Raw genomic sequence first — 52,756 nt, forward strand, 5'->3', positions numbered from 1 at the left:
ATCTGCAGTCGGCGCGGCAGTTCGACGCCGTAGTCCTCGCTCAACAGGTAGGCGATGCCGCCTTTGCCTGACTGGGAGTTCACCCTGATCACGGCGTCGTAGTTCCGTCCGATATCCGCCGGGTCGATCGGCAGGTACGGGATGTGCCAGTCGGCCTGGTCCTCCGGCTGACCATCCCGCGCCGCTCTCGCCCGGTGCTCGATAAAGCCTTTGCGGATCGCGTCCTGGTGGGTACCGCTGAATGCGGTGTGGACCAGGTCGCCGACGTACGGGTGGCGGGGGTGGACCTCCATGCGCGTGCAGTACTCGACGGTGCTGCGGATCCTGTCGATGTCGGAGAAGTCGACCTCCGGGTCGATGCCCTGGGCGTGCAGATTCAGCGCCAGTGTGGCGATGTCGACGTTGCCGGTGCGTTCTCCGTTACCGAAAATGCAGCCTTCCACTCGTTCTGCACCGGCGAGCACGGCCAGTTCGGCGCAGGCCACCCCGGTGCCGCGGTCGTTGTGCGGGTGCACGGAGAGGATCACGTTGTCTCGACGGGCGAGGTTCCTGCTCATGTACTCGATCTGGTCGGCATAGACGTTGGGGGAGGCGATCTCTACGGTGGCCGGCAGGTTGAGGATGACGGGACGGTCAGACGACGCGTCCCACAACTGGGTCATGGAGTCGCACAGGTCCAGCACATAGTCCGGTTCAGTCTGGTTGAAGACCTCCGGGGAGAATTCGAATCGGACATTGTCCATGTCACCTGCCAGGTTCAGGACGTCCCATCCGCCGGAGAGGATCAGGTCCTTCAGATCAGCTCGGTCGCGTCCCAGGACCAGATCCCGCCACAGTGGGGCAGTGGCGGTGTACATGTGGATGACGACCGGATTTGTGATCCCCTGGATCGCGGCGATGGTGCGTTCGATGAGGTCGCGGCGGGCCGGGGTGAAGACCACGATGGTGACGTCATCCGGGGCGATGTCGGTGTCCGCGATCAGACGGACGAAGTCGTAGTCGGTCTGGGAGGCGGAGGGGTAGCCGACCTCGATCTCCTTGTAGCCGATCGACACCATCAGTTCGAAGAACCGCCGTTTGCGCACAGGATCCATCGGCTCGGCGAGGGCCTGGTTGCCGTCGCGCAGGTCGACGGGGACCCACAGCGGGGCCGTCGTGAGGCGTCGGGTGGGCCAGGTCCGGTCTTCGTCGGCGAGTGGGACGCTGACTCGGGAGTAGACGTCTCGATAACGGTGGTAGGGCATCGGGGAGGGGGAGTGGATGGTCTTTGTCGTGCTTGCCATGGTCGGTGACACGGTCCTTGCTGGGGTTGTCAGTTCTGTCGGTCGACCGGCGGGATGCTGGGGTCTCCACGACAGGCGGCCGGTCGGGTTACGACCTGCCGTGGCAGCATAGGAGAAGAAGTCCGTGGAAGCGCATATCTGGACTCTAACATAAAGTCCGCAGACAAGTAGAGGTGTTTACGTTCGATGTCCCAGGTGAAGAGGTCATCCCTGTCGGAACAGTCAGCGGAAGTGCTGTTGGCGCGGGTAAGGGAGGGGGAGTGGGCCCTGGGCCAGAAGCTGCCCTCGGAGACAACCCTCGCCGCCCAGATCGGGGTGGGACGCTCGACGGCTCGCGAGGCCATCCGCATCCTCGCAGGTAAGGGCGTTCTGGCCTCCAGGCAGGGATCGGGGGTGTACCTGACGGCGCTCGATGTCGTGGAGGAGTGGACCTCGACACTGACCAGTTCGGACATCGTGTCAGTGATCGAGGCCCGTCTGGCGATCGAGACCGAGGCGGCCCAGCTTGCGGCGGAACGGCGCACGCCGGTGGCGCTCCGTGCGATCCGGCGTGCCCTGAAGGTCCGCGACACGAGTCGGGATGATCTGGAGGCGCATGTGGACGCCGACACCGCCTTCCACCGCAGCATCGTGGTGGCTGCGGCCAATGATGTGCTCACCGACCTCTTCGACAGCTTCACTCCGCGGATCCGTGAGGCGATGGTCGACATGCTCCGGCGTAAGGGTGGATTCGGTGACGCGGCGGACCAGGATATTCATACGGATCTGGTGGATGCTATCGCGGACAAGGACGCCGCGACTGCCGGCGGAATCAGTCGGTCACACCTGATGGCAATGAAGCGTGAGTTCCTGTGAGACAGTGACGCCCTGTCATTTTCCGGAGGAGATGACGCTGGCGATGGCGTCGCGAGAGACAGTCAGTGCCTGGATCGATTTCTCGATCCGGGCTTGTTCACGCTCTCTCGCGGAATCTCCGCGTGATTCCGGCATCCGTGTTGTCCGTCATGACTCGAACGGCGCACGAGGGCGGTGGTTGCGATGGCGGCGATGCCGCATAGACCTGCGAGCGTCATCAGCACAATTCGCCATGTATCAGTGAGCTGCGCGGCCAGGAATCCAGTATCTGTCGTATTCGGCAGGTTTCCAGTCGCGACTTGTCCAGCGAGGTCTGTGGAGTCGATCCTCCCTGCCAGAATCGTGATGAGAGCGGAACCGAAAACACCGAGGATGAGCGCATTGGACGTGCCGCGCACAGTGTTGAGCATCCCGGCGACCATTCCAACCTCGTTTTCGCCGACCTCATTCATGGCCTGGGCGTCGATGATGCCAGAGGCGAGACCAACCCCGGCGCCAAGGAGGATAAGGGGACCCGTCAGCCCGAGTGGCGTGACCATCGGATGCAGAGTTGCCAGCCAGGCGTTGCCTCCTGCGATTGCAAGGAGCGCGCTCGCAATGATTATTGACGGGGAGGATCTCTTACCGATAAGCCAGCCGCCTACAGCGGGCAGAATCATCATCGGTAGCGTCGGCAGGATCATCACCATGCCGGCATTCGCCGCGGTAAGCCCAACTGGGGCTTGGAGGTAACTGGGCAAGAAGTTCAACACGCCGCCGAAGCCGATCGACATCGTGATCGCAGCGAGTAACCATCCTTGAAATCCGCGCTGGCGCAGTAGAGAAAGGTTGAGAATTGGGTTGGCCGCGCGACGTTCAATGATCACGAATAGGCCCAGCAGAAGAGCAATGCAGCCCAGCAGGACGAGAACAGTGGGAGACATCCAACCGAGTGATGAGCCCTGCATGATTGTGAACATGAGAGTCGCTAGGCAGGCGATGAACGTGACCGCACCGGCGACGTCGATGCGTGGAGCATTCTCGGCGCGAGTTTCGCTCATTAGCAATGTACCGGCGATCAGAAGCAGGCCAGGGAGTACGAACGCGCCGAAACCGAGCCGCCAGCCCAACCCATCGACCAGCCACCCCGAGAAGGTGGGCCCGAATGCCAAACCGAGACCAGAGGTCGTGCCCATTGCCGCGAACGCTCGAGCGCGCGCTGCGTCGCTGAACGTTGCTCCGAGTATGGCTCCGCCGCCGGCCATCACGCCTGCTGCTCCGAGCCCGGTCAACACCCTTGCCGACAATAGAATCGCGACGTTCGGAGCAAAAGCGGCCCCGAGGCATCCGAGAGTATAGACCATCGCGCCTGAGCGGTAGACACGTCGCCTGCCGATCGCATCACCAAGAGATCCAGCCACGAGCATGAACGATGAGGCGGCCACGAAATAGGCGGTGACGACCCATTGTGCTGCGGGGCCACTCGTATCGAGGTCGGAGCCGATCTGGGGTACGGCGACCCCCGCCCCCGACATCGACATCGGTAGAGCCAGAAAGCCCAACAGCACGACGGTAAGCGTCACAATGCCCCGTGGCGTGGCGCGAATGCTGGTGGTGGTGGCCATGACTGCTTGCCCTACCGTTCTGCAATTGCTGTCGCGGCTGGTGGGCGAAGTGTAGCGAGGGCCTGAACCCAGCCGATGAGCTCCTTGAGCGTCCGTTCCAGGGTCGGCAGATGGTGTTCTGCAGGCGTGAAGGTTCCCGGTTCGGCCATATCGGTGATGGAGAAATCGGTAAACAACCCCAGTGCGACCTGGCTGCGCACACAGGCGACTTTGACCTCGGCAAGTGTCATGCGGAGTTGCTCGACTGCCCGAACCCCGCCGTTGAGTCCATAGCTGACGAAGGCTGCGGCCTTGTCATGCCATTCGGCGAAGAGATAGTCGATCGCGTTTTTCAGAGCTGCAGGGATGGCGTGGTTGTACTCCGGGGTGACGAAGACGAACCCGTCGAACGAGGAGATGAGCTTGGCCCATCGACGTGTGTGCTCGTTCCGGTACTCACCAATCGCTGCAGGCACCGGTTCGTCGAGCAGTGGCAGGTTCACGTCGGCGAGGTCGACGATGGCGTACTCGATACCGGCATCCTGCGGTGTGTGGCTGGTGGCCTGCTGGTGTACCCATCGGGCGACTTGGTCGCCTCGTCTTCCTGGTCGAGTGCTCGCCACCACGATTGCGATTCTGATCATCTGGTTCCCTCCGTATGACTTGTACGGGCCACTTCCTGGCCCATGCGCACCAAAGTGCAACGATCGTTGTAGATAGTACAATGATCATTGTAAATAGTGCAAGGGACGTTGTAGTAGGTTGAAGGAGTGAACCGGAAACAGGACAGTGACGATCCCGAGGCGCGACCGATGAGGGGCAGCCGTGTCGACAAACGACGTGCACTACTTGACGGTGCGCTGATCGTCTTCGCTGAGGACGGGTACGCCCGTGCAAGCATCGACACCATTGCCCGGAGATCGGGGGTATCTACGCGAACGATCTACAACCAGTTCGGTGGTAAAGCCACCCTGTTTGAGGAGGTGATCGTCGACAGCGCCCAGCGCACCGCAGACGAGCAGATTGTGACGGTGCGGCGCTACCTGGGGAGGATCGCAAATGTCGAAGACGACTTGATCGAGTTCGGACGAGCGTGGGTATCGCCTGCCCCTGAACACGCTCCACATTTCGCGTTGGTGCGCCAGATTCATGCGGATGCGGGCCATATCGCCGAGGCCACGCTCCGCGCTTGGCAGGAGGCAGGCCCACTGCGTGTCCGCAAAGAGATCGCCGAGCACCTGCGCCGCATCGCCGAGAGGGGGCATCTGAATGTCGCTGACGCTGATCTTGCTGCTGTCCATCTGGTCCAACTCATTGCCGGAGATGTCACCACACGCACTTACCATGGTGCGCTACCGCTCCCCTCAGAGGAACGGTACAGGCTCGCTGATTCAGGGGTTCATGCCTTCTTGTATGGCTACGGCACCCATGGGCAGTCTTGATTTGGAAGTTGACTCCGTCACTCGCGTTATCTGAACCTCTCGCAGCTTTATACGGCCAACTATTCGGCTCTCATCAGGTTCCGGGGTCGGGATCAGCCGGTCGCACCTGACTGCGACGAAGTACGACCTGGCGCACCGGCGGAGATGACGCCGGCGATGGCGTTGCGAGAGACAGTCAGTGCCTGGATCGATTTCTCGATCCGGACTTGTTCACGCTTGAGGTCAGCGATGGTCTCTTCGCAGATCGGGGCTAACCGTCCGGCCCGTTCTGTGAGGCAGGGCAGGACGGTGCGGATCGCCGCAGTGCTCAACCCGGCGTCCAGAAGCTGGCGGATGCGGCGGGCGACCTCGGCATCGGTTGCGGTGTAGTCCCGGTAACCAGAGGAGTTGCGGTCGGGCACGAGTAGTCCCTGTTCCTCGTAGTAGCGGAGCAATCGGGGCGCTATGCCGGTCTGCGCCGACACCTCGGAAATCCGCATAGTGTGTACGTTCCTTCGCGGCTATTTGCTTTCACATCGATGTGAAGGTTGAGGCTAGCAGAATGACTGACCACACATCATCCTTGCTCTCGTCCCGCTCACGCCCAGCCTGGGTGCTGACGGGATTCGTTCTTCTGGTGTTCTGTACCGGCACCGCCGAGTACCTCGTGGCCGGTGTGCTCCCGCAACTGGCGACCGATGTCGGAGTGAGTACCGCTGCCGCCGGCCAGACAGTGACCGCCTACGCCCTGGGTGTGGCGGTCGGCGGTCCGCTGGTAACCATCCTGACCGCACGCCTTCCGCGTAAAGGGCTGGCGCTGAGCCTGGGGCTGGTCTTCATCATCGGCACACTCATCACGGTCATCGCCCCGACGTATGCATGGGTGATCGTCGGTCGTGTCGTGTCCGCCTGCAGTCAGGCGACACTGTTTGCGATCGGGCTGACCACCGCAGCGACGGCAATGGGACCCGGACGCCAGGGGAGAGCCATCGCCATCGTCAGTTCAGGGTTGACCGTCGCCACGGTGTTGGGGGTCCCCCTTGGTGCACTGTTGGGTGGAAACCTCAACTGGCGGATACCGTTCCTGATCGTTGCGGTCGTGGCGATCGCTGGAGTGCTCATCCTCTGGTCGTCAATGCCACGTACACCAGCGCCGGCCACCGGCGTGCGCGACGAGATCCGGACGCTGTTGCGGGGACCGGTGCTGCTGGCCGTGATGACCACGGTGGTGGGGTTCGCCGGTGTCGGAATCGTCTTCACCTATCTTGTTCCGCTGCTGTCGGATGTCACCGGCCTCGCGGCTTCGGTTATTCCCGCTCTGCTCCTGGCCTACGGTGTCGGCGGCTTCGTCGGCAACCTGATTGCCGGGCGGTTCGCCGACCTCGATCTCGGAAAGACACTGGTCGGGGTGTTTGTCGCGCTGGTTCTCACCTTGGCGCTGTTCCCTCTGGTGGCGGAACACCCGGCACCGATGATCGGCATGGTGCTGGTGCTCGGACTGTTGTCGACCGCGACGATCGCGCCGCTGCAGTCGCTGGTGCTGCGCCATGCAGGCGCTGCTCCGACCCTCTCCCTGGCGGTCAATGTCGGTGCATTCAACATGGCCAATGCTGTCGGGTCCGCCCTCGGTGGCATCGGGGTCAGCGCCGGGCTCCTGCGCTGGGGCGGTTTCGGCGGCGCGGTATTCGCCGTCGCTGGCCTGGTTCTCGCACTTCTGGCGCTCAGTACAACTCCACAGGAGGATAACCAGTGAAAGCCGCAACGGTCGTAAGCTACGGAGGGCCTGAGGTCCTTACAGTGTGTGACGTGTCGATGCCCCGGCCTGGCCCCGACGAGGCCCTTGTCGCCGTAGTCGCATCCACGGTCAACCCCGTGGACGTGAAATTCCGCGAGCCCGGGACGTCCCAGGTCATCGGTCAATTCCCCGCGTCACTGGGATGGGATCTCGCCGGAGTGGTGGTCACGGCACCGGTAGGTTCCGGATGGGTGCCAGGGGACAGGGTGATCGCCATGTATCCGCCACAGGCGGACGGGGCAGGCTGCTGGCAGCGCTACACTGCGCTGCCAGCTGGACTGCTTGCCCCGGCACCTGAATCAGTGGACCTGTCTACGGCGGCGAGTCTCCCGTTGACGGCTCTTACCGCGGACCAGGCGCTTGAGAAGCTCGACCTGCGACAGGGGGAGCGTTTGCTCGTGACAGGTGCAGCAGGGGGTGTCGGAGGCATGGCGATTCAACTCGCGAGCCGGGCTGACGTCGAGGTCGTTGGACTGGTCCGTGATCCCGGGCACGGGCCGGTGGTCCTCGATTTAGGTGCTGACACCGTCGCGTCAGACCCCGCTGGTATCGGGAGTTTTGATGCAGTTCTCGACACCGCCGGGGTGTTCACCTACCCGCATGTGCTCCGTGAGGGAGGTCGTCTCGTGACAGTCAGTGACGATGTCATTCCTGAGCAACTGGCGCACCGGGCGAGCAGCGCAATGCACAACTATGTGTCCCATGACCCACGTCGCTTACGTGAGCTGTCGACGTTGGTTGATGCCGGTGAACTCCAGTTACGCGTCGCTGCGCGGTATCCACTTCACGCGATTCGGAAGGCGCATCACCATGTTGAAGGTGGTGGGTTAGTCGGAAAGATCGTCATCACGATGTGACGTGCGTGGAAGCAGACCTCGTTCGGCGAAGACGTTTTTTGCAACCGTAGTGGCATTTAGCGCCCGGGGGAATCCGCAGTACACCGCTGAATGCAGCAGCGCCTCGGTGATCTCCTCGGAGGAGAGGCCGACGTTGAGGGCGGCGTTGACATGGACCTCCAGTTGCGGTTCACATCCGCCGAGCGCGGTGAGCATTCCCAGCGTGACCAACTGGCGGTCGCGGGGGCACAATTCCGGACGGGAGTAGATTTCCCCGAACCCCCATGCCACAACCTGGTGACCGAGTTCGGGTGACACGTCCGCCAGCCCGTCGACGACTGCGGTGCCAGCGGCGCCGTCTATCTGCTCGAGGACGGCTCTGCCCCGGTCGTACCGTTCCTGGCGGGTGGTCGCTTCTGCATCATTCGTCACTGGTCATCGTCCTGTTCTTCCCGGGCGACGTCGATGTCGCGGAGATCGGTGGTGAGGTCGTCACGGTAAATGGCGATTTTGGCCTCCAAAGCCTGGTTATGAGAGAGGAGCTGAGTGATCTGTTCGGTGAGTGCCTGCTGGTGCTTTTCGAGCATTGACAGTCGCTCAGCGGTCGTGACGGGACCCTCGTCGCGGAGATCGGCGTATATCCGCATCTGACGAATCGGCATTCCTGTTTCTCTCAGCCGGAGGAGGAACTGGACCCATGCCACGTCGTCGGCGGCGTACCGGCGGTGATTGCTGACGTTCCTGCAGACAGGGCGGATCAAACCCGCCCGTTCGTAGTAACGCAGCGTATGCGCCGAGACCCCGGACAACTCCGACATCTGCGCTATGGTCAGCCCGTTGTGGTCTGCGTCATCTCCCATGACAGAAACGATAGGACTTAGAGCGCACTCGAAGTCAACAAACGTCTCACCGTCCCTCGTAGACGCTGACTCCCACCTGTTTCGCGGCCTCTCGGAAGCGCTTGTCCCTGGTCCAGATTGCCGAGCCGGCGAGACGGGCGGAACCCAGTAGGTGGACATCGATAACGCTCAGCCCCCGTCCCCAGAGCCTCGCACCCTCCACGAATGTCATCAATTCTTCGTGTGTGAGACTCGGGCATCGCTCCAGCGAACTCAGGAACCCGGTGAAGGCCTCACGCTCCCTCATGGAGCCCAGGGCGAGTTCCTCTATGACGCCTGCGTGGCTGAGGACCAGGTCATCGCCGAGCAGTTCGACGATTTCCTTCTCGGCGTGATGAAGATGGTCTATCCAGACCGAGGTATCGACGAGAATCACGCCGCCGTTCCTCGTTACCGGGGCGCGGCGGTCGCGTCGGGGTCTGAACCTCCGAGCGCCGCCAGGCGACGTGCACTCTCGACGCGGATGAGGGATTCCAGACCTGCGCGGAGGAGGACGGAGCATTCGTCGATGCCGGTCAGCTCGCGTGCCCTCTCCATGAGCCTGTCGTCGATCGTCACGGTTATCCTCATGGGAGAATCCTCACCTGTTGGCGCATCGTATGGTGACGTTGATTATGTTCCGTCACGCGCTGGCAGGCAAGGGCCTCCGCGCGGTCTGCATCGCCAGCACAACTGCCGCGAGTACGGCGAAGACGACACCGGTCCACATGGCGACGGCCGGGTCATCACCGAAGAGGCTGATGGTGACCGCGCTGATCGCTGTTCCCAGGGTCACCCCCATCGTGATGACTGCGGTGTGGACGGTGCTGACGAGGTTGCCGGTGCCACCGACCTCAGCCACCCGGGTGACCAGTGCAGGATTCATCGTCACCCCGGCCAGGCCCACGATGAACACGGTGATCACCACCAGCGGCGAGACCTGACCGAACAGAGCGAGCAGTATCAGTGCGATGAACAACAGTGCGTGGCCGAAACGGAGGACGGCGACCGCGTGCCGGTCGGCGAAGCGTCCGACGACGAGGTTGCCGATGAACGAGCAGAGGCCGTAGCCGAGGAGGATCACGGTGGTGGCATCGGACGAGAATCCCGCGGTCTGCTCCAACAGCGGCGTGAAGTAGGAGAACGCCGCGTAGGCGGAACCGATGGTCAGCAGACTCACCAGGTACCTCGACCACAGGCGGGGTGAGCGAAGGTTCCGCACGTCCTGTGCCGCGTCGTCCTGCGAGGCGGCCGCGCGGTGGGGAAGCGCGAGTGCACTGATGATGAACAGGAACAACGCGGCCGCGCCGAGCACGTAGAAGCTGGCCTGCCAGCCCCAGCGTCCGGCGATGAAATGTGACAGCGGCAGGCCGATGACGGTGCCGACCATGATGCCGCCGAGCACGATCGACACCGCCTCGCCGATCCGGGTGGGCGAGGGTGCCAGGCGTGCGCCGAAGGTGACGGAGAGTCCGAATGCGGCACCGGAGAGACATCCGGTGATGATGCGGAGCAGCGCCAGCCACCAGTACTCGTGGATCAGGGGGACAAGGATTTCGAGGATTGCGTAAGCGGCGACGACCAGTAGGAGGGAGCGCTTGGGTGGACTGTGGCGGGCGGCGAAGGCGAGGAGGGGCCCGCCCAGCGCCATCCCCAGTGCGTACAAGGACACCAGGAGACCCACCTGGCTGGTGCTCACCCCCAGGTCATTGGCGATCTCAGGCATCATTCCGGCGATCTGGAGTTCGCTCATGACGACAACGAGGATGGTCAACATGAGCAGATACAACTGTTTGGGCATCGTGTGTTCTCTTTCTGTATTCTAAAGTCCAAAATATGGGCAGACGTGTGCCTTGATTCAGTTCATGTGGTCCGTCAGGCTGTCTTCAGCCCGCTGAGGGTGAGATTGGCGATCTGACGCAGATCCTCTGGGCCGGTTCCTGCCTGGGCGAGAACGCGGATGCCCGAGATGAGCGAGACGATCGTCAGTGCGGTCTCGCGCGGGGGTAGCTCGGCTTTGAGACTGCCATCTCTCCGTCCCACGTCCACCGCCTGAATGAGCAAGGACGTCTGATGGGCCAGACCGCGGTCGAGGAGTTGTCCGATACGTTCGTCCTGGTCGACGAGGTCGGGTGCCATCCGGGAGTTGACGACCATGCAGCCGGCGGCATGACCGTGCCGGGCTGCATCGTCCTCCTCGCCGAGGATGAGGCCCATCACGGCGTCCAGTCGTTCGGCGCCCGAAAGATCCTCATCGCTGAGGGCATCCTCCTGTCGTCCGCCGGTGTCGCTGAGGTAGTGCTCCAGGGCCCGGATGAAGAGTTCGTCCTTGGATCCGAAGGCGTTGTACAGGCTGCTGCGACGCACGCCGGCAACCGTGCAGAGTTGCTCGGTCGACGTGTCGGCGTAGCCGTGCACCCGGAACTGGGCGACTGCTGCGTCCAGGACGGCGGATTCGCTGAATTCTCGTGGTCTTGCCATGGAGGCGAGCGTAGCAGATTCTGGATGATGGAATACAAAACTGCCGACTGGAGGGTGGCCTACTGGTGTCGGGATATAACGATAGGACAACGTTACGGTACCAATTTGCTAACAAGGTGAGCGAAGTTCGCGGATGCAGCCTATGCTTCAAGTACACATCCCTCTATCGAAAGGACTTCACCATGGGTCTCGATGACAAGATCAAGAACACTGCCGAAGACGCCACCGGAAAGGCCAAGGAGGCCGCCGGCGATGTGACCGACAATGACAAGCTCAAGGGTGAGGGCAAGGTCGACCAGGCCAAGTCCAGTGTCAAAGACGCTGCCGAGAATGCCAAGGACAAGATCTCCGAAGGCATCAACAAGATCACCGGCAACTGACGGTAGGCGGGAGTCCCACCATGAGTGCTGGCAACACCGCGCCTGATGCCACGAAGCGGCAACGATCGTCTGTCGGCCTGGTTGTCACGACGGTGATCGTCGTCATCGTGGCGATTGCGCTGATCATTCTGATCGGTCAGAACACCGACCAGGTCGACATGGGCTTCCTCGGGTGGGAATTTGCGTTCCCGCTCTCTGTGGGACTGGTGGCAGCGGCCATCGGAGGGGCGATCGTTGCGTTCGCACTCTCCGGGATCGTCGCTATCCGCCGGAGAAAATGACGCAGCCGCCCGTCCGGTAGCCCAGAGATCAGAGAAGATCGGAGAAGACATGGACCCGAACACGGTAGTACTTGCCGCCGATTCAGCCCCGCCGCTGAGCTTTCTCGGCTGGATCATAGTCGGCGGCCTCGCCGGCTGGATCGGCTCGAAGATCATGAAGACCGACGCGCAGATGGGGATCATCCTCAATATCGTCGTCGGTGTTGTCGGTGGTCTCCTCGGCGGCTGGTTGCTGACACTGTTCAACGTGGACGTTGCCGGTGGCGGCATCATCTTCAGCTTCATCACCTGCCTTATCGGTGCGGTGATCCTGTTGTGGATTGTCGGATTGGTGACTCGACGTCGATAGCGTCGTCACGTGAGTTTCCTACGGTCTCCGCCCCTCGGTTCAGTCGAGCGGGCGGTTTTCGTGTCTGTTCGCCCGCTACGCTGTGCTGGAGCAGACCGGCCAACGACGTCAGCGCAGGGGAGCTCCGGTCCTTTCGCCAGACCAGCCCGAGCTGACTGGAGCTCTCGAGGCCGTCGACAGGGAGAAACCGGACATCGGACCGTGCGTAGTGTTCGGTAACCGGACGGCAGGCCAACAGTGCGTGGCGTCCTGAAGCCACCATGGCCATGGCCTGCTGCATCGAGGAGATTCCGGTACTGGAACAGATCGGTACGCCGGACGGCGTTGTCACCGGAGTTCGCGCCACCTTCCAGTAGTCCGGAGCGTCCCCCTCGCGATGGAGAAGGTCAAGATCAGCCAGATCCTCCATCGTCACGGTTCCGTGGTCGGCGAGGGGATGGTCAACCTGGAGGGCGAGGAACTGGTCTTGAGGAGGAAATATGAAGCCGATGGTCAGTTCCTCTTCGTGAATTGGCAGCTCGACGATGGCGGCGTCAACCTCGCCGTCGCGCACCGCCGTGAACGGCGAGCCCAGGGGAAGTTCCTGTGTGTGTACGGCGACATGGTGCCGTTCATCCAGTACGCGAAAACTTTCGGTGATCTGCTCGTACACCATGCCGGTGAAGCCGATGGTCAACTCTTCGAGGGCACCACGCATCGCACGTGACCGGGCGCGGTCGAACGTGCGCAGCAGTGACCGGTATGCCGGACGTAGCTCTGCGACGAACTGGGTACCGATCGGTGTCATGGCGACCCTGCGGCTGGTCCGGTCGACCAGGCGGGCGCCGATCCTGGTCTCCAGGGTGGCGACGAGCTGACTGACCCGTGACTGTGAGTAACCGAGCTTGTCTGCCGTCCGGCCGAAATGCAGTTCGTCGGACAACGCGAGCAGGCACTCGATCTGCTGGAGATGGGCCTGGTGCATTGTGGTGAGAGGGGGTCCCATGCCCGCCCAATGTACCGGCTCATCGATGAGCTGGACTCATCGATGGATGAGAACCTCGCCGTTGTTCGCCACGGCTAGCCACGTTGAACTGGTGGGCATGAGAACTACTGATTCTGCTTTCCAGTCTTCGTCTGCTCCTCCCCAGAAGACGACCAACCCGTCGCAGTGGGTAGCGGTCGGCGTGCTGACCGTAGCCACATTCCTCGTCGTCACTTCCGAGATGTTGCCGGTGGGCGTGCTTACCCCCATGGCGGAGGGCCTCGGAATATCCTCCGGTGCCACTGGTGCCAGCCTCACGATCACCGGCCTGGTGTCGGCGGTGACGGCGCCGGTCGTGCCGCGCCTGCTCGGTAACCTCGACCGTAAGAAGGTCCTTGCCTCCGCCATGGCCGTCCTCGCCGTCGGAGATCTCCTGACGATGGTCGCCAGCGGATTCGCGCTGCTCGTTGTCTCCCGAGTGATCCTCGGAGTCGGCATGGGAACAGTCTGGGGGATGGCCTCAGCAGTGGCGACACGACTGGTGGCGCCACAGAATATCGCCCTCGCCGTGTCCTTTGCGGTCAGCGGTGTGGCGTCAGCCTCCGTGCTCGGCGTCCCCCTCGGAACCTTTGTGGGCAACGCGTTCGGGTGGCGGGCCGCATTCGGCGCCCTCGCTGCGCTGGCACTCGCCGTCGGTGCTGCTCTGTTGTGGTGCTTACCTGTCCTTCGACGCCCGGCCGCTGCGGATTCTGAGAGCGAGGCAGAGCAGCGGCGATCCCTTCTTCGTCCGGCAGTTCTCACTGGACTTATGGTCGTCGTGCTCCTGGTCACCGCTCACTTCGCCGCGTACACCTATGTGCGTCCGGCACTCGAGGAGCTGCCGGAGATGTCCGCGAACTCCATTGCCCTGCTGCTTCTGCTGTACGGCGTGTTCGGTCTGATCGGGAACTTCGTCGCAGGGGCGGCGGCCGGACATCGCCCTCGCCTGACGGTGCTTCTGCTGGCAGCAGGAATCACTGTCTCACTGCTGGTCCTCGCACTGTTCGGCACCGCGGCCATGGCAGCAGGTGCGGCAATCGCGGTATGGGGTCTCGCCTACGGAGGGCTCTCTGTGGGGGCCCAGTTGTGGATGACCACGGCCGCGCCAGACAGGGTCGAGCACATTACCGGGCTGTACGTCGGGGTCTTCACCGGTGCCATCGCCCTCGGTGCGTTCGTCGGTGGCCTCATCGTCGAAGGCGCCGGAATTGTCCCTCTGCTGTGGAACACGGCAGCCCTTGCTCTCGCATCGCTGATGGTCGGTCTGATCGGGACGGGACCGCAGCGAGACCGGTCGGACTGAGCGGCGTTCCGGTGGACCTACAACTCGTACCGGTGGAATGCCACGGCGCGGTCCACGCCTGCTTGGGCGCCGGCTTCCGACGTGACGCCGCCGATGAGGTCACGGGGAGCCGGATGGTCGTCCAGTGCGGCGAGGTAAACCTTGTGCTGCTCCAAGGAGGCAATACTGCGTTCGACCGCATCGGCGGACACTGCGACCGCATGCGTTGCTGATGCTGACCCGAACACCAGGAGTTGCTCTGCCTGCCACCGGTCCAGCACCCGTCCGTCTTCTGCGGTGATGTCCGGAAAGACCCACCGGTTTCCGGCATCCCGCGCCGCATCAAGGGCGACAACCCCCGCCACACGGTGGTCCGCCTGGTTCAGCCCCCACGGCATCTCCATGTCCCACCCCAGGGTGACCACGGTGGTGGGGCACACCTCCCGGATCACCGACGCCACCGCCCTCCTCAGATCCAGAGAGTACTCCAGTACACCGTCCGGGAAGTCCAGGATCCGCAGGTCGTCGACGCCGACCTGAGCGCATGCGCGACGCTGTTCCTCGGCGCGGGCCGGTCCCGTTTCGGCGGGACTCATCGAATCGATGCCGGCTTCCCCTGACGTCAGCAGAAGATAGGTGACCGGTATCCCGCGGTCGGTCCACTCCGCCACTGCGGCAGACGCGCCGTACTCCATGTCGTCCGGATGGGCGACGATGCAGAGGACGCGGTCAGTGTCGTCGAGGTCGAGCAGTTCGAGACGATCATCGTTCATGGTCCGGTCTCCCTATCTGTGGGTAAACGTTCACGGCTGGGACGACAAGTGATCACCTGGCGTCCATGTTGTGGTCATTCAAGCACGGGAACATGTCGGTGACCACCCGATCTCCCCGCAAAGGCCCACATGACGTCACCAGTTCACCGTCCACGTAGAACCCGACCAGTGGTCCGTACGGTCCTTTTCCCGGCGGCGGGACTGCTCGCCACCTCGTTGCTGCTCGCCGGTTGCCAGGCCGACGCCGCCGAGAAAGTATCCGGCCCCACGTCGGTGTCCGAGCACCTGCAGACCGTTGCCCTCGATACCCCGCGCCTGTCCTCGGCCGACAACTTCCGCGATCTGGCCGGCATCGACCGGGCCTACAGCACCGGTGACGGTCACCTGAAGCCAGCGTCGGTCTACCGGTCGAACGCCCTGGACATCACTGACGACGACCTCGCCACCCTGCAGGACCTCGGAATCTCGACGGTGATCGATCTGCGGACCGACAGCGAGATCGAGGATCACCCGGACCGCGTCCCCGCCGGGGCGGACTACGTCCACATCGACATCGTCGGGGGAGGGGAAACTGCCGCCAACCCCACCGAAGGTTTCTCGGTTGAGTCCCCGGAGGACGCCGCAACCATGCTCGGGGAGCTCAACCGCAGCTTCGTCACCGACGCGGCAATGAGGGCGCAGTTCGCACAGGTCGTCACCGCTGTCGCCGCGGCTGACGGCCCGGTCGTCTTCCACTGCACTGCCGGCAAGGACCGCGCCGGGTGGACGAGCGCTGTCCTACAACTCGCGGCCGGAGTAACCGAGCAGGACGTCATCGACAACTACCTGGCAACGAACGATTACTCCAGGGCCCGCATTCAGACCACCACCGAACAGATCCGGGCGTCCGAGGGGGACGAGGCGGCGGACACCTACAACGTGCTGCTCGGCGTGCAGGAAAGCTTCCTGCAGTCCGGTCTGAATGAGATCAAGGAGATCTACGGCGACGTGGACACCTACCTCATCGACGGCCTCGGGCTGGATGTCTCCACCGTGCAGGCGCTGAAGGACAAGCTCGTCGAGGCCTGACCGTTCCGACGATCTGAGTCACCGCACAGAACGAATCTAGCCTCGGACTCGTTCTGTGCGGTGACTCTGATGTGCACTCCACGGCCAGGAGACGGACTGTGTGATTGACTCAAGGACATGAGCAGCGACGACCTGGACACTCTGGAGGGGGTTGACGGTATCAGCCGCAACCCCCACTACAACGCCTTCGTATCGGTGACGACGGAGATCCTCGCCGGGTACGACGCCGCGTTGGACACTCTCGATGACGATACCGTGAACCGTTCGCCTCGCCCCGGCACGGTGAATACCGCCTTCGGTCTGGTCACCCACGTGCACGGGATGGCCCATTACTGGGGCGGTGCGTTCATTGGGGGAGAGGACATTCCCCGCGACCGGGACGCCGAGTTCCGTGCCTCGGGGACTGTGGCGGACGCGCGGCGTCTGGTCGACGAGGTCCGCGGCAGGTTGCCGGACTGGGCACGCATCGCTCTCACCGAGGGGATTCGTAACCGGGAGGCGACGGGGACTTCGCGCCGGGACATCGCCGAGGTGACCCCGGAGTGGGTTCTCGAGCACATCCTTCACGAACTCGCCCAGCACCTTGGGCACCTGGAGGTGTGCCGCGATGTGGTGGGGGTTGACGCATGAGCGAGACGTTGCTAGTTTAAGTGCATGCACATGCAACTAGATGAAAACGCAGGTGCCTCCAGTGAGGCGGCCACTGTCGCGTGGTCGACGGTGGCGGCGTTTGCTTCCGCGGTTGACGCGGATCTGGATAAGTGGCTCGCTGCCCGTTATCGGGTGGGTCTGACGGAGTTCCGGGCACTGACGTTCCTCCGTGATGTCTCGGCGAAGGAGTTGCGGGTCAGTGAGCTCGCTCAGCGCCTCGGGCTTAATCAGAGTTCCGCTACCAGGCTGGTCAGTCGGCTGGAAGCTAAAGGTTTCGCCTACCGTGATGTGTGCGAGGATGACGGTCGCGGTGTCTATGCCGTTCTCGGTGAGGGCGGGGAAGGGTTGCTGCGTGAAGTGAGGGAGCCGTTCGAAGAGCGGGTCCGGGATGTGCTGGGGGATGTCTCCGCACACTTTCCTCACCTGAGCGCGGGTGCGCTTGACGGGGCACTGGAGGATGTTCGCTCGTTCCTTGAAGGTTGACGTCCGCGACAGTCGTCTGCGGACGTTTTTCTTTAGTCAGAAACATGCATGTGCATACATCAAAGTCTACGAAAGGAGATTCACATGCCCACCAGCATTGACGTGTACCTCGATTACGTCTGCCCGTTCTGCTTCCTGGTCGAGCCCGCGCTCGACGAACTGAAACGCGACCGCGACGTTGAAGTCACCATCCGCCCGTTCGAACTGCGTCCGCACCCGGTGCCCACGCTCCGGCCCGAGGACGACTACCTGCCACGCGTCTGGGAGGCGTCGGTGTATCCGATGTCTGAGCGCGTCGGGATACCGGTCACCCTGCCGACGGTTTCGCCGCAGCCGCGCACCGAGAAGGCATTTCTCGTCCTGCAGCTCGCCCAGGAACAGGGGAGGGCCGAGAACTACACCGAGGCGATGTTCACCGCGTTCTTCCGCGAGGACAGGGATATCGGTGTCGAGGACACCATCATCGACATCGCCACCTCGGTGGGGCTCGACAGGGAAGAGGTGGTCGCCGCCCTGCACAGCGACGACCGACGAACGCGGCATCGCGAGAACCTGGACTATGCGGTGAAAACCGTCGGGGTGCAGGCTGTCCCGGCGATCGCCGTCGACGGCGTCCTGCTTCGCGGCGTGCCCGGTGCCGCCAGGTTGAGGAAAGCTGTCGATCAGGCGGAGCAGGGGAGTGGCGTATGACCCGGGACAACTCCGGTGACACGGCGCTGATGGTATCGGCCGTCGAGCATGCGATCGCCCACGTTGAGCATGGTGGCCTCCCGTTTGTCGGAGTCGTCGCGGACAGTTCAGGACGTTCGTCCTGTTTTGGGACTAACGAAGTCCGTGAAACCGGTGACCCCACGGCCCATGCGGAGATCGTCGCGATGCGCGACGTCCTCGCGCAACGTGGGGCAGGCAGCCTGCAAGGGGTGCGCCTGTTCGCCACCGGTGAGCCCTGCGGCCTGTGTTTCCGCTTCGCCGTGGACCACGGCGTGGCCGCTGTCTATGTCGCCGTCGACCGCGATCGCGTGGCCCACTACGGCTTCGACTACCGGGCAAGCTACCGGCACTTCGGGATCACCGACGACCTCCGGGCCCGCCTGCTGCATCCCCTGTCCGTCCCCCAAGACAGTGAACCATTTACGCACTACCTGACCATCAACAACGAAGGAACGTCATCATGAACTGGCTCTATCTGGCTATCGCCATCCTCTTCGAGGTCGCCGTCGGCATCTCGGCCGGCAACGCCAACGGCTTCAAACATCTCTGGTGGACGGTGTCCACCCTGGTCTCCGGCGCGATCGCCACCTTCTTCCTCAGTCTGGCTCTGCTCACCTTCGACGTCGGGGTCGGCTACGCCCTGTGGACGTCGCTGGCCGGAGTCGGAATCGTGATCGTCGGGGCGCTCTTCCTGTCCCAGGCGTTGACCTGGCGGAAGCTCGTTGGCATCGGTGTCGTCATTGCTGGCGTCATTGGCCTCAACCTCGCCGCCTGACACCACCCGACCTCCACATCACCTTGAAAGGACCTCTTCCATGACCACCAACACATCAACCACCACACCATCGACGACCACTCCACCGACACCCGGGGACGGCAAGGCGGGGCCCTGGGCGGCGCTGCTCGTCGCGAGCCTCTTCGAGATGGGCTACGCGCTGAGCGTCAACGGCAGCGAGGGGTTCACCAACCTCCTCTGGTCAGCGGTTGCCATCGTGTTCTTCCTGTTCACCCTGTTCTTTCTCAGCGTTGCTTTGAAACAGATCGACGTCGGCATCGGCTACGCGGTCTGGGCCGGGCTCGGTGCCGTCGGCGCGGCGGTACTCGGACCCGTGTTCTTTGACGAGACCCTGACGCTGGTCAAAGGTTTCTGGTTGGCCGTGATCATCGGCGGCGTCGTCTGGCTGAAGCTGGCTGACAGTCCGAAGCTCGGGGTGTCGTCGGCTGCGGCCTGACTTCCGGGTTCACTATCATTATCAATAATGATAGTGTTTGGACATGGCCACACCATCAGTCCTCCTACACCCCGTCCGGCTTCGTATCGTCCAGGTCCTCCGCGACGGTGAGGAGTTCACCACACACCAGATCCGTGAACTCCTCCCTGATATTCCCATCGCCACCCTGTACCGCCACGTTGCCACTCTCGTGGAGGCCGGCGTCGTGGAGATCGCCGATGAACGTCCGGTGCGTGGCACCAGCGAGAAGATCTACCGCATCGCTCCCACCCTGGCTAACCCCACTGCGGAGGAGCTGAAGGCCCTCACCCCGGACGACCTGCTCACGGTGTTCACCGTCTTTACCTCCGGAACGATCCGTGACATGGATGCCTACTTACACGGGGGCTCGCCGGAACTCGTCGAAGACCGCGTCAACTTCGCTCAGGCGGACTTCTGGGCAAGCGATGAGGAACTCGACAACTTCCTCGAGATTCTCACCGATGCGCTCCTGCAACTCCGGAAGAACACGCGGCGGGCCGACCGCCGTCCACGGCGGCTCACCACCATCCTGATGCCGCGCGACATCACAGGGCAGGAGGAGTCATGACAACGGTCAAGGACAGTGCCCAGGCCACGGACCTGACCGTCGGCTACGGCGACAACGAGGTCCTGGGTCCGGTGGAGTTCTCGCTGCGACCGGGCGTCACCGCTCTCCTCGGCCGGAACGGTTCGGGGAAAACCACGTTAATGCGCACGTTGTGCGGAATCATCCCTGCCCTGGGCGGGCAGTGTACGGTGCTCGGATCCGAGATCAGAGATGGCTCACCCGTCCGCGCCCGTATCGGCTACCTGGGCCACGAGTCCGCACTGGCCTCGGCGTTGACCGTGCAGGAGAACCTCCGTTTCTGGGAGTCAGTCACCGCCACCTATCCGGACACCACACTTCTCAGCACCGAGGAACTGGTCGACCGCTTCGACCTTGCCGACCTGCTCGAAAAGAAGGTGACGCAGCTCAGTCGCGGGCAGCGACAACGTGCCGACCTCGCCCGACTGGCCATGACGGACCCGCAATTCGTTGTTCTCGATGAGCCGCTGACGGGGCTTGATCCTGTCTACGCCGCCCGTACACGTGAGCTGCTGCGCGGATGGGGTGAGGAGCGGACCGTTCTGTACTCCACCCACAGTGTTCCCGAGGCCCTCGAGCTCGCTGACCGTTTCCTCGTGATCAGCGGGACACAGCTCGTCAGCATCAGCACAGACCGGGACGGCACAGAGGTGACGGAGCAGATGATTCTCGACGTACTGGAGGCGACACCATGACCGGAACAACCGCACGGAGCACCGCATTCGCACGCCGGGCCTGGCAACAACAACGCAGCACAGCCGTCTGGTTGGCCGCAGTCATAGGAGGACTGCTGGCCGTTCTCATCTTCGCCGGACCCGGTGGGATGAACACCGCCGGACTCGACGACCTCATCCCGGCAGAGGGCACTGGACTGGTGAGCGTCCGCGACACCGGGGGCGACCTCCTACCGGTGACGACCTACCTGTTGAGTATGGCCCCGGCGATTCTGGGAATGCTGGTTGCCGTTGTCGCGACATTGACGTTGCCGGGAGTCACCGCCGACGACATCAGTGGTGGGGGTATCGAGGTCCTTCTCGCGGGCCCCGTCCCGCGCCGGGCGCTCTTCCGCTCCTATCTGGGCGCCGGTCTACTGCTCACGGCCGCATCGTGGATTGTCGCAACAGCGACCTTCGGGATCGCCGCGACGGTGACCCTCCTGGCACTCGATATGTCAGTGACGTTGTCTCTGGCCTTCGGGGTGGCGCTGATTGTCGTTCCATTTTCTATGGCAGTCTGGTCTGCCACGGCCACACTCTTCGGGGCCTTGCTCTATCCCGGTAGCCTTGAGACCAAGGCGGGGATGAACGGCGGACCGATCCGCCTGCTCGCCGTGTTGCCGGCGATGATCGCTGTACCGACGGTCCTTCTGCTGCCCACCTGGGTCCTGCCGGCACTTGTCCTGGTGCTGCTGGTTACGTTGCTGGCCAGTGTTGCGGTGGTGACCCTGACTGCCAGAGGTTTCCGCAGCACGAAAGTGCTCAGCACCTGAGAGGTAGTCTCGTCAGCGATGGCAACCACGAGGACAACGGCACCGGAGTTCCACCGCAGTACGGCGATACCGTCACTGGAGCTGCGGCGGTCCTGTCGTGAGAACACCTGCTACCGTCCCCACACGCACGATGTCCTGTCCCTCGGACTCATCGATGAAGGGACATCTGTCCTTACCGGTGCGTTGACAGGACCGGTATCGTTGGCCCCGGGCGATGTCGTCGTTATTCCGCCCGGGCACGTCCACTCCTGCAACCCGGATGCAGGACGGTGGCAGTACCAGATGACCCACCTGGATGCTGTGTGGGCGGACGACCTGACCCTGGCTATCAGTGGCTCGACAGGAGTCCGCGTCCTACGTTCTCCCGCTGTCTACGGTCAGCTCACCAACGTCAACGACGCGATCGCCGCGGATCGTCCTGCCGCAGAGTTGGAGCGCGAGTGCCGCCAGCTCGCTGTCATGTTCGGGAACGCAGAGCGCGAGGAGTCGGTGACTGTGCCAACAATGCCTGCTCCGACCGACGGACATCAGGCGTTGGCGGAGAGACTGCAGCCCGTCCTGCACCGCCTCCGGTATGACGACACGACGCCAGCTGTGGACGATCTTGCAGAGCTGGTCGGGTTGAGCCGTTACCAGCTCATCCGGGCAGTGAAGCAGGTGACCGGGTTGAGTCCGGTGGCGTGGAGACAGAACGCCCGGATCCTGGAGGCCCGACGAATGCTGCGCTCCGGTGCGGCCATCGCCGATACGGCGAGCAGGTTGGGATTCACCGACCAGAGTCATTTCCACCGGGTTTTCCAGGCCCATGTTGCCGCCACACCCGGCGCCTATTGGGGGTGAGTACGAGGTCGAGCGCACGAACGTACAAGACGCCGCGATTGGTGGCACCCGAGACTCATGGTCATGGACCAGTTTGCCGCCGTTGCTCTCGCACATTTCCTCGCCCTGTTGATCCCCGGGGTGGACTTCTTCCTTATCGTCCGGCTCAGCGTTGCAGAGGGATGGCGGCGTGCCAGCGCTGCGTGCCTGGGGATCGCCGTTGCCAACGGGGTCATCATCGCGGCTGCCTTTTCCGGACTCGCGATGATTCAGGATCCGGCGGTGTTGGGTGTGGTTCAGCTGGCTGGTGGGCTGTTCCTCATCTATATCGGTGTCGCGTTCCTCCGGTCGATGACAGGGGAGAAGCGGGATGATCTGGCGGTACCGGAGCGAGCGGCGGCGTGTGACGGAACAGACGGGACGCACAACTCGCCGTGGGTGAGGAACGTTGGTCTCGGACTGGCCTCAGGGTTGCTGAATCCAAAGAATGCCTTGTTCTACGTCAGCCTGGCGACGGCTGTCTCAGGTGCCGGAGCGATGGCGCTGACGGTTTACGGCGCGTGGATGGTGGGGTTGGTCCTGGTGTGGGACCTACTGGTCGCCGTCCTGTTCGGGTCTGCGCGGGCGCTTCGCCGGCTCGGGAGCATCGTGCCATGGCTGACGCGCATCGCCGGTGGCTTTCTCGTCCTGTTCGGCGTGGTCATGGTCGCCGAACTGTTCATCGAGCTGGGTTAGTGTGGGACGATGAACAATTTCACGGCAAAAGAACTCCTGGAGGCCGAGCACGCGGGTTGGCAGTCGCTCTGCGAGTCTCGTGGTGGAACCTTCTACGGACGCATACTGACGGACGACGCTGTTTTCGTTCTGGTCAACGGGACGACGATGTCTCGTGAGCAGGTCGTCGACTCGCTCGATGGCGCGCCGTCGTGGGACACCTACAGGATTGAGGACGCGCAGTTCATCCATCTCAGTGACGATGCAGCGGCGCTGACCTACCGTGCCACCGCGACACGATCGGATCTCGCTGAGCCATTCACTGCTCTGATGTCCAGTGTGTACCGACGGATAGAGGGCACGCCGCGGCTTGCCCTCTATCAGCAGACGGCGGTCACCGACTGACGACCGCTTCTACTCCTGGTTCTGCGGGGTTAGGGCGGCGATCGTCGGGTGATCGGTTCCGGTGGGGCCGATGCTGTCAGCTCCACCGGGAGACCCCAGTTCGTCGAAGAACGCGACGTTGTAGTCGATGTAGTCTTCCCACTCGTCCGGAAGATCGTCTTCGTAGAAGATGGCTTCGACCGGGCAGACGGGTTCGCAGGCACCGCAGTCGATGCATTCGTCGGGGTGGATGTACAGCATGCGGTTGCCCTCGTAGATGCAGTCGACTGGGCACTCTTCGACGCACGCCCGGTCGAGGACATCCACGCAGGGCTGGGCGATGACGTAGGTCATGTATCAGTTCTTGGCGGCGGCGTAGCGCTCGGCGACGTCGTCCCAGTTGAAGACGTTCCACACGGCCTTGACGTAGTCGGCCTTGACGTTCTTGTACTGCAGGTAGAAGGCGTGCTCCCACATGTCGAGCATCAGCAGCGGGGTCAGGTTGACCGAGATGTTGCCCTGCTGGTCGGTGAGCTGCTCGACGACGAGGCGTCCGGCGATGTGGTCGTAGCCCAGTACGGCCCAGCCGGAGCCGTACAGGCCCAGGGCTGCTGAGGAGAACTGGTCTTTGAACTTGTCGAAGGAGCCGAAGTCGCGGGTGATGGCTTCGGCGAGTTCGCCGGTGGGCTCGCCGCCGCCGTTGGGTGAGAGGTTCTTCCAGAAGATGGAGTGGTTGGTGTGACCGCCCAGGTTGAACGCGAGGTTTTTGGACAGCGCGCGGATCTGGTCGGGGTTGGTGCCTTCTTCGCGGGCCTTTTCCAGGGCGTCGAGGGCGGTGTTGGCGCCGGCGACGTAGGTGGCGTGGTGCTTGTCGTGGTGCAGCTGCATGATCTCGGCGGAGATGTGCGGCTCGAGGGCGTCGTAGTCGTAGGGGAGGTCGGGAAGCTCGTACACAGCCATGGATGGTGCTCCTTCTCGTCGTTGTGGTGACCGTCGGTGACAGTCTGCCGCCGAGGCTAATACCTCAAGTGCACTTGAGGTCAAGGAGAGGGTGGAGGGGACCTGGTGCGCATCACGAGAGCCGACGGGCGCCCTGACCCGTCTCGCCCAGGGCGTCCTGGGGATTGAGCAGTGCACAGGCTTTCAACGACAGGCAGCCGCATCCGATGCAACTGGTGAGTTCATTCTCGAGCCGTTCGATACCGCGCCGACGTTCCTCGAGCTCCCGTTTCCAGTGGCGGGACGCCACCTGCCATTCCTTGTGGGTCGGGGCCCGATCAAGGGGCACGGTGCTGAACGCGTCCTGCACGCTCTTCAGTGGTATACCGAGATTCTTCGCGACGCTGATCAGTGAGATCCGGCGCAGCATGTGCCGTGCGTAGAGGCGGTGGTTACCGGAGGTGCGTACCGAAGCGATGAGGCCCAGATCCTCGTAGTAGCGCAGTGCTGAGACTGCGGTACCGGTCCGTCGGCTAGTCTCGCCGATGCTCAACAGTTCGTCGGCGCTGCCACGGGCCTCATCGTCATTGGTGTGTGGCGTCAACGGTGTCTCAACTCCTTCCGGCTTTGACGGAAACATCAAGTTGACTTGAGGTTTTGGTTCTTCATAGAAGCCTACGCCGTCATTCTGGGAGGACGATTCGGAGGCTCCTGTTACTATCCCCGAATGACATGGTTGCTGATCTTCGCTGGACTTGTCGTACTTCTCGTAGGCGGGGCTGTGCTCCCGCGACGCGCCGAGTACTGGGGAGGGACGGATTCGCTGGGGTTTCCGTGGTTCTGGATCGCCTTTCCGCTGACGGCTCTGGTCGTCGCTCTGGCGTTTGCGGCATGGTTGCCTGGGACCGCGTCCGGCGCGGTGGACTTCGGTTGGACGATGTACGCGCCTCTGGCAGACGCTGACGAGGACTCGACCACCACGTTCCTTTCGGACCAGGCGGCGTGGCAGTTGCTTCGGGGAGAGTGGGCGAGAATCGGGTATCCGCTGCTCGCGGTTCTCGGTCTCACGTTGTCGTCATGGGCGTGGAAGAAAGGACGGATATGAGCTGGGTCTTTCTTGTTTCTGTTCTGGTTGTTGCGGTGATCGCGGCAATAGTCATCCCTCGTCGGCCACGAGGACAACACAGCGGTTTCCCGTGGTTCTGGGTGGCGTTCCCTCTCGCTGTGCTGGGCCTGGTATCGACACTCGGCATGATCCTCGGGGGATCCGCATTGACGATCTATGGCGCCCACGACGACCCGGTGGGACTGTCGATGCCGTATCCCGCGACCAGTGGATTCCCGGGGGTACAGTTCCTGTCCACCGAGCAGTTCCAACAGATGTTCGGACCGCTTCCCTATGCGGTCTATATCTGGTTCTTCCCGGTGCTTGGGATCGTCTTTACCATTGCGTCCGTGGTGGCCTGGAGGAAAGGGCGGATGTAGAACCTCACTGCGCCGCGCACTGCCCCGACGGGACGGACGGTGCATCCGCGACGAAAGACGCCGCCGCGCGTTCGAGCGCATCCACCGTGACGGCGTAGCCGGTGGAGGGGGTGGTTTCGTCGCGCGCGAAGACCACTCCGGCGACTTCACCTGCCGGAGTGAGGAAGGGGCCGCCCGAATTGCCAGGGACAACCTCTGTCTGCAGTCGGACAACGGAACGGAACGACGGCGGTACCCCTGCCCCTCCGCCACCGAACTGTGTTGGACCGGCAGCGACGACGCGTGCATTCACCGACTGGAACGGACCGCCGCCGGGGTACCCCTGGACAACACCCACATCGCCGGGAGCCACGTCGTCGGCCACGGCGAGTGGGTGGGCGTCGACATCGGCGGCGATGACGGCGATGTCGTCGTCCTCGTTGAAGTACACCACGCGTCCGTCGGCGGCCTGGCCGTCCTGCAGGGTGACCACCGGTGCATCGACACCGGCGACAACATGGGCATTGGTGATCACCCGGTCGTCTGCGACGACGAACCCCGAGCCGGTGGGCATCATCCTGCACGCCGAGGCGATTCCGGAGATTCGGGCGACTGACTCGGACGCGGTCACCAGCGACGGCGACTTCGTATCGGCATCGGGGAGTGGGGACTCCGGGGGCGTCGGGCCTCGTCCCGGTGAAGGTGTCGGTAACGAAGTCCCGGGGATGGATGGCAGGAAGGTCTCGTCGAACAAGGCGGCCCGGATCTCGTCGCCGGCCTGCCTCAGGCGGTCAGGAAGAACATCGTCGACTGCCCGCAGCGTCGCGGACGAGGACACCGCAGGTGAGAGTCCTGGAACGCCGGCTGAGGCAACGCCGGTTCCGACGAGGGACAACGCGACGGCTGCCACCATAGTCGACACGACTCCACCCAAGATTCGTTCCGGTACCCGGAGCTTCAGACGGTCAGCGCCGTGGCGGGCCAACGAACCGAGCGATGAGCCGACAGCCGAGCCGACGAGTAGCAGGACGGAGATCGTCACGGCCCCGGCCAGCCAGCGCCAGGAGGGATCGCTCACCGCGCTGGTAACCGCCGGCACGGCCCAAGGAACCAGCAGGGCACCGCCGATCAGGCCGACCAGCGAGCCGAGGGAGGAGAAGAACCCGGCCCGCAGTCCGGCAGTGAGAGAAAGGATCAGGATCGCTATGACGATGAGGTCGACCATCATCAGACAACGGCCTCACGTCTCGAGGAAATGCACATCATTATCAAGAATAGTTTCTGCTTCTCCCGCATGGCAGGCACGGGTAGTACCCCCGTACCGGAACGGCACCGGGACGCGAGGATCTCAGGAGTGTCGACGGAGATCCGCACGTTCACGACGCAGCAGGAGTGCCAGAGGAATGAAGTACAGCACTGCGACGATCGTGCCTACCGCGACGGGGCCGCTGGCACCGAGGGAGGTGGCCAGCGTCATGCCGGCGATCCAGGAGCCGACGGCCGTTCCGAAATTGAACGACGCTGTCGCCATCGCCGAGGCCAGGGTCGGGGCCTTTTCCGCATAACGCACGGCCATGCCGATGAGCACTGGATTAGTCGACATACCGAACAACCCCAGCAGAACCACCAGAACGATGGTCATGGCAGCGTTGTGCGAGAAGAGAAGCAATCCGGCAAGGACCAGGAAGGTCGCAGTTGCGGAAAAGAAGAGGACAGCGAACGGGCGGCGTGCACCGAGACTGCCACCGAAATTCGAACCGATGAAGGCGCCGACCCCGTAGCCTGCCAGCACCAGCGGAACCGCAGAGGCGGCCAGACCACTGTTGTCCGTCAACAGAGGTGAGATGAAGCTGTAGACGGCGAGAGAGGAGCCGCAGACTACTGCGCAACCGGCGAGGACAAGCCAGACACGACCGTCGAGCAGGGCGCGAAGCTCGGCCCTCAGAGACGGAGTCGGGGCGTCCTCGGGGTCCGCAGGGACCTGCCGGAAGATGATCAGTGCGCCAAGGACGGCCAGGACAGCCAGCGCCCAGAAAGGGCCCCTCCAACCGATGGTCTGGCCGGCGAATGCTCCCAACGGGACACCGACGACATTGGCCAACATGCCCCCGCCGAGCACAATCCCCAGGGCCTTGGACGCGAGGGAGGGACCGGCGGCCTGTGCTCCGACGACAGCGGCGACCGCCCAGAAAGCACCGGTGGCGAGTGCGGTCATGAAACGGGCCGCCAGAATCACCGGGAGGATGGAGGTCATTGCCACGATGACGTGCCCGACGGCGAAGACAAGAAGTGCCAGCGTCAGCGTGACCTTACGGGGCAGCCGAAGGGTGAGTGCGGCCATTGCCGGTGTGCCGACGATCATCCCGACTGCAAAGACGGTGATCATCAGGCCGGCATCGGAGACAGACACAGCGAGGTCTTCAGCGATTTCCGGAAGAATACCGGCGACGATGAATTCTGTGGTGCCCATGAGAAACACGCCTGCTGCCAGAACATAGGTGACGAACGGCAGGCGGGTTCCGGTAGATGATTGCGGGGCGGAAAGGGACATGCGGTTGGGAAGGGCTTTCTGTCGGTGGGATGAAAAGACTGAGCGCCGGTGCGGCCGCCGAAGACGGTCACCAGCCATCGCACATGTCACCACGATCCGCGACTGCTGTGGAGTCCAGGGCGGTGGTGGTACTGCCAGAGCCTCCCAACACTGAGGTGGCTCGCCGTACGCTGGTGACGAAGATGCTGCTCAGCGCCTGTCCGCGTCTACCAGGGTCTGTCCGCGTCTGTCCGTGAGTTTCTGCAATGAACGTGAAGGGATGTCACATGTCTACACTTGCTATCGTCGAAGCGGGTCAGGAGTTTGGCGCATCATGAGGGCTGTCGAAACGTCCTACCGTCGGCCGATTGCTGTCGGAGCTTTAGCCGCGCTCCTTGCCGCAGCCGGATGCTCGTCGGAGGGTACTGATGACCCGCCGGTGGAGAGCACTGCACCGACATCGTCGGGGGCTCCCGCTCCATCGGATGCAGGGGAAGCCACCGAGGCCGACTTCGCCGACCCGGAGGTCGTCGCAGAAGGGCTCGACGCCCCATGGTCCCTGGCATTCACCGATGAGGGCGTCCCGCTACTTTCCGAGCGGGACAGCGCGCGCATCCTTGAGTTGGATGAGACAGGTGAACCCCGGGAGCTCGCTGTTGTCGAGGATGCAGCCCCTCGCGGGGAGGGTGGTCTGCTAGGCATTGCCGTTCACGAGAGTTACCTCTACGCCTACTACACCGCCGAGGACGATAACCGGATCAGCCGGTTCGAGCTCAGTGGCCAGTCCGGAGCGTTGGAGGTGGGCGAAGCGGAAACTGTTCTCGACGGGCTACCTGCTGCCGGCCACCACAACGGCGGCCGTATCGCCTTCGGGCCCGACGGGATGCTCTACGCGGCAGTGGGAGACGCGGGAACCACCGCTCGCGCCCAGGACCTCGACTCGCTGTCCGGGAAAATCCTCCGCATGGGCCCGGACGGGAGTGTGCCCGGGGACAATCCGTTCGAGGATACGCTCGTGTACAGCTATGGACACCGGAATCCCCAGGGGATCGGTTGGGGGCCGGACGGGACCATGTACGCCAGTGAGTTTGGTCAGGACACCTGGGATGAACTCAACCTGATTGAACCCGGGGAGAATTACGGTTGGCCTGATGCTGAGGGCATCACCGGAGACGACGCATTCACCGATCCGGTGCAGCAGTGGGAACCAGCCGAGGCGAGCCCCAGCGGGATCACAGTCACCGGTGACGCGGTATACATCGCCAATCTCCGCGGTGAGCGGATTATCGAGGTCCCGCTGGACGACACGTCCGCCTCGAGTGAACACCTTGTGGGAGAACACGGTCGGTTACGCGACGTGGTCACAGCGCCCGACGGGAGCCTCTGGATCCTCACCAACAACACGGACGGACGAGGTGAGCCGGGCCCGGGTGACGACCGGATCCTCCGTATCACTCTGCCAGACTGATCGTCACTTCCAGGTTTTCGCGAGTCGAGGCAAGGAAGCTGACATCCTCGGTGAAGTGCCCGAGACGGGCAATGCCGGGGAACGGGGAAACACTGGCATAGTAGAAGACGATCGATCCGGTAGGGGAGTAATACCCGATGTCACCCGGGGACGCGCCGGCGGAGGCGGGCATCCCAGACATCGGAAGTTTCTTCGGTGCCTCGGCGAGGACTTCCTGCCCGCCGAAATCCTGGAATGTAAGCGTGACCGGGAGTTCGTTTTTCAAAGCAACGGCGCACGGATTGTCCTGTAGCTCTGCGGCGTATTCGTTGCCGTCGATGGTGATCAACAGTCGGCGACAGTTCACGCCGTCACTCCTCCATCCACCGGTAGTGCGGCACCGGTGACGAAGCTGGCAGCATCGCTACACAACCAGACCGCCGCGGCAGCGATCTCTTCGGCTTGACCGAGTCGTCGGAGGGGCACACCCTTGACGACGGCGTCGGTGTCGAGTTCGCCACCGGCCGTCATCCGGTCGACCATCGGGGTGGCAATAGTGCCTGGGCGCACGGCATTGACCCGAACATTGTGGGGACCGTACTGGATCGCGACGCTTTTCGTCTGCCCGATGACGCCGTGTTTGGTGGCATGGTAGGTGGCGCGTCCGTCGCCGCCGACGAGTCCGCCGAGTGATGAGCAGTTGACGATGGCACCCGACTCCTGCTCACGCATCTGCTGGAGTTCATATTTCATGGAGGCCCAGACGCCGCGGAGGTTCACCGCGACAATCCTGTCGAAGCTGTCTGCCTCTTCCGCAGCAGAATCGACCGGGGGCAACATGATCCCGGCGTTGTTGAACGCCATGTCCAGTCGTCCGAACGCTTCAACAGTCGCGTTAACCGCATGCTTCACCTGGATTTCGTCCGTGACGTCACATTCGACAGTGAGAGCCTTCTGCCCGGTTGCCTCGATCTCGGATACCACACGGCCTGCTGCGGCAGCATCCTGGTCAACGACGCCGACTGCGGCGCCGGCAGCGGCGAATGCACGGGCGGCAGCCTCGCCGATGCCGTTTCCGGCTCCGGTAACGAAGGCGACGTGACCGTTGAAATCGTAGGTGAGAGGCTTTCTGATGCTTTTCATGGGTTGGTTTCCTCTCTTGAGGTCAGAATCCGATGGTCTGGCCGCCATCAACGACCATTGCATGCCCGATCGCGAAACTGCCGAGGTCGGAACACAGCCACAGGACCGCTGAAGCGATCTCCTCAGGTCTACCCATTCGTCCGACGGGCTCCTGGGCAATGACACGGTCCCGGCCTTCAGGTGTGCCGCCGGAGAAGCGCCCCATCATCGGGGTCTCGATGATGCCGGGGCAGACGGCATTGATACGAATTCCGCGGTCGGCGTACTCCAGTGCGGCGGACTTCGTCATCCCGATCACCCCGTGTTTTGCCGCTGCGTAGGTGGCCTGCTCCCGGATCCCGACGACACCTGCTCCCGATGAGAGGTTGACGATGGCCCCGCCGTGCTCAAGCATGGCGGGAATCTCGTGCTTCATCGACAGGAAAATTCCCTTTAAGTCAATGCCGGTGATCCGGTCCCAGTCGGCCTCCGACGTTTCATGCAGGGGCGTGGTGGGTTGCTCGACGCCGGCGTTGTTCACAGCGATATCGAGCTGTCCCAGGGTCCCCACGGCCGATGTGACTGCCGCGGCGACAGACTCATCGTCGGCGACATCGCAGACTACAGTGTGCGCACGTCGCCCGAGATCTCTCACACGCTTCGCAGTATCCTGCACTGCGTGCTCGTCCACGTCAGCAAGGGAGACATCGGCACCCGCAGCCGCGAAAGCTTCAGCCGTGGCACGACCGATACCGGCACCGGCACCCGTGATGAAAGCGACCTTACCGGCGAAAGTTCTCGTTTCGGTCATAGTGTCAGCATCACCTTGGTGGCGCGCCGTTCCGACATGGCAGCGTAGCCCTCGGCGGCCTCGTCCAGTGGAAGGGTGAGGTCGAAGACCTTGCCCGGATTGATCTCACGGTCCCAGATCTTCTGGATGAGTTCAGGCAGATAGCGGCGGACCGGAGCAGGGCCGCCGTGGAGGTGGACCTCGGCGAAGAAGACCTCATCCATCGGCAGTGCCACCCCCTCGTGGGCGACACCGACGAAGCCGATGTGTCCTCCGGCGCGGGAGGAGTGGATGGCCTGCATGAAGGACTCCTGGGTGCCGACAGCCTCAATGACGCTGTGCGCTCCGAGGCCGTCGGTAAGCTCTCTGATTCTGGCGACCCCGGCCTCACCGCGCTCCTCGACGATGTCGGTGGCCCCGAACTCCCGGGCGAGTGCCTGACGGTCGGAATGCCGGGACATCGCGATGATCCTTTCGGCCCCCATCTCTTTGGCGGCGAGGACGCCCATCAGACCGACAGCACCGTCACCGACCACGGCGACTGTCTTGCCGGGACCGACCTCGGCAGCGTCGGCGGCGAACCACCCCGTCCCCAACACGTCTGAGGCTGCCAGAAGCGACGGCACGAGGTCGTCCTCCGGCTCACCGGGGGTCGCGACGAGTGTGCCGTCGGCGAAGGGGATTCGTGCCTTCTGCGCCTGGGTCCCGATACCGGCATGGACGAATTCAGCGTGGACACACTTCGACGGATATCCGGATCGGCAGATCTCGCACTCACCGCAGGAGATGACGAAAGAGCCGACCACATAATCTCCGGGTTTTACGGCGCGGACCGCACTACCGGTTTCCTCGACCACGCCGACGTACTCGTGACCCATATGAAGGTGGTCGGCAGGTTCGACTCCGCGGTAGGGCCACAGGTCGGAGCCGCAGATGCAGGTCGCGGTGATCCGGATGACCGCGTCCGTGGGGTCGATGATCTGCGGGTCGTCGCGGTCGCCGACGCGGATCTGTCCGGGGGCGTCCATGATGACTGCACGCATGGGATGTTCCTTCCGTGTGAGGTGACTATGTCATTCCATCCGCTATTGTCGCTGACGACAGAGGCGGCGGGGAGTCCCTTCCGAGGGGAGTACCGCCGGTACCTCCCTCAGCCTCCTGTCACGTTCTATCGTCGGAGTATGGGCACCAAGGGCATCAAGGACAACAAGGCCGAAGTCAGGGAGTTCCTCACCACCAGGCGCGCGAAGATCGGCCCCGGTGAGGTCGGCTTGCCCGATGGCGGAAATCGTCGGGTACCGGGACTACGCCGCAGCGAGGTGGCGACTCTGGCTGGCGTCAGCGTGGAGTACTACACCAAGCTTGAACGTGGGGCGGTTGCGGGTGCTTCGCCGGAGGTGCTGGAAAGTCTGGCCAGAGCCCTCCGGCTGGACGACGCCGAGCGGGCTCACCTGTTCGACCTGGCGCACGCAGCGAGCCCCGTGGCGCGTCCACCGAAGAAACGGGACGGGAAAACCTGGGTGCCTTCTTCCGGACTGCAGTGGGCCCTCGATGCGGTGACCGCCGGGCCAGCTTTCGTACGCAACGGACGAATGGACCTGCTGGCCACGAACACCTTGGCCAGGGCGTTCTATGCGGAGCTCTATGACATGCCGGGGCGTCCACCCGGGCCGCCGAACATCGCCAGGCACGCCTTTCTCGACGACCGTGCGCTGAACTTCTACCCTGACTGGGAGGGCTTCGCGGACATCACCGTGGCGATCCTGCGTACCGAAGCTGCCCGGGACCCCCACAACAAGGCACTGCACGATCTCATCGGTGAACTGTGCACCCGGAGTGACGAGTTCCGCACCCGATGGGGAGCACACAATGTGCGGCATCACGGCAGTGGATTCAAGTCGTTCAACCACACGGAGGTCGGGGAGATGACCCTGGCCTACGAAGGTATGCAGATGGAGGAGGAGCGCGGATTGACCTGGACGATTTACGCGGCGGAGCCAGGTTCTCCATCAGAAGACGCGATGAAACTGCTGGCTTCCCTGGCCGCTGACGATGCGTACGAGACACACGGGAACGACGCCCCGCCACTCGGACGCGAGAGCGGCACACTGCGATAGAAGCACCTACCCTGGGGCGCGGCACACACCACGAACCACAATGGACGGGAGACACAGTGTTCACAGGCGTACTGGTCGAGAACGGCAACGACAACAACGACTACCGCGCAACGCTCCGGGAGTTGGACGAACAGCAACTCCCGGACGGCGATGTGACCGTACGCGTCAGTCACTCCGGGATGAACTACAAGGACGCCCTGGCCATCACCGGCAGCGGCAAGATCGTCCGCAGTTTTCCCATGGTTCCCGGAATCGACCTGGCCGGCGAGGTGGAGCAGAGTGACAACCCTGGCTATCAGGTCGGCGACAAGGTCGTCCTCAACGGTTGGGGTGTTGGCGAGAAGCACTGGGGAGGCCTGGCACAGAAAGCGCGGGTGAACGGCGACTGGCTGGTACCTCTGCCCGATAACTTCACCCCGGCACAGGCTATGTCGATCGGCACCGCCGGGTACACCGCGATGCTCTGCGTCCTGGCACTGGAACGTCACGGCGTGACACCGGAACAGGGGGAGATCGCAGTCACCGGAGCATCCGGCGGGGTTGGCAGCGTGGCAGTCACCCTTCTCGCCAAGTTGGGTTACACCGTGGTGGCGATCACCGGGCGTCCGGAAGAAAACCGGTATCTGGAGGATCTCGGGGCCTCTGAGATTCTCGATCGCGCCGAGTTCTCTGAGGCCGGTAAGCCTCTGCAGAAAGCCCGGTGGGCGGGTGCGGTTGATGTGGCCGGCAGCCACACGCTGGCGAACGTCCTGGCAGGGACGAGGTACCGCGGTGTCGTGACCGCCTGTGGGCTGGCTGCGGGTATGGACCTGCCCGCCTCGGTGGCGCCGTTCATCCTGCGTGGCGTCACGCTCGCCGGGATCGACAGTGTGATGTGTCCCCGCGAGGACCGTCTGGAGGCGTGGCGTCGTCTCGGCGAGGATCTTGACCCGGCCAAGCTCGACATGATCACCGCCGAGATCGGTCTTGACGAGGCTGTTCCCACCGCACAGAAGCTCCTGGACGGTAACGTGCGCGGACGCGTCGTCGTCGATGTCAACCGCTTCTGACCCCTGAGTTGATCTCGTCGAGGGGGACCTGTGCGCGGTCGCGGAAGAGCATCAGCATCGGGATACCGGCCAACAGGATGATGGCGACCGCATACCAGGCCGGTGCGTAGGGAGACCCGGTCACGTTCATCAACCAGGTGGCCACGAAAGGGGACAGGCCGCCGAAGAGGACGGTCGCGGTGTTGTAGCCGATCGCCATCCCAGAGAATCTGCCCACGGCGGTGAACTGCTCCGGGACAGCGGATGCTGCGACAGCGCTCCACCCTGCCGCGGGAACCGCCAGCAGGGCGCCGCCCAGCAGGGCGGTTGACCCGGCCCCGCCGCCGAGCAGCATATAGGCGGGGATCGTCGTTGCCAGAATGACGATCCCCAGAAGGATGAACACCGGACGCCGACCGAACCGGTCAGAGGCCACGCCGGCGAAGGGGGTGATCACAATGGCGACGCCGGCGGCCACGGTGCCGAGCCACAGGGACGTGGAACTGTCGATCGACGCCGTGGTCTCCAGATACGTCGGAACATTGGTGATGTTCAGGAAGTACGCTGCGGATCCCACCGACGAGACCAGGAACGCCACCAGGACGGCACGCGGATGCGAGCGCAGTACGGTGATCAGAGGTGAGCGTTCGGTATTCTCCGCAGTGTCCTTGACCTCGGTGAAGGTGTCGGTTTCATCCATCAGGCGGCGCAGTGGCACCATTGCCGCAGCGAGGAGGGCACCGACGAGGAAGAGCACTCGCCAGCCCCATGCGTCGAGGTCCTCCGGGCTGAGGTATCGGGCCATGAGGTAGCCACCGCCGACCGCCAACAGTGAACCGACCTCGGAGTTCGCGGCGGCCCAACTGGCGGCCAGCCCCCGGCGTCCGTCGCGGGCAGATTCGACCAGGTACACCATGATGCCGGTGTACTCCGCACCCACGGCGAAGCCCGCGAGGCAGCGCAGCACCAGGACGCCGACGCCGCCCCAGATGCCGATGGTGTCGAAGCCCGGCATCACGGCGATGCCCAGCAGGGCCACCGCCATCAGTGACGCGGACACGATGAGGGAGGACTTGCGTCCGATCCGGTCGCCCAGGTGACCGAACACCATCGCCCCCAGTGGGCGGAAGATGAATCCGGCGGTGCCGAGCGCCAGGGTCAGCAGCAGGGATCCGTCATCACCGTTGAAGAACGTGTTGGCGAGACTCGCCGACACGTAGAAGAAGATGGAGAAGTCGTACCACTCGACGATGGTCCCGAAGGCGGCGACGAACATCGACTGGCGGCGTCGAGACGTGGGCACAGCGGTGGAGGCCTTCCGGTCGGAGGACATGGATAACAGCGAGGTCGTGCAATGCGTCGTGCCGACATTACGCTTAAGTGCGCTATGCGTGCCGGTGCTGTGCCGTGGGCCTGCTCTTCATACCTGGGTATGAGACAGCGTGGTGTCGTCCGGCCCCGGAGATCAGTCTGTGGGTCGATGTGTGCGGTGGTGGTGGGGGAGAAGACTGGGGGACATGATCACAGTTGAGAAGATGTCGAAGAGGTACGGGCGGTTCCAGGCCGTCGAGGATTTGTCGTTCACGGTGCCGGATGCGGCGGTGACGGGTTTTCTGGGTCCTAATGGGTCGGGGAAGTCGACGACGATGCGGTGTGTGTTGGGGTTGGATCGGCCGTCGCAGGGGCAGGCGCTGTTTGATGGTGAGGGCTTTGCTCAGGTGGCTGATAAGCCGGCGGTGGCCGGGGCGCTGTTGGAGGCGACGTGGTTCACTCCGGGACGTAGCGGACGGTCGCACCTCAAGGTGCTTGCCCGCGGCGCTGGTATCGCCGACTCCCGGGTGGATAAGTGTTTGCAGTTGGTGGGGTTGAGCTCTGCGGGTGATAAGCGGGTCGGGGGGTATTCGTTGGGGATGAAGCAGCGTCTTGGTCTTGCTGGGGCGTTGTTGGGTGATCCGTCGCATTTGATTTTGGATGAGCCGGTCAATGGTTTGGATCCGGAGGGGGTGAGTTGGATGCGTCGGACGATTCGTGCTTTGGCGGGGGAGGGCCGTGCGGTGTTGGTGTCGTCGCATCTGCTGTCGGAGATGCAGCAGACTGCGGATCGTCTTGTTGTCATTGGCAAAGGTCGGATGATTGGTGAGTATTCGATGGAGGAGTTCCTCGCCGGCGGTGCCCGCGTCGTGGTGGAGACCGTCGATGCTCGCAGCGGCCAGGCCCTGTCCACGGCGCTGGGGAACGCGGGTTTCACGGCCGGCTACGCGGTCGGCGAGAACGCTGGAGAGGCGTCCGGGGCCCAGCTGACGGTGGATGTTCCAGACGGTGTCTCCGACGAGATCGTTCGTCGGGCCGTCGCCGAAACTGCCTTCACCGCCGGGGTTCTCGTCACCGGTCTGCGCGCGGACAGTGAGGGCCTGGAGGCCCGCTTCCTGGCTGCCACCGCTGATGCCCAGGAGTACCGCACCGAATCCACGGACGCCGTCGTCCCCACTGCCGGAAAGTAGAGGAAAACCATGACAAGCCTGCTCAATTCCCTCCGTTCTGAAACCACGAAACTGTTCAGCATGCGGTCAACGCTGGTTTACGCGATCCTGCTGGCCGGGTCACTATTCGGTCCCGTCACCTTGATGGGTTTTTTCGGGGACAGCCCTGACTTCGACTGGTCGACGATCACCTTCGGCTATCAGATCTTCCTGCTCATCGCCGTCGTATTTGCCGCGGCCACTACGGCAGGTGACATCCGCAACCACATGCACGCCCAGGCGTTCCTCACGCAGCGAGGGCGCGGCGAGTGGGTCGTGGCAAAGATGTTGACCACAGCGGTGTTCGTCGCGGTGCTCTACCTCGTCGGTACGGCGCTCTCGCTGGGCGTAGCTGCAGTCCTCGGCTCCGGCATGGATCTTGGTACCGGTCTCAGTATGTTCTACGTGCCGCTGCTTGGTTCGGTCATCTTCTCGGCGATGACGGTGGGGCTGGCGTGCATCATCCGTAGCCAGGTTGCCGCTGTGGCTGTGCCCGTCGCCTGGGTGCTGCTGATCGACAGCATGCTGGGGTTCGCCGCCGAACAGATCGAGGCGTTTCGGCCCCTTGCCGCGATCGCCCCGGTGCAACGTCAGGATCAGTTGATCAGTGGCGCCGATCCGCTGGGGCTCGGGATCAGTGCCATGGTGTGTTACCTGATCATCGTGGCGTGGTTCCTGGTGCTGGCTGGCCTCGGGTTGTGGCGTAACTCGTCCTCCGACGTCCGTTAGTTTCTCCGAGTTACTCAAATCGGAGACAGTACCTGCGGGGTCGATATAACATCAGCATCAACCTGATCTGTATTGACCACTCCATGGAGGAGCTATGCTGCGACCCAGCCCGCGCCAACTGAAGACCATGCTGGGGGTCTTCCCGCCGTACCTCGGCTCCGGTATCCGGATCAACTACATCGCGAATGACGGTTCCCGGGTCGTGACCTCCCATCGTCCCCGACGCATCAACGCCAACCTGGTGGGCACTGCTTTCGGCGGGACGATTCAGACGATGACGGACGGTTTCTACCTGTTCATGGGGCTGACCCGTCTTGGTGGGGCCTACAACGTGTGGGACGCCGAGTCCCATGTGACCTACCGCAAGCCCGGCCGAGGCCGTCTCGTCGCTGACATGCGCACCGACGACGACACCTTCGACATGATCAGGGAGCGCACCGCTGACGGGTCGAAGTACCTCCACTGGTTTGAGACCGACATTGTTGATGAAGCGGGCGATGTGGTCGCCAGCGTCCGCAGTCGCGTGTACTTCCGCAAGAAGCGGCCCAAGGTCTGACGACGCTGGCTGCGCGAGTGGAAGGCGTCAGGCACGCGGCTTCGAGGACTTGTTCTTCAACTGCTTGAAGCCGAGCCAGGCCACCAGGATGATCAGCAGGATCGGCAGCAGCTTAACGACCACGGCCACGGCTCCCGCGAATGCAGTGGAGATCGCGATCACGGCGAAGATCAGGGTGAGTACGGTCAAAGCGACGGAGAGGCTCTTGCGGTTCTGGTCCCAGGCGAACCAGGCGCCGGCCCCCGAGATCGCGCCGAGAATCAGGGTGGTGAGTGCGGTTCCGAACATGACGGTGTCCTTTCGCGGTACGTAACCTCATGGCGTGCTCGCGGAGCAGGTCAGCCCCGGCTACCTCCGAGCATACGGAAGGGTCGCTACGCTCGGGGGCATGGACATTATGACAGAGCATGGACAACACACACCGCTGGCACTCGTTACCGGAGGCTCCCGAGGAATCGGAGCGGCCGTTGTTGAGGACCTTTCCCGGACCCACAGGGTGATTTCCTGGTCCAGTGCGGACGTCGATCTCAGCGACCCCGGCTCCATTGGCGAGGCGGTCGCGAGGTTGGAGGAGAGTGAGCCCGACGCCCTTACACGGCTCGATGTCCTGGTGCATTCTGCCGGTCTGGCAGGGGAGTCGACGATCGAGGACATGCAGTGGGAGCAGTGGCAGAAGATGTTTGCAGTCAACGTCTTCGGCGTCGCCGAGTTGACCCGCCGGCTGCTCCCGGCGCTGCGTGCGGCACAGGGGACTGTGGTGGCTATCAATTCCGGATCCGGCTACCGGTCCGGTGTGGGCCAGGCACCCTACTCGGGGACGAAGTTCGCGCTCCGAGCACTCACGGATGCACTGCGTGAGGAGGAGCGGGGTCGCGTCCGGGTCAGTTCGGTGCATCCCGGCAGGGTCGACACCGATATGCAGGTGGCGCTGCAGGAAGGACGGGGAAACACCGACTACGACGGTTCGCTGTACGTGGCACCGGCATCGGTGGCTGCGGCGGTACGACTGGCCGTGGATACGACCGATGAGTCGATCATCGAGGAGGTGTCGGTGCGCCCGGCCCGGGGCTGAGCTGGCCCGGGCCCGGCGGGTCCTACTTCAGGATCTTGAAGGTCTTCCCGGCACGCAGCAGCACCGTCATCACGGCGGCGTAGGCACGGGGCTTCAGGAACTCCGGGCCGCGGATCGGTAGCACCCGCTCGTCGGTGACGTTCTGTGACTCGGTGTACTTCAGCAGACCGTAGGCACCCTGGCGCCGACCCTGGCCGGACTCACGGGTGCCGCCCATTTCGTTGTCCACCGAGGCGAATGCCGCAGCATAGCCGTCATTGATGTTGACGGTCCCGGAGAACAGCTGCTCGGCGATGCCGGTGGCGGTCTTCGACGGGCCGAACACGGCAGAGTTCAGGCCGTAGTCGGTGTCATTGGCCTTTTCGACAGCCTCGTCATGGGAGTCGACCTTCTCGACGTAGACGACTGGTCCGAAGACCTCGCCCCGCTTGAGGTCGGCCTCGTCGGGAACGTCGGTGAACACGGTCGGCTCGTAGAAGTAGGGACCCAGGTCCGGCCGTGCCTTACCGCCGGCGACGAGGGTAGCGCCCTTGTCCACGGCATCGTCGACCATCTTCTCCACGGTCGAGATCTGGCTGGCGCCGATCAGTGAGCCCATCTGGATGTTCCAGTCGAACCCGGCACCCAACTTCAGGTCCTTGGTCGCCTGGGCGAACTTGGGGACGAAGTCGTCGTACCTGTCCTTGTGGACGTAGATGCGCTCGATGGACACGCACAGCTGCCCCGAGTTGGAGAAGCAGCCGGTGAGGACGGTCGGCATGATCTTGTCGACGTCCGCGTCCCCGGTCACGATCATCGGGTTCTTGCCACCGAGCTCGGCGGAGTATCCGATGAGCCGACGCCCGGCGATCTCGCCGAGCTTCTTGCCGGTCTCCGTGGATCCGGTGAACATGAGGTGGTCACATTGCTCGGCGATGGAATTGCCGACGACACGCCCGGGGCCGGTGACCAGCTGGACGATGTCGCGGGGCATACCGGCCTCGAAGAGGAGCTTGAAGGCGTACAGCGCGGAGAAGGGTGTGGACGAGTCCGGCTTGGCCACCAGAGCGTTTCCGGCGGCCAGCGCGGGCATGGCGTCCGACAACGCCAGTGTCAGCGGGTAGTTCCACGGACTGATCTGACCGATGACCCCCTTGGGAAGGTGGCGCTCGGTCGTCTTGGTGAAGACCGGCATCACGCCCGCACGGTGCTTGTCCTTGAGGATCTTGTGGGTTTGGTTGCCGTAGTAACGGGCGGTGATCGCACAGTGGATCACTTCCTCGTAAGCGGAATCGCGGGACTTGCCGGTCTCCAGCTGAATGATGTCCATCATCATCTTCTGGTTCTTCAGCAGGATGTCGTGGAAGGCCAGCAGGATTTTCCCGCGCTTCTTCGGATCGACCTTGGCCCAGCGCTTCTGGGCGATACGGGCACGACGGAACGCCTCGTCGACGTCCTCTTCAGTGCCACGGCCGACCCATCCGATGGTCTCACCGGTGAACGACCCCTCGATCTCGAGGCGGTCGCCGTTGTCGACGCTTCCAGTCGCTGCGTTTACGGTCAAGGCCCGGAGTTCGGATGCGAGAGCATCAGGGATGGGGCCGAGAGACAGGGTCTTTTTCGTCATGTGAAGCACACTATCGGAGATGGGGGTGATATGTCCCTGGTTTGTGTAATCGGGCCTACGGGAACACGGCGGACTTCTCGTACGTTGTTAGGGTGTACATGAGTAACCGCGTTCACGCGGACGCGTCACCTGCCCGGTCTGTCCTACGAGGACGCGGGGGAGGGCCATGAAACCGATAGTGACGGAAGGACAATGACGTCGTGAGAAGCTCGAACCCCTTTATGAGTTCGTTGACGAAGGCGGAGGGCGCCCAGCAGGGGCAGCGTGGCCCGTCCGCCGCCTACCAGCAGGGCTACCAGTCTGCCGGTGAGCAGTGGGGCCAGCAGGATCAGCAGGGGATGGCTTATCAGCAGTCCCCGAACTACGGTGCGCCGACCACGGCGTCCGATCGCCCGATGACCATCGACGACGTCGTCACCAAGACCGGCATCACCTTGGCCGTCATCGTGGTCCTGGCCGCGGTGAACTTCATGATTGGCACCAGCAGCCCGAACCTGGCGATGGGCCTGACCTTCGTCGGTGCCATCGGTGGTCTCGTCGCTGTGCTGGTCTCCGCGTTCGGCAAGAAGTACGGCTCCCCGGTCGTCACGCTCGTCTACGCAGCTTTCGAAGGGCTCTTCGTCGGTGGATTCACCTGGATCTTCGCCGGTGGAGTGGAAATTGGTGGCGCAAACGCCGGAGCGATGATCTTCCAGGCCGTCCTCGGCACCATCGGCGTGTTCGCCGGCATGCTGGTCGTCTACAAGACCGGGGCTATCCGGGTCACCCCGAAGTTCACCAAGATGCTCGTCGGCGCCATGATCGGTGTCCTGGTCCTGGTCCTGGGTAACTTCGTCTTCGCCATGTTCACCGGCGAGCAGACCATGCTGCGCGACGGTGGCCCGATCGCCATCATCTTCTCCCTGGTCTGCATCGGTCTGGCCGCCCTGAGCTTCCTGGCTGACTTCGACCAGGCTGACAAGCTCATCCGGGCCGGTGCTCCGTCCCGCTACGCCTGGGGCGTCGCTCTCGGTCTGGCTGTCACCCTGGTCTGGCTCTACACCGAGATCCTGCGCCTGCTGTCCTACTTCAACCAGGACTAGCGCAGGGGCTCACGCCCGACGCTGAGGCACAGAGAACCGCCCCACTGGAAAAAGCGATCCGGTGGGGCGGTTCTCTGCTGCCGGGGGCGGGGAGAGCAGAGAAGAGCTACTGCTCAGCGCGCGGGACATCCCGGTCGGGGTCATAAGGCTCAGCCTTGACCAGTGTCACGGAGATCGTGTCGCCTGTCGGGCTCTTGTACTCCCGGGTCTCGCCCTCCTTCGCGCCGACCAGGGCAGCACCCAGCGGAGCATCGGTGGAGTAGGTCTCCAGGTCGGGGTTCGAGGACTCCAGGCCTCGGGTACCGATCAGGAACGTCTCCTTGTCGTCCTCGTCGCCGTCGTAGTAGATGTGGACGACGGAACCGACGAGAGCGACGCCGGACTCCTGCGGAGCCTCACCGATGGTGGCGCTGTCCAACAGCTCCTCGAGGTAGGCGATCCGGGCCTCCTCCTGGCCCTGCTGCTCGCGGGCGGCGTGGTAACCGCCGTTCTCCTTGAGGTCACCCTCTTCACGGCGCTCGTTGATCTCGGCGGCCAGAGCGGGACGATTCGCCTTCAGCGCGTTGAGCTCGTCATTGAGCCGGTCAAAGGATTCCTGAGTGAGCCAGGTCGTCTGATTGTCTGCCATGAGCGTTCGCGTCCTCCTGCAGGTAGACCACAGTGTCTGACAGGGACTGAGGTCGTTCGGAAAGATCGTGGGGGTACCCACGACACAGTTGTCGGGGCACAGTGTATCACCGCCGACATCCGGTCTGTCCGCCGGTCAGCGACCACTGTCAGTCCTGTGTGGCACCGGTGGTCTGCGTGGGATCGAGGTAGTCAGGGAAGACCGTCGAACATCCGTAGACGTCGGGTGCGACAGGCGAACTGTTGGTGGGGATGTCCACTGTGAGACGGGTGCTTTCCGAGCCGCCGGCGGCGACGACGGCTTCTCGGCGTCCGATCTCGGCGTGTGACTCGTCCAGTGCGGTCACGATGCAGTACGCAGGCTTGTCGACGTCGTCCCGGGTGATGTCGAGGTTCATCCGCAAGGTACTTCCGTCGACGACCTCGTGACCGGTGGCGGTGCCGGAGGCGTCACCACTGGTGCTGTTGCGGAACTGCGAGAACACGTACACGCCGACGGCGACCAGAACGATCACGATGCCGATGACGATGAACTTGCCGCTCACGCCCTGTTGACGGGAGGAACCGTAGGTCGCCTTGCTCATTCCACAGATCGTAGGCGGTGCCGTCAGTGAATAGCCAGCCGGGCGAATTGGACGCACCCCTGTCGGAAGCGTTGAATGGGAGAGTTGACCGGTACAGACGACACCGAAGGGGTGCGACACGTGAGCGATGGAGCTCTTCACAACAGCGCAGACCAACAGCGGTCCAGGCAGGGGTTGCGGCTCCTGGCCATTCACGCGCACCCGGACGACGAGTCCAGTAAGGGTGCCGCGGCGATGGCGCGCTACGCCGATGAAGGTGCGGACGTCATGGTGTTGACGTGCACAGGCGGTGAACGCGGCAGCATCCTCAACCCGAACATGGATGTCCCCGGCGTCGTAGAGAACATGAACGACGTCCGCCGTCAGGAGATGGCGCGCGCCGCCGACATTCTGGGGGTCTCCCATCGCTGGCTCGGGTACGTCGACTCAGGCCTCCCGGAGGGCGACCCGCTTCCGCCCCTTCCGGAGGGTTGCTTCGCGCTCGAAGACACCGAGGCCGTCACCCTGGAGCTCACGCGGGTGATTCGTGACTTCCGGCCGCACGTCATCATCACCTACGACGAGAACGGTGGTTACCCCCATCCGGACCACCTCAAGACCCATGCGGTCAGTATGCGGGCCTACGACACCGCGGCTGATCCCGACTACCACGCGGAGATCGGCCGTCCCTGGGAGGTTCAGAAGGTCTACTACACCCACGGCTTTATCCGGCGCCGTTTCGAGCTGCTGGCGCAGGCCAGTCTCGACGCCGGTGATGACCGGGCGACGGTGGCACTGGACCGGTGGAAGGGGATGCCCGACATCATGCCGCGCGTCACGACCCGCGTGGATTGCGCTCCATGGTTCGACCGTCGCGACGATGCTCTGCGGGCCCACGCCACCCAGATCGACCCCGAAGGACCGTTCTTCGCCGTGCCGACCGGTCTGCAACAGCAGGTCTGGCCCACCGAGGAGTTCGAACTCGCCCGCTCGAGAGTGGAAACTTCCTTGCCCGAGGACGACCTTTTCGCCGGTGTCGTGCCCGAATGAGGCCGACCGCCGCCACCTTAGATAGGCTCTGAAGACATGATCACGGTTTCCCCGTCCCTAACCTCAACTGTTTCCCTGGTGGCCCAGGAACAGGTCAACCGTGGCCCTCAAGGGCCGGAGTTCGGAAAGGCCGCACCCGTTGGCCTGCTGGTGATCATCGGACTTCTCGTCGTCATCCTCGCACTGGGGTATTTCTTCAATCGTCGGATGCGGAAGATGCACAAACGACGCGACTTCGCCGACGCTCACGGCCTCGACCCCTTCGACATCGACACCATCGACAGGCGTATGGCAGAGGCGGACGCCGCCGGTGCTGTGACCACACCGGTGGATGCGGATGGTCAAGACAGCAGTACGGAAGATCCAGGTGGCGACCAGCGGTGATTCTCTACTCGCTCTATGAGCGACGACTGCAGCGCGAGCTGAAGGGCCGTCGTCGGCCCAAACACGTCGCCATCATGTGCGACGGAAACCGCCGGTGGGCCCGCGAGAACGGATTCACCGACGTCTCCCACGGTCACCGCGTGGGGGCGAAGAAGATCGTCGAAGTCGTTGACTGGTGCGACGAGCAGGACATCGAATCCGTGACCGTCTACCTGCTCAGTACGGAGAACCTCCGGCGCAGTGCCGAGGAACTCGACCTGTTGATGCGCATCATCGGGGATGTCTCGGATGAACTCGCCGCGGCCAAAGGTCGGTTCCGGTTGCACGTCATGGGTCGGCTCGATCTTATTCCCGACGAACTTCGCGAACGTATGCGGCACGCGGAGGCGCGGACGACTGACCACACCGGCGTGCACGTGAACATCGCCGTCGGATACGGGGGGCGACAGGAGATTGTCGACGGCGTCCAGAAGCTCGTGGACGAGTTGGCCAGTAAGGGCGTTCCCTCGGAAGAGATGAGCGCCCACATCACCGATGACGCTATCGGCGACCACCTGTACACCTCCGGGCAGCCGGATCCTGACCTGGTGATCCGAACGTCCGGTGAACAGCGCCTCTCGGGCTTTCTGCTGTGGCAGTCGGCGTACTCCGAAATCTGGTTCACTGACACCTACTGGCCGGCGTTCCGTCGGCTGGACTTCCTGCGTGCGCTGCGCGACTTCTCGGTGCGCGAACGACGCTTCGGTAAGTGAGCGGGTAGCGGCCGGTCTGTCAGATTTTGCGCATCCGTACCGATTCCACCAGGTGATCGGGGCCCTTACGCAGGACCAGTGACGCTCGCACCCTGGTCGGAAGGATGTTCTCCACCAGGTTGGGCAGGTTCACCGTCTGCCAGATCTCCCGCGCAACCACCAGCGCGTCCTCGTCGGACAGCGCGGCGTAGTAGCGGAAGTGGGCGTCAGGTTTACGGAAAGCGGTGTTCTTGAGCTTGAGGAACCTCTCGACATACCAGCGTTCGATGTCCGTCCGCTCGGCGTCGACGTAGACGGAGAAGTCGAAGAGATCCGACACCATCAACGTCGGTCCGGTCTGCAGCACATTGAGCCCCTCGACGATGAGGATATCCGGCCGATCCACGATGTGGACCTCGTCGAGGCGGTCGTACTTCTCGTGCGAGTACACCGGGGCCGGTACCTCCGGGGCTCCGGACTTCACTGCGGTGACGAAGTTCAGCAGCGCCTTCTGGTCGTAGCTTTCCGGATAACCTTTGCGCCCCATCATGTGCCGTTTGTTGAGTTCATCGGCGGGATAGAGGAAACCGTCGGTGGTGATCAGATCCACCCGCGGACGGGACTCCCAACGCTGTAACAGGACCTGGAGTAGGCGGGCGGTGGTGGACTTGCCCACCGCAACGGAGCCGGAGACCCCGATGATGAAGGGAACGTGCGGCATCTCCTCGCCGAGGAAGGTTTCGGTGGCACTGTTGAGCTGCCTGATCGCCTCGAACCGCAGATCGATCATGCGGGAGAGCGGGAGATAGACCTCACTGACCTCGTCCATGTCGATGTCCTCACCGATTCCCCTCAGCTTCTCGAGCTCTTCCGGGCTGAGGACCTGGGGCATGGCGCGACGCAAGGACCGCCACTGTGACCGGTCAAGCTCGATGTACGGTGAGTACTCGTCGGAGTTTCGGGCTGGCATGGGGGCTATTGTGCTACCCGAAGATGGTTTCGACCAATCACCCGGCACCAGTGGTCCATGCACTGACAGGTTATGATGTGTCCTGATTGTTCTGATCCAGTTGCGGCCGACGTGAAAGGCGATCCACCCCATGAGCCAGACGAACCACCCAGACCAGTCCCAGCACAATGCGGAACTGGCGGATTTCGATCCGGAGGTGGCCGCGGCCATCGCCGGAGAACTCTCCCGTCAGCGTGACACGCTGGAGATGATCGCCAGCGAGAACTTCGTTCCGCGTGCGGTACTCCAGGCCCAGGGCTCCGTTCTGACCAACAAGTACGCCGAGGGGTACCCGGGGCGCCGGTATTACGGCGGCTGCGAGAACGTCGACATTATCGAGGATCTCGCCCGCGACCGCGCCAAGGCGGTCTTCGGGGCGGAGTTCGCCAATGTGCAGCCGCACTCCGGCGCTCAGGCCAATGCCGCAGTTCTGATGTCTCTGGCGAACCCCGGTGACAAGATCATGGGGCTGTCCCTGGCACACGGCGGCCACCTCACCCACGGCATGAAGCTGAACTTCTCCGGGAAGCTCTACGACGTCGCCGCCTACGAGGTGGACCCCGACACCTTCCGTCTGGACATGGACAAGGTCCGGGAACAGGCGATCAAGGAGAAGCCGACGGTCATCATCGGCGGTTGGTCGGCCTACCCCCGACACCAGGATTTCGCGGCATTCCGTGAGATCGCCGACGAAGTCGGCGCCAAGCTGTGGGTCGACATGGCACACTTCGCCGGGCTGGTCGCCGCGGACCTGCACCCGTCACCGGTGCCGCATGCTGACGTGGTCTCCACCACGGTCCACAAGACTCTGGGTGGTCCGCGTTCCGGCATGATCCTGGCGAAGCAGGAGTGGGCGAAGAAGCTCAACTCCTCCGTCTTCCCCGGGCAGCAGGGTGGTCCGCTGATGCACGTCGTCGCCGCGAAGGCCGTCTCCATGAAGATTGCCCAGACCGACGACTTCCGCGACCGACAGGCCCGTACGCTCGAAGGGGCCAAGATCCTCGCCGAGCGGCTCACCGCTGCGGACACCACCGAGGCCGGTGTGCAGGTGCTCACCGGGGGCACTGACGTGCATCTCGTCCTCGCAGACCTGCGCAACTCCGAGCTCAACGGGCAGGAAGCGGAGGATCTGCTGCACGAGGTCGGTATCACGGTCAACCGCAACGCTGTACCGTTCGACCCGCGCCCGCCGATGGTCACCTCCGGCCTGCGCATCGGTACCTCCGCCCTGGCCTCCCGCGGGCTTGACGCAGACGCCTTCACCGAGGTCGCAGATGTGATCGGTACCGCCCTGGCTCAGGGCAAGGGTGCGGACACCGAGACCCTGCGCAGGCGCGTCGACAAGGTCGCCGCCGATTTCCCGCTGTACCCGGGCTTCGAGGACTGGAAGATCAACTAATCCGGCTCTACTGTGGGCGCCATGAGCGCTTCACGGAAAGCCCTGATCGTCGTCGACGTCCAGAACGATTTCTGCCCCGGAGGATCCCTGGGCACGGAGCGAGGGGCGGACGTTGCCGCCGCGATCAGCGCCCGTCTGCGTGCACACAAGGATGACTACGACGTCGTTGTCGGCACGAAGGACTGGCACATAGACCCCGCCGGGCATTTTGCGCCCGACGGGGTCGCACCGGATTTCGAGGACACATGGCCGGTGCACTGCGTCGCCGGCACCCATGGTGCCGACGTTCACCCGGACCTCGAGGCCGGGCTGGTGGATGCCTGGTTCCTCAAAGGGGAGTACACGGCGGCCTATTCCGGTTTCGAGGGGCACCTGGAGGATGCGGGGACGGGACTGGCGGACTGGCTGCGCGAACACGGGATCACCTCGGTCGCCGTATGCGGCATCGCCACTGACTTCTGTGTGCGCGCCACAGCGCTCGATGCCGTGGCTGAGGGTTTCGATGTGGAGTTGCTCAGCGAGCTCTGCGCCCCGGTCAGCGTGCCCGGTGGCGCGGTGGCCGTCGAACAGATGGCCTATGTCGGGGTGACTGTAGTGTGAGGTGGCATGGACCTTGTTGACACCACCACCAGTGACGGAATCCGCATCATCACCATCAACCGTCCCGACGCCCACAACTCGCTGAACCGCGACCTGAGGCGCGAGCTGAGGGACGCTTTCGCTGCCGCGGCCACGGATGCGTCGCCGGACGGCCCGGTCCGGGCCGTTGTTGTCAGGGCATCCGGCACGGCGTTCTGCTCCGGTCAGGATCTCAAGGAACAGCTGGAGGAAACCCGGCAGGGGATTGACACGGACAAGGTGATCACCGAGTACAACCCGATGATGGACGCTCTATTGTCCATTCCGGTGCCGGTGATTGCCGCGATCCAGGGGGCCGCGGCCGGGGCAGGATGGGGCATCGCGATGGCCTGTGACTTCCGGGTGGCCTCGACGACGGCGGCCTTCAAGGGAGCGTTCAGTGGCGTCGGGCTGGCGTCGGACTGCGGCCTGTCCCGCTCACTGGCCGACGCAGTGGGACAGACCAGGGCACTGGAGCTTCTTCTGCTCGATGAACGGGTCAGCGCCGCAGAGGCAGGATCACTGGGTATCGTCACCTCGGTGGTCGAGGCTGAGGTACTGGACAACGCGGTGCAGGAGCTGGCGCAGCGCTTCGCGACGGGGCCCACGGCGTCCTACCGGGAGATCAAGGCCCTCGTGCGCGATGCAGCGGCAGTGAGTGCCCGCGCAGGGGAGGAGGCCGGCGCACAGCGACGGCTGTTCCAGACTGCGGACCACGGCGAGGCGATCCGGGCGTTCCTGGAGAAGCGGGCTCCGCAGTTCCGCGGGGTGTGACTCCCCAGCCCCGGGCCTGCACAAGCAACCCCCCAGGTCGGTGGGGCCGACCTGGGGGGTTGCTCCGGGACACCGGCACGTTCTGTGGGACAGATGTGTGACCGACGGTGTCGAGAGCGCCGATAGAACGGTGTTCGTCCTACTTCTCGCCCTTGGCGAGCTTCCGGCTGATGATTTCCAACATGATCTCGTTCGGGCCGCCGTAGATCGGCTGGACGCGGGAATCGAGGTAGTGGGTGGAGATGGGGTACTCCAGCATGAAGCCGTAGCCGCCGTGCAGCTGGACAGCGGTGTTGACGACCTTGATCTGCAGCTCGGTGGTCAGGTACTTGGCCATCGAGGCGGTGGTCTCGTCGAGTTCACCCTTGACCTTGGCGGCGACAGCGGCGTCGACAAAGGCCTGTGCGGACTGGATCTCAGTGGCCATCTTGGCCAGCTCCCAGCGGTAGGCCTGGTGGTCGACCAGCCGGTTGCCGAAGGTCTTGCGCTCCTGGGAGTGCTTGTAGACCAGGTCGAAGGCACGGCGGGAGGTCGCGATGGATCCGACGGCGATGGAGACGCGTTCCTGCGCCAGGTTGGTGCGCAGGTAACCGAACCCGGCACCTTCCTCGCCGAGGAGGTTCTCGGCGGGGACCTTCACGTTCTCGAAGGACAGCTCAGCGGTGTCCTGTGCCTTCAGTCCGACCTTCTTCAGCGGTGCGGCCTTGGTGTAGCCCTCCATGCCGTCCTCGACGATCAGCAGGGAGACGCCGGCGCGACCCTTGGACGGATCGGTGATGGCCACCACGATGGTGAAGTCGGCCTGGATGCCGTTGGAGATGAAGGTCTTCGAACCGTTGAGGATGAAGTTGCCCTCCTCGTCGCGCGGCGCGTTGGAGCGGATGCCCGCCAGGTCGGCACCGGCACCCGGCTCAGTCATGGCGATCGCGGCGATCTTGTCACCGGCGCAGAGCGGTCGGAGGTACTTTTCCTTCTGCTCGTCGTTGGCGAAGCGCTCGAGGTAGGGGATCACCAGGTCGTTGATGACCTGGAGGGAGACGATGACCGAACCGCAGTCAGCTTCGGCGAGTTCCTCGGAGAGGATCGCGTTGAAGCGGTAGTCCGGCATGCCGCCGCCACCGAACTCCTCGGGGGAGGTGATGCCCAGCAGACCCAGGTTGCCCGCTGCCTTGAACATGGAGCGGTCACTGTAGCCCTGCTCGTGCCACCGGTCGACGTGGGGACGGACCTCTGCGTTGACGAAGTCCTTGCAGGTCTCGCGGAACATGTCGTGTTCTTCGTCGAAGATGGTGCGGGGGAGGTAGTTCTTCATGGTGTCCTTCCGGATCAGAGCCGAGCGTCGTGGAAGGGGCAAACAGTTTGTCCGTGTGATCCACGTCTCTTACTTGTTACAAATTCATATTAACGAGCGGCACCCGGAAGTGTGTAACTTGATCCCATCCGGGGGAGGATTGTGGGGTGGGAAACATTTAGTGCACGGGTATGAGGTGCGACGGATATGGGGGAGTAGTGCGGGGGTGATAGCTGTCATTGTCGATATCCGAGAGGAAAGGGCAGGTCAGTCCGTCGGGGGACGAGCAGGCGGGAATTAAGACACTCTTTTGTTGTCTAATTGTTGACAGACCGGTTTAGGTCTCGCTAACCTCATGGATGTGTCGACGGCTAGTCACCTCGACGCACTGCAGTTGTGGATCAGCCGCAACGGCAGGTGGAACCCAGGGTTCAGTTCGAATCCGCGCACTCCGGCTTCCTCTTCTCACCGGAACGGCGCGCTCGGGCTGCGGCACCTCCAACGCGCTGCCCTGGACTGCAGTTCACCTGCCTGCTGTGGCACAGCGGAGATTTTCGCGGCGACGGATTCGTCACCCGGCGTTTGCACTCTCCACGAGGGCCCCGCCCTTCCGGTTCGTCACCCGGAAGGACGGGGCCCTCAACGTCTTTCAGTGTGGTGGTGCCGGGGTTACGGCCTCAGCTCTCGTCGGTCCCGGCACCGGGCCGGTTCTCTGCCAGTGAACTGCGGGCGCTGCGCAGCCACTCCGGTTGGTTCTCCAGGAGCGCCTTGATGTCCGCCGTCGTCAGCGGCTTATCCATGTCATTGGCCTTGAGGGCGGTAATGGTGATGCCGAGTTTGCGTGCTACCTCGGGCCGGGGGTGGGGGCCTTCACGGCGGAGATCCTGCAGCCACTGGGGCGGGTCACTCTGTAGTGCCACGAACTCATCGTGGCTCACCGTGCTGTCCTGGAACTCCTGGGGTGTGGCAGGCAGGTAGATGTTCAGCTTCTTCGCCGCCGTCTGGGGTTTCATCCGGTCACTCATATCTGCAGAGTCTATCTGGTCGAGTGGGGGACTAGGATGGCCGTCATGCATTACCTCAAGGTCGTCTTCGCCACCGGTGTCGTCCCGGGGAAGTGGTTCGGCAGGTTCGATGAGCGCATGGACGGGTGGAAGGCGGCGTCGGCGGCGTCGGACGACCCGCTTTCCCATGTGCTCAACGGGACAGCCGACATCGGGATCGTCCGTCTGCCGGGTGAATGGGAGGGGATGCCGGACAGCAATGTGGATGCCACTGCGATGGAGTCCCTCAATGTCCACCGGGTTGTCCTCTACGAGGAGACACCGGGGATCGCGGCACCTAAAGAGCACGCCCTGGAGGCCGTGGGCGAGAACGAGAGCGTGGTCCAGGAGGACATCGAAGAAGAGATCGTGCTCTACCGCGGTGTCGATCCGGGACGCGTGCGGGAGAACCTCGACGTGGTCGCCGCCAACGTCGGTGTCGTCGTTGCCCCACGTCCGTTGCTCCGTGCGGTGAACCGACGCGGTGTCATCCACCGGTCCTTGGCGGGGGTGGACGGAACATCGATCGCCCTGGTCTGGCGACGCGACCGTGATGACGACATCATTCAGCAGTTCGTCGGAATCTGCCGCGGCAGACGCGCCTCCAGTTCCCGCTGAGTTCACCCAGTCTTCATCTCACAACCATGTGATCTACACGTGTGGTTCCTAGCCTCGGGGGCATGACCAGAGCCACCATCGCCACCTCATCCACCCCGATATCGGCTGCTGTGCCGGGCGCTCTCCCCGGAGCAGTCCGGACCTATGTCATCGACACGTCGGTCTTGTTGTCGGACCCCTGGGCGCTGTTGAAGTTCGCAGAGCACCACGTCGTCCTCCCCATCGTCGTCGTCGGCGAACTAGAGGCGAAGCGCCAGCATCCCGAACTCGGCTGGTTCGCCCGACAGGCA

The 52,756-nt window shown here is 63.5% G+C and carries 68 protein-coding genes (2 of these 68 only partly in view); 39 read left to right on the forward strand and 29 right to left on the reverse strand.

Annotated features, from left to right (window positions below):
* Window positions 1–1,283: the 5' portion of a 2-isopropylmalate synthase gene (locus CGLY_RS05885; RefSeq protein WP_052539750.1), read on the reverse strand. The gene continues 490 nt to the left of window position 1, outside the view; the window shows 1,283 of its 1,773 coding nt (coding positions 1–1,283); its start codon is at window positions 1,281–1,283; the stop codon falls past the left edge of the window.
* Between the two features lie 186 nt (window positions 1,284–1,469).
* Between CGLY_RS05885 and CGLY_RS05890 the strand changes: the two genes are divergently transcribed.
* A complete protein-coding gene (locus CGLY_RS05890; protein ID WP_038547303.1) occupies window positions 1,470–2,138 on the forward strand; it encodes a FadR/GntR family transcriptional regulator in 669 nt (222 codons plus the stop codon).
* 62 nt (window positions 2,139–2,200) lie between these two features.
* On the opposite strand, the gene CGLY_RS05895 is transcribed toward CGLY_RS05890, so the two are convergent.
* Both CGLY_RS05895 and CGLY_RS05900 read right to left on the reverse strand, forming a co-directional pair.
* Window positions 2,201–3,742 carry an MFS transporter gene (locus tag CGLY_RS05895; protein WP_038547306.1) on the reverse strand — a complete coding sequence of 514 codons (1,542 nt, stop codon included), beginning with the start codon at window positions 3,740–3,742 and terminating at the stop codon, window positions 2,201–2,203.
* Window positions 3,743–3,753: 11 nt separating this feature from the next.
* Window positions 3,754–4,365, reverse strand: coding sequence for an NADPH-dependent FMN reductase (locus CGLY_RS05900; RefSeq protein ID WP_038547310.1), 612 nt, complete (start codon window positions 4,363–4,365; stop codon window positions 3,754–3,756).
* Window positions 4,366–4,491: 126 nt separating this feature from the next.
* Here CGLY_RS05900 and CGLY_RS05905 point away from each other — a divergent pair, with 126 nt between their 5' ends.
* Complete coding sequence (locus CGLY_RS05905) at window positions 4,492–5,163, forward strand: TetR/AcrR family transcriptional regulator (RefSeq protein ID WP_227590405.1); 672 nt, start codon at window positions 4,492–4,494, stop codon at window positions 5,161–5,163.
* Window positions 5,164–5,255: 92 nt separating this feature from the next.
* Here CGLY_RS05905 and CGLY_RS05910 read toward each other — a convergent pair whose 3' ends face one another.
* Entirely contained in the window at window positions 5,256–5,642 is a 387-nt protein-coding gene (locus CGLY_RS05910; protein WP_038547313.1) for a MerR family transcriptional regulator, read from the reverse strand.
* Window positions 5,643–5,704: 62 nt separating this feature from the next.
* Here CGLY_RS05910 and CGLY_RS05915 point away from each other — a divergent pair, with 62 nt between their 5' ends.
* Together CGLY_RS05915 and CGLY_RS05920 are read left to right on the forward strand one after the other, a co-directional pair.
* Window positions 5,705–6,895, forward strand: a complete 1,191-nt coding sequence (locus CGLY_RS05915) for an MFS transporter (RefSeq protein ID WP_081803800.1) — start codon at window positions 5,705–5,707, stop codon at window positions 6,893–6,895.
* 59 nt (window positions 6,896–6,954) lie between these two features.
* Entirely contained in the window at window positions 6,955–7,794 is an 840-nt protein-coding gene (locus tag CGLY_RS05920; RefSeq protein ID WP_227590440.1) for an NADP-dependent oxidoreductase, read from the forward strand.
* On the opposite strand, the gene CGLY_RS05925 is transcribed toward CGLY_RS05920, so the two are convergent.
* The 6 genes from CGLY_RS05925 to CGLY_RS05950 all read right to left on the reverse strand — a co-directional run bounded on the left by CGLY_RS05925 (window position 7,765) and on the right by CGLY_RS05950 (window position 11,132).
* A complete protein-coding gene (locus CGLY_RS05925; RefSeq protein WP_038547317.1) occupies window positions 7,765–8,205 on the reverse strand; it encodes a carboxymuconolactone decarboxylase family protein in 441 nt (146 codons plus the stop codon). The genes CGLY_RS05920 and CGLY_RS05925 overlap by 30 nt on opposite strands.
* Window positions 8,202–8,633, reverse strand: coding sequence for a MerR family transcriptional regulator (locus CGLY_RS05930; RefSeq protein ID WP_081803801.1), 432 nt, complete (start codon window positions 8,631–8,633; stop codon window positions 8,202–8,204). Before CGLY_RS05930 ends, CGLY_RS05925 begins: the two co-directional genes overlap by 4 nt.
* Window positions 8,634–8,679: 46 nt before the next feature.
* Entirely contained in the window at window positions 8,680–9,048 is a 369-nt protein-coding gene (locus CGLY_RS05935) for a type II toxin-antitoxin system VapC family toxin (protein WP_038547320.1), read from the reverse strand.
* Between the two features lie 14 nt (window positions 9,049–9,062).
* Entirely contained in the window at window positions 9,063–9,242 is a 180-nt protein-coding gene (locus CGLY_RS05940) for a type II toxin-antitoxin system VapB family antitoxin (RefSeq protein ID WP_038547323.1), read from the reverse strand.
* 52 nt (window positions 9,243–9,294) lie between these two features.
* The gene (locus CGLY_RS05945; protein ID WP_038547326.1) at window positions 9,295–10,452 is read right to left on the reverse strand and encodes an MFS transporter; all 1,158 of its coding nucleotides are present in this window, start codon (window positions 10,450–10,452) and stop codon (window positions 9,295–9,297) included.
* 74 nt (window positions 10,453–10,526) lie between these two features.
* Complete coding sequence (locus CGLY_RS05950) at window positions 10,527–11,132, reverse strand: TetR/AcrR family transcriptional regulator (protein ID WP_038547329.1); 606 nt, start codon at window positions 11,130–11,132, stop codon at window positions 10,527–10,529.
* Between the two features lie 182 nt (window positions 11,133–11,314).
* On the opposite strand from CGLY_RS05950, the gene CGLY_RS05955 reads away from it, so the two are divergent.
* Genes CGLY_RS05955 through CGLY_RS05965 form a run of 3 tightly spaced genes read left to right on the forward strand, consistent with a single transcriptional unit; the run spans window position 11,315 to window position 12,142 of the window.
* Window positions 11,315–11,512, forward strand: coding sequence for a CsbD family protein (locus CGLY_RS05955; protein ID WP_038547332.1), 198 nt, complete (start codon window positions 11,315–11,317; stop codon window positions 11,510–11,512).
* A 20-nt stretch (window positions 11,513–11,532) separates the two neighbouring features.
* The gene (locus CGLY_RS05960; RefSeq protein WP_052539751.1) at window positions 11,533–11,793 is read left to right on the forward strand and encodes a lipopolysaccharide assembly protein LapA domain-containing protein; all 261 of its coding nucleotides are present in this window, start codon (window positions 11,533–11,535) and stop codon (window positions 11,791–11,793) included.
* A 49-nt stretch (window positions 11,794–11,842) separates the two neighbouring features.
* Window positions 11,843–12,142, forward strand: a complete 300-nt coding sequence (locus tag CGLY_RS05965) for a GlsB/YeaQ/YmgE family stress response membrane protein (protein WP_052539753.1) — start codon at window positions 11,843–11,845, stop codon at window positions 12,140–12,142.
* On the opposite strand, the gene CGLY_RS05970 is transcribed toward CGLY_RS05965, so the two are convergent.
* Window positions 12,087–13,127 (reverse strand): LysR family transcriptional regulator, encoded by a 1,041-nt coding sequence (locus CGLY_RS05970; RefSeq protein WP_081803802.1) that lies wholly within the window; start codon window positions 13,125–13,127, stop codon window positions 12,087–12,089. The two genes, CGLY_RS05965 and CGLY_RS05970, sit on opposite strands and share 56 nt — an antisense overlap.
* A 97-nt stretch (window positions 13,128–13,224) precedes the next feature.
* Between CGLY_RS05970 and CGLY_RS05975 the strand changes: the two genes are divergently transcribed.
* A complete protein-coding gene (locus CGLY_RS05975) occupies window positions 13,225–14,448 on the forward strand; it encodes an MFS transporter (RefSeq protein ID WP_038547335.1) in 1,224 nt (407 codons plus the stop codon).
* A 17-nt stretch (window positions 14,449–14,465) separates the two neighbouring features.
* Here CGLY_RS05975 and CGLY_RS05980 read toward each other — a convergent pair whose 3' ends face one another.
* Window positions 14,466–15,200, reverse strand: a complete 735-nt coding sequence (locus CGLY_RS05980; protein ID WP_038547338.1) for a PIG-L deacetylase family protein — start codon at window positions 15,198–15,200, stop codon at window positions 14,466–14,468.
* Window positions 15,201–15,368: 168 nt separating this feature from the next.
* Between CGLY_RS05980 and CGLY_RS05985 the strand changes: the two genes are divergently transcribed.
* From CGLY_RS05985 to CGLY_RS06045, 13 genes are all read left to right on the forward strand, one after another.
* The gene (locus CGLY_RS05985; protein ID WP_052539755.1) at window positions 15,369–16,268 is read left to right on the forward strand and encodes a tyrosine-protein phosphatase; all 900 of its coding nucleotides are present in this window, start codon (window positions 15,369–15,371) and stop codon (window positions 16,266–16,268) included.
* 117 nt (window positions 16,269–16,385) lie between these two features.
* Entirely contained in the window at window positions 16,386–16,898 is a 513-nt protein-coding gene (locus tag CGLY_RS05990) for a DinB family protein (RefSeq protein WP_081803803.1), read from the forward strand.
* Window positions 16,899–16,928: 30 nt separating this feature from the next.
* On the forward strand, window positions 16,929–17,402 hold the full coding sequence (locus tag CGLY_RS05995) for a MarR family winged helix-turn-helix transcriptional regulator (protein WP_227590406.1): 474 nt from the start codon (window positions 16,929–16,931) through the stop codon (window positions 17,400–17,402).
* 84 nt (window positions 17,403–17,486) lie between these two features.
* Window positions 17,487–18,092 (forward strand): DsbA family oxidoreductase, encoded by a 606-nt coding sequence (locus CGLY_RS06000; protein ID WP_174411415.1) that lies wholly within the window; start codon window positions 17,487–17,489, stop codon window positions 18,090–18,092.
* Window positions 18,089–18,577: a tRNA-specific adenosine deaminase gene (locus CGLY_RS06005; protein ID WP_038547347.1), complete on the forward strand. Its 489-nt coding sequence runs from the start codon at window positions 18,089–18,091 to the stop codon at window positions 18,575–18,577. Before CGLY_RS06000 ends, CGLY_RS06005 begins: the two co-directional genes overlap by 4 nt.
* Entirely contained in the window at window positions 18,574–18,888 is a 315-nt protein-coding gene (locus CGLY_RS06010) for a DMT family transporter (RefSeq protein WP_038547350.1), read from the forward strand. Before CGLY_RS06005 ends, CGLY_RS06010 begins: the two co-directional genes overlap by 4 nt.
* Window positions 18,889–18,928: 40 nt before the next feature.
* Window positions 18,929–19,345, forward strand: coding sequence for a DMT family transporter (locus tag CGLY_RS06015; RefSeq protein WP_038547353.1), 417 nt, complete (start codon window positions 18,929–18,931; stop codon window positions 19,343–19,345).
* A gap of 43 nt (window positions 19,346–19,388) precedes the next feature.
* Entirely contained in the window at window positions 19,389–19,934 is a 546-nt protein-coding gene (locus CGLY_RS06020; RefSeq protein ID WP_038547356.1) for a helix-turn-helix domain-containing protein, read from the forward strand.
* Entirely contained in the window at window positions 19,931–20,647 is a 717-nt protein-coding gene (locus CGLY_RS06025) for an ABC transporter ATP-binding protein (RefSeq protein ID WP_052539758.1), read from the forward strand. The genes CGLY_RS06020 and CGLY_RS06025 overlap by 4 nt, the downstream gene beginning before the upstream one ends.
* A complete protein-coding gene (locus tag CGLY_RS06030) occupies window positions 20,644–21,441 on the forward strand; it encodes a hypothetical protein (protein ID WP_038547359.1) in 798 nt (265 codons plus the stop codon). The genes CGLY_RS06025 and CGLY_RS06030 overlap by 4 nt, the downstream gene beginning before the upstream one ends.
* An 18-nt stretch (window positions 21,442–21,459) precedes the next feature.
* Window positions 21,460–22,281 carry an AraC family transcriptional regulator gene (locus tag CGLY_RS06035; protein WP_038547362.1) on the forward strand — a complete coding sequence of 274 codons (822 nt, stop codon included), beginning with the start codon at window positions 21,460–21,462 and terminating at the stop codon, window positions 22,279–22,281.
* A gap of 63 nt (window positions 22,282–22,344) precedes the next feature.
* Window positions 22,345–22,995, forward strand: a complete 651-nt coding sequence (locus tag CGLY_RS06040; RefSeq protein ID WP_038551613.1) for a LysE family translocator — start codon at window positions 22,345–22,347, stop codon at window positions 22,993–22,995.
* 9 nt (window positions 22,996–23,004) lie between these two features.
* Window positions 23,005–23,379, forward strand: a complete 375-nt coding sequence (locus CGLY_RS06045; RefSeq protein ID WP_038547364.1) for a nuclear transport factor 2 family protein — start codon at window positions 23,005–23,007, stop codon at window positions 23,377–23,379.
* A 9-nt stretch (window positions 23,380–23,388) separates the two neighbouring features.
* Here CGLY_RS06045 and fdxA read toward each other — a convergent pair whose 3' ends face one another.
* The 3 genes from fdxA to soxR form a co-directional block, all read right to left on the reverse strand.
* Window positions 23,389–23,712, reverse strand: a complete 324-nt coding sequence (gene fdxA, locus CGLY_RS06050; protein ID WP_038547367.1) for a ferredoxin — start codon at window positions 23,710–23,712, stop codon at window positions 23,389–23,391.
* 3 nt (window positions 23,713–23,715) lie between these two features.
* Window positions 23,716–24,318 (reverse strand): superoxide dismutase, encoded by a 603-nt coding sequence (locus tag CGLY_RS06055; RefSeq protein ID WP_038547370.1) that lies wholly within the window; start codon window positions 24,316–24,318, stop codon window positions 23,716–23,718.
* Between the two features lie 112 nt (window positions 24,319–24,430).
* Window positions 24,431–24,901: a redox-sensitive transcriptional activator SoxR gene (gene soxR, locus CGLY_RS06060; RefSeq protein WP_038547373.1), complete on the reverse strand. Its 471-nt coding sequence runs from the start codon at window positions 24,899–24,901 to the stop codon at window positions 24,431–24,433.
* 123 nt (window positions 24,902–25,024) lie between these two features.
* Between soxR and CGLY_RS06065 the strand changes: the two genes are divergently transcribed.
* Together CGLY_RS06065 and CGLY_RS06070 are read left to right on the forward strand one after the other, a co-directional pair.
* Window positions 25,025–25,402 (forward strand): hypothetical protein, encoded by a 378-nt coding sequence (locus CGLY_RS06065; protein WP_038547377.1) that lies wholly within the window; start codon window positions 25,025–25,027, stop codon window positions 25,400–25,402.
* The gene (locus CGLY_RS06070) at window positions 25,399–25,782 is read left to right on the forward strand and encodes a hypothetical protein (protein WP_038547392.1); all 384 of its coding nucleotides are present in this window, start codon (window positions 25,399–25,401) and stop codon (window positions 25,780–25,782) included. The genes CGLY_RS06065 and CGLY_RS06070 overlap by 4 nt, the downstream gene beginning before the upstream one ends.
* Window positions 25,783–25,786: 4 nt before the next feature.
* Here the strand turns inward: CGLY_RS06070 and CGLY_RS06075 are convergent, their stop codons facing one another.
* Entirely contained in the window at window positions 25,787–26,989 is a 1,203-nt protein-coding gene (locus CGLY_RS06075; RefSeq protein WP_052539762.1) for a MarP family serine protease, read from the reverse strand.
* Window positions 26,990–27,109: 120 nt separating this feature from the next.
* A complete protein-coding gene (locus CGLY_RS06080; RefSeq protein ID WP_038547398.1) occupies window positions 27,110–28,312 on the reverse strand; it encodes an MFS transporter in 1,203 nt (400 codons plus the stop codon).
* A 313-nt stretch (window positions 28,313–28,625) separates the two neighbouring features.
* On the opposite strand from CGLY_RS06080, the gene CGLY_RS06085 reads away from it, so the two are divergent.
* Window positions 28,626–29,759 (forward strand): PQQ-dependent sugar dehydrogenase, encoded by a 1,134-nt coding sequence (locus CGLY_RS06085; protein WP_038547402.1) that lies wholly within the window; start codon window positions 28,626–28,628, stop codon window positions 29,757–29,759.
* Here the strand turns inward: CGLY_RS06085 and CGLY_RS16680 are convergent.
* The 4 genes from CGLY_RS16680 to CGLY_RS06105 are packed head-to-tail and all read right to left on the reverse strand — an operon-like array spanning window position 29,743 to window position 32,693.
* Window positions 29,743–30,105 (reverse strand): cyclophilin-like fold protein, encoded by a 363-nt coding sequence (locus CGLY_RS16680; RefSeq protein ID WP_052539763.1) that lies wholly within the window; start codon window positions 30,103–30,105, stop codon window positions 29,743–29,745. The two genes, CGLY_RS06085 and CGLY_RS16680, sit on opposite strands and share 17 nt — an antisense overlap.
* A complete protein-coding gene (locus CGLY_RS06095; protein ID WP_038547405.1) occupies window positions 30,102–30,881 on the reverse strand; it encodes an SDR family NAD(P)-dependent oxidoreductase in 780 nt (259 codons plus the stop codon). The genes CGLY_RS16680 and CGLY_RS06095 overlap by 4 nt, the downstream gene beginning before the upstream one ends.
* Before the next feature lie 22 nt (window positions 30,882–30,903).
* Window positions 30,904–31,671: a glucose 1-dehydrogenase gene (locus CGLY_RS06100; RefSeq protein WP_038547408.1), complete on the reverse strand. Its 768-nt coding sequence runs from the start codon at window positions 31,669–31,671 to the stop codon at window positions 30,904–30,906.
* On the reverse strand, window positions 31,668–32,693 hold the full coding sequence (locus tag CGLY_RS06105) for a zinc-dependent alcohol dehydrogenase family protein (protein WP_038547411.1): 1,026 nt from the start codon (window positions 32,691–32,693) through the stop codon (window positions 31,668–31,670). The genes CGLY_RS06100 and CGLY_RS06105 overlap by 4 nt, the downstream gene beginning before the upstream one ends.
* Window positions 32,694–32,831: 138 nt before the next feature.
* Between CGLY_RS06105 and CGLY_RS06110 the strand changes: the two genes are divergently transcribed.
* Both CGLY_RS06110 and acuI read left to right on the forward strand, forming a co-directional pair.
* Window positions 32,832–33,767 carry a helix-turn-helix transcriptional regulator gene (locus CGLY_RS06110; protein ID WP_038547414.1) on the forward strand — a complete coding sequence of 312 codons (936 nt, stop codon included), beginning with the start codon at window positions 32,832–32,834 and terminating at the stop codon, window positions 33,765–33,767.
* 56 nt (window positions 33,768–33,823) lie between these two features.
* Window positions 33,824–34,816, forward strand: a complete 993-nt coding sequence (gene acuI / locus CGLY_RS06115) for an acrylyl-CoA reductase (NADPH) (RefSeq protein ID WP_038547417.1) — start codon at window positions 33,824–33,826, stop codon at window positions 34,814–34,816.
* Here acuI and CGLY_RS06120 read toward each other — a convergent pair.
* A complete protein-coding gene (locus CGLY_RS06120) occupies window positions 34,803–36,128 on the reverse strand; it encodes an MFS transporter (RefSeq protein WP_038547420.1) in 1,326 nt (441 codons plus the stop codon). The genes acuI and CGLY_RS06120 overlap by 14 nt on opposite strands.
* Window positions 36,129–36,312: 184 nt before the next feature.
* Between CGLY_RS06120 and CGLY_RS06125 the strand changes: the two genes are divergently transcribed.
* From CGLY_RS06125 to CGLY_RS06135, 3 genes are all read left to right on the forward strand, one after another.
* Window positions 36,313–37,296, forward strand: coding sequence for an ABC transporter ATP-binding protein (locus CGLY_RS06125; RefSeq protein WP_038547423.1), 984 nt, complete (start codon window positions 36,313–36,315; stop codon window positions 37,294–37,296).
* Window positions 37,297–37,305: 9 nt separating this feature from the next.
* On the forward strand, window positions 37,306–38,043 hold the full coding sequence (locus tag CGLY_RS06130) for an ABC transporter permease (protein ID WP_052539764.1): 738 nt from the start codon (window positions 37,306–37,308) through the stop codon (window positions 38,041–38,043).
* Window positions 38,044–38,137: 94 nt separating this feature from the next.
* Entirely contained in the window at window positions 38,138–38,599 is a 462-nt protein-coding gene (locus CGLY_RS06135; RefSeq protein ID WP_038547426.1) for a PaaI family thioesterase, read from the forward strand.
* 27 nt (window positions 38,600–38,626) lie between these two features.
* Here CGLY_RS06135 and CGLY_RS06140 read toward each other — a convergent pair whose 3' ends face one another.
* The gene (locus tag CGLY_RS06140) at window positions 38,627–38,887 is read right to left on the reverse strand and encodes a hypothetical protein (RefSeq protein ID WP_038547429.1); all 261 of its coding nucleotides are present in this window, start codon (window positions 38,885–38,887) and stop codon (window positions 38,627–38,629) included.
* A gap of 100 nt (window positions 38,888–38,987) precedes the next feature.
* On the opposite strand from CGLY_RS06140, the gene CGLY_RS06145 reads away from it, so the two are divergent.
* Window positions 38,988–39,671 carry an SDR family oxidoreductase gene (locus CGLY_RS06145; protein ID WP_038547432.1) on the forward strand — a complete coding sequence of 228 codons (684 nt, stop codon included), beginning with the start codon at window positions 38,988–38,990 and terminating at the stop codon, window positions 39,669–39,671.
* A gap of 22 nt (window positions 39,672–39,693) precedes the next feature.
* Here the strand turns inward: CGLY_RS06145 and CGLY_RS06150 are convergent, their stop codons facing one another.
* Window positions 39,694–41,277, reverse strand: coding sequence for a succinic semialdehyde dehydrogenase (locus tag CGLY_RS06150; RefSeq protein ID WP_038547434.1), 1,584 nt, complete (start codon window positions 41,275–41,277; stop codon window positions 39,694–39,696).
* 200 nt (window positions 41,278–41,477) lie between these two features.
* On the opposite strand from CGLY_RS06150, the gene CGLY_RS06155 reads away from it, so the two are divergent.
* Window positions 41,478–42,359 (forward strand): Bax inhibitor-1/YccA family protein, encoded by an 882-nt coding sequence (locus tag CGLY_RS06155; RefSeq protein WP_038547437.1) that lies wholly within the window; start codon window positions 41,478–41,480, stop codon window positions 42,357–42,359.
* Between the two features lie 106 nt (window positions 42,360–42,465).
* On the opposite strand, the gene greA is transcribed toward CGLY_RS06155, so the two are convergent.
* Together greA and CGLY_RS06165 are read right to left on the reverse strand one after the other, a co-directional pair.
* The gene (greA, locus tag CGLY_RS06160) at window positions 42,466–42,987 is read right to left on the reverse strand and encodes a transcription elongation factor GreA (RefSeq protein ID WP_038547440.1); all 522 of its coding nucleotides are present in this window, start codon (window positions 42,985–42,987) and stop codon (window positions 42,466–42,468) included.
* A 148-nt stretch (window positions 42,988–43,135) separates the two neighbouring features.
* Complete coding sequence (locus CGLY_RS06165) at window positions 43,136–43,570, reverse strand: DUF4307 domain-containing protein (protein WP_038547444.1); 435 nt, start codon at window positions 43,568–43,570, stop codon at window positions 43,136–43,138.
* A gap of 120 nt (window positions 43,571–43,690) precedes the next feature.
* Between CGLY_RS06165 and mca the strand changes: the two genes are divergently transcribed.
* The 3 genes from mca to CGLY_RS06180 are packed head-to-tail and all read left to right on the forward strand — an operon-like array spanning window position 43,691 to window position 45,735.
* A complete protein-coding gene (mca, locus tag CGLY_RS06170; RefSeq protein ID WP_052540721.1) occupies window positions 43,691–44,599 on the forward strand; it encodes a mycothiol conjugate amidase Mca in 909 nt (302 codons plus the stop codon).
* A 36-nt stretch (window positions 44,600–44,635) separates the two neighbouring features.
* Window positions 44,636–44,983, forward strand: a complete 348-nt coding sequence (locus CGLY_RS06175) for a hypothetical protein (RefSeq protein WP_227590407.1) — start codon at window positions 44,636–44,638, stop codon at window positions 44,981–44,983.
* On the forward strand, window positions 44,980–45,735 hold the full coding sequence (locus CGLY_RS06180; protein WP_038547447.1) for an isoprenyl transferase: 756 nt from the start codon (window positions 44,980–44,982) through the stop codon (window positions 45,733–45,735). The genes CGLY_RS06175 and CGLY_RS06180 overlap by 4 nt, the downstream gene beginning before the upstream one ends.
* A 19-nt stretch (window positions 45,736–45,754) precedes the next feature.
* On the opposite strand, the gene coaA is transcribed toward CGLY_RS06180, so the two are convergent.
* On the reverse strand, window positions 45,755–46,684 hold the full coding sequence (gene coaA, locus CGLY_RS06185; protein WP_038547450.1) for a type I pantothenate kinase: 930 nt from the start codon (window positions 46,682–46,684) through the stop codon (window positions 45,755–45,757).
* 130 nt (window positions 46,685–46,814) lie between these two features.
* Between coaA and glyA the strand changes: the two genes are divergently transcribed.
* Genes glyA through CGLY_RS06200 form a run of 3 tightly spaced genes read left to right on the forward strand, consistent with a single transcriptional unit; the run spans window position 46,815 to window position 49,514 of the window.
* Entirely contained in the window at window positions 46,815–48,122 is a 1,308-nt protein-coding gene (gene glyA, locus CGLY_RS06190; protein WP_038547454.1) for a serine hydroxymethyltransferase, read from the forward strand.
* A 21-nt stretch (window positions 48,123–48,143) separates the two neighbouring features.
* Window positions 48,144–48,722 (forward strand): isochorismatase family protein, encoded by a 579-nt coding sequence (locus CGLY_RS06195; RefSeq protein ID WP_038547457.1) that lies wholly within the window; start codon window positions 48,144–48,146, stop codon window positions 48,720–48,722.
* Between the two features lie 6 nt (window positions 48,723–48,728).
* Entirely contained in the window at window positions 48,729–49,514 is a 786-nt protein-coding gene (locus tag CGLY_RS06200) for an enoyl-CoA hydratase-related protein (RefSeq protein ID WP_038547460.1), read from the forward strand.
* A gap of 139 nt (window positions 49,515–49,653) precedes the next feature.
* On the opposite strand, the gene CGLY_RS06205 is transcribed toward CGLY_RS06200, so the two are convergent.
* Both CGLY_RS06205 and CGLY_RS06210 read right to left on the reverse strand, forming a co-directional pair.
* Window positions 49,654–50,826 carry an acyl-CoA dehydrogenase family protein gene (locus tag CGLY_RS06205; RefSeq protein WP_038547463.1) on the reverse strand — a complete coding sequence of 391 codons (1,173 nt, stop codon included), beginning with the start codon at window positions 50,824–50,826 and terminating at the stop codon, window positions 49,654–49,656.
* Window positions 50,827–51,482: 656 nt separating this feature from the next.
* On the reverse strand, window positions 51,483–51,818 hold the full coding sequence (locus tag CGLY_RS06210; protein ID WP_144313732.1) for a DUF5997 family protein: 336 nt from the start codon (window positions 51,816–51,818) through the stop codon (window positions 51,483–51,485).
* Between the two features lie 57 nt (window positions 51,819–51,875).
* On the opposite strand from CGLY_RS06210, the gene CGLY_RS06215 reads away from it, so the two are divergent.
* A complete protein-coding gene (locus tag CGLY_RS06215) occupies window positions 51,876–52,466 on the forward strand; it encodes a type 2 periplasmic-binding domain-containing protein (RefSeq protein ID WP_038551636.1) in 591 nt (196 codons plus the stop codon).
* 62 nt (window positions 52,467–52,528) lie between these two features.
* Window positions 52,529–52,756, forward strand: partial view of a PhoH family protein gene (locus tag CGLY_RS06220; RefSeq protein ID WP_038547469.1) — the 5' portion only. 1,152 nt of this gene lie beyond the right edge of the window; the window shows 228 of its 1,380 coding nt (coding positions 1–228); the start codon lies at window positions 52,529–52,531; its stop codon lies beyond the right edge, outside the window.

The sequence above is a fragment of the Corynebacterium glyciniphilum AJ 3170 genome, from assembly GCF_000626675.1.
Classification (GTDB): Bacteria; Actinomycetota; Actinomycetes; order Mycobacteriales; family Mycobacteriaceae; genus Corynebacterium; species Corynebacterium glyciniphilum.

Excerpts from the sequence above, each read along its gene's own strand:
- CGLY_RS06040 (WP_038551613.1), top strand. The coding sequence starts at position 22,345 with ATGGACCAGTTTGCCGCCGTTGCTCTCGCACATTTCCTCGCCCTGTTG.
- CGLY_RS06080 (WP_038547398.1), bottom strand. The coding sequence starts at position 28,312 with ATGTCCCTTTCCGCCCCGCAATCATCTACCGGAACCCGCCTGCCGTTC.
- CGLY_RS05955 (WP_038547332.1), top strand. The coding sequence starts at position 11,315 with ATGGGTCTCGATGACAAGATCAAGAACACTGCCGAAGACGCCACCGGA.
- CGLY_RS06095 (WP_038547405.1), bottom strand. The coding sequence starts at position 30,881 with ATGAAAAGCATCAGAAAGCCTCTCACCTACGATTTCAACGGTCACGTC.
- CGLY_RS06035 (WP_038547362.1), top strand. The coding sequence starts at position 21,460 with ATGGCAACCACGAGGACAACGGCACCGGAGTTCCACCGCAGTACGGCG.
- CGLY_RS06140 (WP_038547429.1), bottom strand. The coding sequence starts at position 38,887 with ATGTTCGGAACCGCACTCACCACCCTGATTCTCGGCGCGATCTCGGGG.
- CGLY_RS05910 (WP_038547313.1), bottom strand. The coding sequence starts at position 5,642 with ATGCGGATTTCCGAGGTGTCGGCGCAGACCGGCATAGCGCCCCGATTG.
- fdxA (WP_038547367.1), bottom strand. The coding sequence starts at position 23,712 with ATGACCTACGTCATCGCCCAGCCCTGCGTGGATGTCCTCGACCGGGCG.
- CGLY_RS06200 (WP_038547460.1), top strand. The coding sequence starts at position 48,729 with ATGGACCTTGTTGACACCACCACCAGTGACGGAATCCGCATCATCACC.
- greA (WP_038547440.1), bottom strand. The coding sequence starts at position 42,987 with ATGGCAGACAATCAGACGACCTGGCTCACTCAGGAATCCTTTGACCGG.
- CGLY_RS05915 (WP_081803800.1), top strand. The coding sequence starts at position 5,705 with ATGACTGACCACACATCATCCTTGCTCTCGTCCCGCTCACGCCCAGCC.
- CGLY_RS05900 (WP_038547310.1), bottom strand. The coding sequence starts at position 4,365 with ATGATCAGAATCGCAATCGTGGTGGCGAGCACTCGACCAGGAAGACGA.
- CGLY_RS05995 (WP_227590406.1), top strand. The coding sequence starts at position 16,929 with ATGCAACTAGATGAAAACGCAGGTGCCTCCAGTGAGGCGGCCACTGTC.
- CGLY_RS05970 (WP_081803802.1), bottom strand. The coding sequence starts at position 13,127 with ATGGGACCCCCTCTCACCACAATGCACCAGGCCCATCTCCAGCAGATC.
- CGLY_RS05895 (WP_038547306.1), bottom strand. The coding sequence starts at position 3,742 with ATGGCCACCACCACCAGCATTCGCGCCACGCCACGGGGCATTGTGACG.
- CGLY_RS06135 (WP_038547426.1), top strand. The coding sequence starts at position 38,138 with ATGCTGCGACCCAGCCCGCGCCAACTGAAGACCATGCTGGGGGTCTTC.
- CGLY_RS06165 (WP_038547444.1), bottom strand. The coding sequence starts at position 43,570 with ATGAGCAAGGCGACCTACGGTTCCTCCCGTCAACAGGGCGTGAGCGGC.
- CGLY_RS05940 (WP_038547323.1), bottom strand. The coding sequence starts at position 9,242 with ATGAGGATAACCGTGACGATCGACGACAGGCTCATGGAGAGGGCACGC.
- CGLY_RS05930 (WP_081803801.1), bottom strand. The coding sequence starts at position 8,633 with ATGGGAGATGACGCAGACCACAACGGGCTGACCATAGCGCAGATGTCG.
- CGLY_RS06150 (WP_038547434.1), bottom strand. The coding sequence starts at position 41,277 with ATGACGAAAAAGACCCTGTCTCTCGGCCCCATCCCTGATGCTCTCGCA.
- CGLY_RS06205 (WP_038547463.1), bottom strand. The coding sequence starts at position 50,826 with ATGAAGAACTACCTCCCCCGCACCATCTTCGACGAAGAACACGACATG.
- CGLY_RS05975 (WP_038547335.1), top strand. The coding sequence starts at position 13,225 with ATGAGAACTACTGATTCTGCTTTCCAGTCTTCGTCTGCTCCTCCCCAG.
- CGLY_RS06070 (WP_038547392.1), top strand. The coding sequence starts at position 25,399 with ATGAGCTGGGTCTTTCTTGTTTCTGTTCTGGTTGTTGCGGTGATCGCG.
- CGLY_RS06045 (WP_038547364.1), top strand. The coding sequence starts at position 23,005 with ATGAACAATTTCACGGCAAAAGAACTCCTGGAGGCCGAGCACGCGGGT.
- CGLY_RS06195 (WP_038547457.1), top strand. The coding sequence starts at position 48,144 with ATGAGCGCTTCACGGAAAGCCCTGATCGTCGTCGACGTCCAGAACGAT.
- CGLY_RS05950 (WP_038547329.1), bottom strand. The coding sequence starts at position 11,132 with ATGGCAAGACCACGAGAATTCAGCGAATCCGCCGTCCTGGACGCAGCA.
- CGLY_RS05965 (WP_052539753.1), top strand. The coding sequence starts at position 11,843 with ATGGACCCGAACACGGTAGTACTTGCCGCCGATTCAGCCCCGCCGCTG.
- CGLY_RS06100 (WP_038547408.1), bottom strand. The coding sequence starts at position 31,671 with ATGACCGAAACGAGAACTTTCGCCGGTAAGGTCGCTTTCATCACGGGT.
- CGLY_RS06175 (WP_227590407.1), top strand. The coding sequence starts at position 44,636 with ATGATCACGGTTTCCCCGTCCCTAACCTCAACTGTTTCCCTGGTGGCC.
- CGLY_RS06030 (WP_038547359.1), top strand. The coding sequence starts at position 20,644 with ATGACCGGAACAACCGCACGGAGCACCGCATTCGCACGCCGGGCCTGG.
- CGLY_RS05920 (WP_227590440.1), top strand. The coding sequence starts at position 6,955 with ATGCCCCGGCCTGGCCCCGACGAGGCCCTTGTCGCCGTAGTCGCATCC.
- CGLY_RS06005 (WP_038547347.1), top strand. The coding sequence starts at position 18,089 with ATGACCCGGGACAACTCCGGTGACACGGCGCTGATGGTATCGGCCGTC.
- glyA (WP_038547454.1), top strand. The coding sequence starts at position 46,815 with ATGAGCCAGACGAACCACCCAGACCAGTCCCAGCACAATGCGGAACTG.
- CGLY_RS06065 (WP_038547377.1), top strand. The coding sequence starts at position 25,025 with ATGACATGGTTGCTGATCTTCGCTGGACTTGTCGTACTTCTCGTAGGC.
- CGLY_RS05990 (WP_081803803.1), top strand. The coding sequence starts at position 16,386 with ATGAGCAGCGACGACCTGGACACTCTGGAGGGGGTTGACGGTATCAGC.
- CGLY_RS06015 (WP_038547353.1), top strand. The coding sequence starts at position 18,929 with ATGACCACCAACACATCAACCACCACACCATCGACGACCACTCCACCG.
- CGLY_RS06010 (WP_038547350.1), top strand. The coding sequence starts at position 18,574 with ATGAACTGGCTCTATCTGGCTATCGCCATCCTCTTCGAGGTCGCCGTC.
- CGLY_RS05960 (WP_052539751.1), top strand. The coding sequence starts at position 11,533 with ATGAGTGCTGGCAACACCGCGCCTGATGCCACGAAGCGGCAACGATCG.
- CGLY_RS06075 (WP_052539762.1), bottom strand. The coding sequence starts at position 26,989 with ATGATGGTCGACCTCATCGTCATAGCGATCCTGATCCTTTCTCTCACT.
- CGLY_RS06210 (WP_144313732.1), bottom strand. The coding sequence starts at position 51,818 with ATGAAACCCCAGACGGCGGCGAAGAAGCTGAACATCTACCTGCCTGCC.
- CGLY_RS06125 (WP_038547423.1), top strand. The coding sequence starts at position 36,313 with ATGATCACAGTTGAGAAGATGTCGAAGAGGTACGGGCGGTTCCAGGCC.
- CGLY_RS06025 (WP_052539758.1), top strand. The coding sequence starts at position 19,931 with ATGACAACGGTCAAGGACAGTGCCCAGGCCACGGACCTGACCGTCGGC.
- CGLY_RS06000 (WP_174411415.1), top strand. The coding sequence starts at position 17,487 with ATGCCCACCAGCATTGACGTGTACCTCGATTACGTCTGCCCGTTCTGC.
- CGLY_RS06215 (WP_038551636.1), top strand. The coding sequence starts at position 51,876 with ATGCATTACCTCAAGGTCGTCTTCGCCACCGGTGTCGTCCCGGGGAAG.
- CGLY_RS06120 (WP_038547420.1), bottom strand. The coding sequence starts at position 36,128 with ATGTCCTCCGACCGGAAGGCCTCCACCGCTGTGCCCACGTCTCGACGC.
- CGLY_RS06110 (WP_038547414.1), top strand. The coding sequence starts at position 32,832 with ATGGGCACCAAGGGCATCAAGGACAACAAGGCCGAAGTCAGGGAGTTC.
- CGLY_RS06055 (WP_038547370.1), bottom strand. The coding sequence starts at position 24,318 with ATGGCTGTGTACGAGCTTCCCGACCTCCCCTACGACTACGACGCCCTC.
- CGLY_RS05890 (WP_038547303.1), top strand. The coding sequence starts at position 1,470 with ATGTCCCAGGTGAAGAGGTCATCCCTGTCGGAACAGTCAGCGGAAGTG.
- CGLY_RS06105 (WP_038547411.1), bottom strand. The coding sequence starts at position 32,693 with ATGCGTGCAGTCATCATGGACGCCCCCGGACAGATCCGCGTCGGCGAC.
- CGLY_RS05980 (WP_038547338.1), bottom strand. The coding sequence starts at position 15,200 with ATGAACGATGATCGTCTCGAACTGCTCGACCTCGACGACACTGACCGC.
- CGLY_RS06145 (WP_038547432.1), top strand. The coding sequence starts at position 38,988 with ATGGACATTATGACAGAGCATGGACAACACACACCGCTGGCACTCGTT.
- CGLY_RS05945 (WP_038547326.1), bottom strand. The coding sequence starts at position 10,452 with ATGCCCAAACAGTTGTATCTGCTCATGTTGACCATCCTCGTTGTCGTC.
- CGLY_RS06085 (WP_038547402.1), top strand. The coding sequence starts at position 28,626 with ATGAGGGCTGTCGAAACGTCCTACCGTCGGCCGATTGCTGTCGGAGCT.
- coaA (WP_038547450.1), bottom strand. The coding sequence starts at position 46,684 with ATGCCAGCCCGAAACTCCGACGAGTACTCACCGTACATCGAGCTTGAC.
- CGLY_RS06020 (WP_038547356.1), top strand. The coding sequence starts at position 19,389 with ATGGCCACACCATCAGTCCTCCTACACCCCGTCCGGCTTCGTATCGTC.
- CGLY_RS06130 (WP_052539764.1), top strand. The coding sequence starts at position 37,306 with ATGACAAGCCTGCTCAATTCCCTCCGTTCTGAAACCACGAAACTGTTC.